The organism is Desulfurellaceae bacterium, from assembly GCA_021296095.1.
Taxonomy (GTDB): Bacteria; Desulfobacterota; Binatia; order Bin18; family Bin18; genus JAAXHF01.
In genome coordinates this window covers 1-40435 of sequence record JAGWBB010000011.1, presented here as the reverse complement: position 1 = coordinate 40435, position 40435 = coordinate 1, and the positions used below count along the sequence as shown (strand labels likewise).

The following is a 40435-nucleotide window of genomic DNA, read 5'->3' as shown; positions in this document are numbered from 1 at the left end:
GACAAACGCGCCGTCAGCTTTCGGGGAGCTATCTATCTCGCTGCCTCGGTGATCCTCCTTAACTGATGACAGGCCCTAAGATACTTGCGCTTTTCTTGACTCCGCCTGCACAATCCGTTTCAATTCATCAGAACGCAGTACCGACTGTGAGGACTTGTTTGATCCCGAAAAACGAGGAGTTCCCTGGATTGACTTTTCGGCCTTTCTTGCGTTCGATAGAAGGGTCTCTGCCCGAGAGAGGCAAACGCTTGGAAAGGAGCGGCGATGAAGGATCGTATTGTCATTGAGGCAAACGTGCACCATGGGAAGCCGGTCATCCGGGGCACGCGGGTGCCGGTCGTGCGGCTCCTGGGGGGCTTGGCGGGCGGGCTGAGCATCGACCAAGTGGCGGCCGAGTACGGGGTGACAGAAGCCGACGTGCAGGCCGCCCTGACCTATGCGAGCGAGCTGATCGAGCAAGACGAACACCATCCCTTACCGCCCTTCTAGATTCGCACCGTGCGCTTTCTCATCGACGCCGACCTGCCTCGGGCCGTGGGCGCGGCCCTGCGGCGGGCCGGCCATACCGCCTTCGATGTGCGCGATATCGGTCTGGGAGACGCGCCAGACTCGACCATTGCGGCCTATGCCCAGGCCCAGCGCCTCTGTTTGCTCACCGGCGATTTTGATTTTGCGGATATCCGCAATTATCCGCCGCCCTTGTATGCGGGCATTGTGGTCTTCACGCTCCCCCGGCATGCCACCGTGGCCTTTATTCTCCACTTGGTAGACCTCTTCCTCCAACAGCCGGTCGTGCTCGCTCGCCTGCCAGGCCGTCTGGCTATCGTCGAGCCGGGGCGGATCCGGCTGCGGCCCTCTTGAGCCCACTCCTCTTCCTCTCCTAGGGCGTTTCCCGAGAGGGACTCGTCTGCCCAATTTTTCAACGGTCCCATCAATTTCGGTGAGGACAGAGCGGGTCTAGCTCCTGTCTTGAAAAAGGAGGGTTTTGTGGGACGGCGGCCAGACGGGCCGGACAGAGGGGCTGAGCGGGGCAAATGTGTGCGATTTACCCGTCTCAGCAATCTGTGTCGGAGATATTCAATACCCCCGCCGCAAAATGGGACGCTCCGGCTGAGCACGGCCACAGTGTCAAGCTTATGGGAGGAAAGGACAGGGCCTCCTGATCGCCGTCTGACCCGCAGCCTACCTTCCGGGCCTTCCTCTGGACTAGGGTCTGAACCCTAGCCCGAGTGGACGACCACGCCCTAGGCGGCGTCCGTGTCGGGCTGGCCGGCCGGGAAGGCAATCGCCCGTAGCTCCTCGCCGGTGAGGGTTTCCTTGTCCAGCAGGGCTCGCGCCGCGTCCTTCAAGATCTGGGTCTTGGCGCACAGCAGGGCGGTTACCCGTGCGTACTGGGCGTCGATGATGCGCCGGATTTCGGTGTCAATCGCCCGCGCGGTTTCCTCGCTGTAGTCGCCCGGGCCGGGGCTCTGGCCGTTTTGCAGAAACATCGGCTGCTGGTCTTGGTCGAAGCTGATCTGGCCCAGCTGCTCGCTCATGCCGTAGGCTTTGATCATGTTCTTGGCGATGTCGGTGGCTTTGAGCAGATCGTCCCGCGCACCGGTCGAGATCTCCTGGTAGATGATCTCCTCGGCGACCCGGCCGCCCAGGTATACGGCGATTTTGTTCTCCAGCTCGGATTTGGTGATCACAAAGCGGTCTTCGGTCGGCAGCTGCAAGGTATAGCCCAGGGCGGCCACGCCGCGCGGGATGATCGAGATTTTCTGAACCTGGTCGCTGCCCGGCAGCGACAGGGAGACCAGGGCGTGGCCGATCTCGTGGTGGGCGACGCGTTCTTTTTCGGTTTGGTTGAGGACCCGGTTCTTTTTTTCCAGGCCGGCAATCACCCGCTCAACCGCCTCCTGCAGCTCGGGCAGGCCGACCGAGTCCTTGCTCATACGGACCGCCAGCAGCGCGGCTTCGTTGATGATGTTGGCCAGGTCGGCCCCGGCAAAGCCGGGGGTCATGGCTGCGACCACATCAAGGTCGGCGTCCGGGTCAAGCTGTACATTGCGGGAGTGGACCTTGAGAATCGCCAGCCGGCCGATCTTGTCCGGCCGGTCAACCACCACGTGGCGATCAAAGCGGCCGGCCCGCAACAGCGCCTGGTCCAGAATTTCCGGCCGGTTGGTGGCGGCCATCAGGATCACCCCAGTGCGCTGATCGAAGCCGTCCATTTCGACCAGCAGCTGGTTGAGGGTCTGTTCGCGCTCTTCGTGGGAGACCGGCCCCATGCCCCGCGCCTTGCCCAGGGCGTCCAGCTCGTCGACAAAAATAATACACGGCGCCTTTTCCTTGGCCTGGACAAACAGGTCGCGCACCCGGGCTGCGCCCACCCCGACGAACATCTCCACGAACTCTGAGCCGCTGATCGAAAAGAACGGCACGCTGGCCTCACCGGCCACGGCTTTTGCCAGCAGGGTCTTGCCCGTCCCCGGCGGACCGACCAGCAGGATGCCCTTGGGAATTTTGCCACCCAGCCGGGCGAATTTTTCGGGTGTCTTCAGAAAGGCAATCACCTCCTGGAGTTCGGTCTTGGCCTCGTCCACACCGGCCACGTCGTTGAAGGTGACCTTGACATCCTGTTCCATGTAGACCTTGGCCTTGCTCTTGCCGATCGACATGAAGCCGCCGCCCAAGCCTTGTTTTTGGGCAAAGCGGCGCATGAAGAACAGCCAGATGCCGACAAACAGCAGGACCGGGACAATCCACGACAGGAAATCGCGCAGAAAGGTCGTCTCAATCTCTCCGGCGAAGCGGATCCCGCTGGAGGCCAGTTTGTCGGCCAGGTCGGGTTCGACCCGAATGGTCACAAACTGCTGCGGCTGGCCTTCCAGGGGCTGCCGCAGCGTGCCCTGGATATAGTTGTTGGTGATCCGGATTTCTTCGATCAGATCCTCGTCAAGGTAAGCCTGGAACTGGCTGTAGGGAATCTGTTCGATCCGGGTAGCCTGGAGCCACAGGTTGTGCAGCAGAATCACCCCCCACAGGGCGATGAATACATACCAGATATTAAAACGGATCTTATGGTCCATTTTCTTCATGGGCTAATTCTAAGTCTCCTGAGGGGGTGCATCAAGTCTCTGTGGCAGATAGCCGGCCCGAACGGGTCGGGTCGGGGCTGCGTGCAGCTCCAAGCAGGGCATTGATGTCCAGGGCTGCGGACAGGCTGTCGGCCAGTTCGTCGAGAGCCGTCTCGACGCTGACCTCGTAGTCCAGGGCTGCGGCGGTATGGCTGCGGATACGCTCCAGCCAGGCACGACGGTAGCCGTCGTTGGCGAACAGACCGTGCAGGTAGGTGCCTTCGAGCCGCCCGTCCGGGCTGCGCGCGCCGTCGGCGCCGGTCTCAAGCTGAAACAGCGGCCGCTCCAGGGCTGAGCCCTGGGATTGGCCCATGTGAATCTCGTAGCCTGCAACCGGGGCGTCGGTCAGGACGCAGCGTCCCCGGGCGGGGCGGACGGTTTTCTCTCCGATCATCGTGGTCTCAAACTCGAACAGGCCCAGCCCGTCCACCGAACCGCCCGGGCCGTCGGCCCCAGCCGGATCGTGGACACGGCGACCCAGCATCTGGAATCCGCCGCACAGCCCCAGCACCCGGCCGCCGCTTCTGACATGGGCAATGACATCGTGGTCCCAGCCCTGGGCGCGCAAAAAGGCCAGATCGCCGATGGTCGATTTGGTGCCGAACAGGATCACGACATCCACGTCGCGCGGAATCGGTCGTCCGGGCGGCACAAAGCTGAAATCGACCTGCGGCTCCAGGCGCAGCGGGTCGGCGTCGTCAAAGTTGGCGATACGGGACAGCATCGGGGCGGCAATCCGAACCCGTCCGGGCTGCGTCGGGTAGAGCTGGGGCAGCGGCACGGCGTCTTCGGCCGGCAGACGCGAGGCTGCCGCAGCCCAGGGGATGAGGCCAAAGCACGGCCAGCCGGTACGCTGCTCAATGACCGCAATGCCGGCCTCGAACAGGCTCGGATCGCCCCGAAACTTGTTGACCGCAAAGCCGACGATCAGGGCGCTGTCCTGCGGGTCGAGCACGGCCTGGGTGCCGACCAGGGCCGCGATAACGCCTCCGCGATCAATGTCGCCGACCAGACACACCGGGGCGTTGACGCGCCGGGCGAAGCCCATGTTGGCAATATCGCCAGCCCGCAGGTTGACCTCCGCCGGGCTGCCCGCTCCCTCGACGATGACCAGCTCGTGCGCCGCCACGAGCCGGCCGAAGCTGTCCATGACGGCGCCCATCAGGCGCTGGCGGCCGGCCGGGTAGTCCGCGGCGTCCAGGGTGCCGACCGGCCGGCCGTGGACCACGATCTGTGCGCCCCGATCGGTGTGCGGTTTCAGCAGCACCGGGTTGAAATCGGTGTGCGACGCCAACCCGGCCGCCCGAGCCTGGACGGCCTGGGCCCGGCCGATCTCTCCGCCGTCGGCACACGCGGCCGCGTTATTAGACATGTTCTGGGGTTTGAAGGGCGCAACACGCACACCCCGCCGCCTGGCGATGCGACACAAACCAGCCACGATAACGGACTTGCCGACATCGGAGCCGGTGCCCTGGATCATGATGACCTGCGCACTCATACCGGCCCTGTCTATCACAGCCTCCGCGTCCCGTCCGCCCCCGCCTGGGGCGACGATCAGGTGTTGACTGTCGAGACCATCCGTGTGGTGTATGAACGTGATGTGGTCGTTCAGCGCATTCCGCCGGCAGCTGCGCTCCAGGTTGTTCTCATCCGCCGGCCGCGCCGCGGCTGAGGGCAGCTACTTGCGGATTCTGTCGCCGAAAAACCCCGTCCACGTCTGGTCCGGGCCGGACGACAGCCTGCGGCCGCTGGCCTTTCTGGTCGGCCACTTTTACGGACACGGACACTACACCGGGCGTCCGGGCGGCTTTCAAAAAGAAGTCACCGGTGGCTGGGAGGCGGGCGGCCGTTTCCTGTCCCTGCGTATGGGGGTGAATTATCCTCTGGCCGACGGCCGCAACGACTGCCACCAGGCGTTGGTGCTCATCGGCCTCGATTCCGCCACCCGGACGTTTGAGGGTCGGGCCTATACCGACGCGGGGTCCGTGGTGACATACCCCATCGAACTCGACGGCCAATCCGTCCGTTTCCCCGACCGTCCGCCCGGTCACGGCGCCGGCCGCGGACGGGCTCGCAAGGTGGTGCGGCCGACCGCCGACGGCTATGAAGAGCGGCTCGAAATCGAGCGACCGGACGGCCGGTTTGAGACCTATTCGATTCTTCAGCTACGGCGGATGACCGACGACACGCCAGGCTAGGGCAGGTGGGCGCGGACAAAGGCCTGTACGGCGGAGAAGTCGTTCTCGACCACGGCTTGGTCGGGCAGGTCCTCGATGTCGGTGCGCCGGTCGAGATAGGCGACCAGGGGCCGGCCGTAGCGCAGGGCCAGGGCGACCTCACTCGCTGTTCCGGCTCCGCCGGGCAGGGCGATCACCACGTCGGCACTCAGGATATTGATATGGTTGCGCGACAGCGGCTCGGTGCCGCGTTCGCCGCTCAGCGACAGGTGGGTATAAATCGGAATCTCAACCCAGGGGTTGGGGTAGCCCGTTTTGGGCTCGGCCAGCAGCTCATCTGTGGCGCTGGGAATGATGCCGATGACCAGCCCCCGGCGGCCGGCGGTCTCGGCAAACGTCTGGCTGACGGCGGCCATTACTCCGCGGCCGCCGCCGGTCAACAGGTGCACGCCGGCCTGGGCCAGCCACGAGCCGACCTGCCGGGCGCGCACGGCGTGTGGCTGGCTGCCGGAACCCATGACGCCGACAATCGGCAGGCGGGTGGCCACACGGCACCTAGCGGGGAGTGTGGCCGTGTTCGGCCAGCCGTTCGCGCACCCGCTCAATACGCTCCGCACCCCAGAACAGCTCGCCGTTGACCACATAGCTGGGCACGCCGAACACGCCGTCGGCCTCGGCTGCGGCCATGACCTGGTCGTGCTCGTGGCGTCCCTGGCCGTGCAGGTAGTCGAGAAATCCCGAGGCGTCGAGGCCGACCTCGGTCAACACCCGGCCGATGAGTTCCGGGTTCTCTATATCGAGTTCGCGCCGCCAGAAGCGTTCGTACACCGCGTCATGGTAGGCCCGGAAGTCGCCCCGGTGTTTGGCGTACAGCATGCCGATGTGGGCGATCGAACTATCGAAGATTTTCTGTGGGCCGCGAATCACCAAACCGCGTCGGTTGGCCTCGCGCCGGCAGTCCATATAGCTGTACTTGACCCGTCGCCACTGGTGGGCGTTGCGGTTTTCGCTCAGGACTGTCCCGCCGGCGTCGACCTCGGCCGAACCTAGAAAGCTGGGGATGTGCAGGGTCAGCGGCAGCCAGTCGATGGCCACGTCACAATCCCGGGCGAGCTGATACGTCTCCGCCTGGGCCAGGTAGGCGTAGGGGCTTTTGTAATCAAAATAGTGGGTGATCTTCTCCAGGGCCACGGGGTTTCCTCCGTCCTGCGCTTAACCGGCGAACAAGGTGTAGCTCACGCCGGTGAAATGGGTCAGCACCTGCGGTAGCAGCAGACGCCGGTCAGGGGCAAACACCCGGCGAGCGATTTCCAGGTTGATGGGCGGGATCTGGTCCAGGGCTTCGATTTCGGCGAGCGTCAGGTAGGCCGCCCGGTCGACCTCGTCGTTGTCGGGCTGCGGCTCGCCGCTGACCGGATGCAACAGCAGCACGATGTAGATGCTGTTGCCGATGTCCGGGTCGTAGCGGTTGCGCAGACCCAGCACGCCCTCGACTGCGGCCAGCACCCCGGCCTCTTCCTGAACCTCTCGAATCACCGCCTGTTCGATGGTTTCGTCAGGTTCGACAAAACCGCCGGGCACCTGCCAGTTGCCGCGTCCGCGGCGCGAGGCCCGACGGACCAGCAACAGGCGGTTGTCCCACGCCACCGCGCCGCCGACGCCGAGGTTATAGCCGGTATTATATCGCTCGGGGAGTGCCATACGCGTGAGGGGCCAGCTTGTCACTTGCGGGCCGGCTTTGCAAGCTGAGCCGCAGGCGGTCAGGATTGACACCGACGCGTGTCTCGGACCATAGTGAGCAGCGCTGAGAAACAGGAGAACAGGCATGCAGAACAATGCGGTGTATCTGGAAACCCGGGGCGAAATCGCCAGCTTGGTGCTGAACCGCCCGGACAAGCTGAACGCGCTCAACTCCGAGGTCCTGGAACGGATCAAGGCCGCCACGGCCGAGGTGGCCGACAATCCCGAGATCAAGGTCATGATTGTGCGCGGGGCCACGGCCAAGGTGTTTTCGTCCGGGGCGGATATCAGCGAGTTTCCCAAGGTCCACGCCACGCCCGAGTCGCGCGAGCGGTTCAACGACCTGTTTCGCTCGACCCTGGACGGCCTCACCGCGTTGGAGAAACCGGTCATTGCCATGATCGCCGGCTATTGTTTTGGCGGGGGCTGCGCCCTGGCCCTGGCCTGCGACGTGCGCTACGCCGACCACACCGCCCGGTTCTGCATCCCGCCGGCCAGGCTCGGCGTGGCCTACACCCTGCACGAAACAAAACGCCTGGTCGATCTGGTCGGCCCGTCAAAAGCCAAGGAAATGCTGATGGGGGCCAAGGTGTTGAACGCCGAAGAGGCCCTGACCTGGGGTCTGGCCACCCGGCTGTTTGACCCCGAGACCCTGGCCGACGAGACCTGGGCCTTTGCCCACGAGCTGTGTCGTCTGTCGCAGTTCACGATTCGGGCGGTCAAGACGACCGTCCGGGAAATCGTCGCCGGTGCTCAGGACGACACGCCGACGAGCCGCGAGCTGCGCGCCCGGACGTTTGAGAACCCGGACTATTTTGAGGGTCGAGACGCCTTTCTGCAGAAACGCAAACCCCAGTTCCGGTATCGCTAAAGCGCCATGTTTTACAGCGCCTTGACCTGGGCGTAGTCCCCGACCGGGATGCCGAACGCCTCGGCCTGGTGAATCAAGTCCAGCGCGTTGCGGACGTGGGCGTAGTCGATCATCATGCCGTCATAGGTCACGGCCGCCCGGCCGGCCTGCTCGGCCTCGGCCATGGCCTGTAAGATGCCCTTGTTCCATTCGATCTCCTCGGCCGACGGGGCAAACACCTCGTTGGCCAGCGGCACGGCCGACGGGTGGATCAGCAGGGCGCCGCGAAAACCGATCTCCCGGCCACGCCTGAGCTGAGCCTTGACCAGCTCGGTATCGCCGACCTCCAGCGAGCCGATACCAATCGGATACTCAAAGCCGGCCGCCCGACACGCCAGCAGGACATGGGAGCCCATGTACAGGCTCTCCAAGCCCTCACGGGTCCACTGGAAACCGACCGCCTTAGTGACATCGCCCGAGCGCTGGCCAACGCCGCCGATGACGGCTCCGACGCGGGGACAGGCCGAGGCCAGCTCGTAGGCGTTCATGATCCCCTTGGCCGTCTCCGGGATGGCCATGATTTCGACCGTGCCGAGGTCCAGGCCGGCCTTGCGCTCAAACAGCTCGATCCAGGCGTCGATTTTCCGAATCTCGTCCGCGTTTTCGAGCTTGGGAATGGCAATGCCGTCGAGCCCGGCGGTGACAACGGCCTCCACGTCTTCGCCGGTCAGGCCGGTATCCAGCCCGTTGACCCGGACAAAGACGCCGACCGCGTTGTCCCGCAGGCGCTCAATGCCGGCCCGCACAATCGGACGCGCCTGGGCCTTTTCGGCAATCGGCACGGCGTCTTCGAGATCAATGATCAGCGCGTCCGGCCCGTATTTGGGAGCCTTGTCAATCCAGTCCGGGCGGTTGCCGGGAACAAACAGAACCGAGCGATAGAGTTTCATGGGCGTTCTCCTCCATAGATGTAATGGCTGTCAGCATTGGCCGATTCTTCGCCCAGGTCAAGAATCCTGGCTCTCAGGCAGCGCGGTCGGGGTGCGGCTCGGCCCGAAAATAGTCCACAATCGCCTGGCTGAACGCCGCAATGGTGTACTCCTGGGGCTGGATGCTGACGCGCAGTCCATATCCGCGGGCCGTCTCGGCCGTAATCGGCCCAATGCAGCCGAGCGCCGTCGTGCCGAGCAGGGCCGGAATATCCTGATCGGCATTCCGGTCGGCAAACGCGGCCATGAAATTGCGGACCGTGCTTGAGCTGGTGAAGGTGATCAGATCGATCTGACCGGCTCGCAGCAGCTCGCGCAGTTCTGCGGTCCGGGTGGTGGGACGAACGGTCTGATACACCCCGATTTCGTCGACCTCGGCACCGGCGGCGCGCAGGGATTTGGGCAGGATGTCTCGCGCCTGGGTCGCCCGTGGCAGGAGAATCCGCTGGCCGGTGACAGCACCGAGTACGGACAGCAGGGCTTCGGCGCGGTACTCGGCCGGCACGGCCTCGACCCGCACATGGCGGGCTTCCAGGGCGCGGGCCGTCTCTGGACCGATCGCCGCCAGGCGCACCCCGGCCAGACTCCGGATGTCGAGTCGGCGCTCGGCCAGGCGCTCAAAGACGTAGCGCACGCCGTTGACGCTGGTAAAAATCGCCCAGTCGTAGCTCGGCAGCACAGCCAGGGCCGCGTCCAGCCGGTCGGAGGCGGCAACCGGCACGGTTTCAATCGTTGGAAACTGGACCACGGCCGCGCCGTGCTGTTCGAGCCGCTCGACGAAACCGCCGGCCTGAAGACGCGGCCGGGTGACCACGATGCGCCGACCGAACAGCGGCGTGGTTTCAAACCAGCGGAGCTGCTGGCGCAGCTCGACCACCTGGCCGACCACCGCCACCGCCGGCGGCTCAAAGCCCCGCTGCTCAACCAGCTCGGCAATCGTCTCGACCGTGCCGACCAACACGTCTTGATCGGGCCGTGTGCCCCACCGAATCAGGGCCACCGGGGTGTGGCCGGAAAGCCCGTGACGCATCAAACGCTGCATATTGTTGCGTAGCTGACGGGTGCCCATGAGGAAGACCAGGGTGCCGCCCACCCCGGCCAGGGTGGCCCAGTTGAGGTGCGGGGCGGTGTCCCAGACTTCTTTATGGCCGGTCACAATCGCGACCGCAGACGCGTGGTCGCGGTGGGTGAGCGGAATCCCGGCATAGGCCGGGACCGCCAGGGCTGAAGTGACGCCCGGCACAATCTCAAACGGAAGACCGGCCTCGACCAGTTCCTGGGCCTCTTCGCCGCCCCGCCCGAACAGAAACGGATCGCCGCCCTTGAGCCGGACGACGGTCTGGCCCTGGCGGGCCCGGTCCACAATCAGCCGATTGATGTCGGCCTGGCTCATGCTCGGGCTGCCGCTGCGCTTGCCGGCGTAGATCAGCTCGGCCTGGGGACGGGCGTAGGCCAGGATGCGCTGATCGACCAGATAGTCGTACACCACGACATCGGCCTGCTCGAGGCAACGCTTGGCCTTGAGGGTCAACAGCCCCGGGTCGCCGGGACCCGCGCCAACGAGATACACCGGCATACGGCTTATGCCTCTGTCGCTTCCAGGGCGGCCAGGATATCCCGGCCGCCCCGGTCCAGCAGGAGTGCGGCCGTCTCGGTCCCGATCTGTCTGGCCGTTTCGGTCGGACCGCTGATCTCGTGGCGCAGCAGGCGCTTGCCGTCCGGGCTGGCGACCAGGGCGGTCAAGCGCAGGCTGCCGTTGGCGACCGTGGCCCTGGCGGCCAGGGGCGTGCGGCAGCTGCCGCCCATGCCGCTGAGAAAGGCGCGCTCGGCCTTGATTGCCCAGGCTGTTTCGGCGTGATGCAGGGGGGCGAGCAGGGTTTCGATCGCGTCGCCGGCCCGGATTTCAATCCCCAGCGCGCCCTGGCCGATGGCCGGCAGAAATTCCTCGGCGTCAAGCGGAACGCCGTTTTTCAGCCTGAGGCTCAGCCGTTTGAGCCCGGCCGCAGCCAGAATGGTGGCGTCCACCCGGCCTTCCAGCTGGCGGCGCAGACGGGTTTCCACATTGCCCCGCAGCACTTCGATCCGCAGGTCGGGACGCAGGTGCAGGAGCAGGGCCTGGCGGCGCAGGCTGCTGGTGCCCACGCGGGTAGCCTGGGGCAGGTCGGCCAGTGACGAACCCGTGGCCGAGATGAGCACGTCGCGGGGGTCTTCCCGTTCGGGAATGGTGCTCAGGACGAGTCCGGACGGCAGCTCGGCCGGCAGGTCCTTGACCGAGTGGACGGCCAGATCGACCGTGCCGGCCAGCAGCGCCTGTTCGATTTCTTTGACAAACAAGCCCTTGCCGCCAATCCGGGCCAGTGAGACGTGCTGAATCCTGTCTCCTGAAGTCGTAATCGGCACCAGCTCAACCCGCCAATCCGGCCAGTGGGCTTCGAGTCGCTGTTTGACCCAGCCGGCCTGCCAGACGGCCAGGGTGCTGCCACGGGTGCCAATCCGAACGGTGCGTTGCATGGGGTCAGTCCTGTTGGATCAGTCCTGTTGGATCAGTCTTGGTCGTCATCCAAGCCGAACATCTGCCGCACCGCAGTCACGCTGGTCGCGCCGTCCTCGGCATTCCCGTTCCGGGTGCGGTGTTTCAGATAGCCGATTGGCGGATGCAACAGCTTGTTCATTAGTGACGCGCTCAGTCCTTCAATGGCGCGGCGCGTTTCGGGCGAGCAGTCTTTGAGCCCGGCCAGGGTTTTTTCGACCTCGCGCTGGCGCACGGCCTCGGCTTTCTGGCGCAGGGCAACAATGGTCGGGCTGATGTCTCGACTGGCGTACCACTGCCAGAAGGCCTCGACTTCCTGGCTGACAATGGCCTCGGCTTTACGCGCCTCAAGCTCGCGTTCGCCCTTGTGGTCAGCGACGATCTGTTCGAGGTCGTCAATATCGTACACGAACACATTCTCGAGGTCGTTGAGACGCGGGTCGAAATTGCGCGGCACGCCGAGGTCAATCAGGAACATGGGCCGCCGTTTGCGCTCTTGCAGGGCTTCGTGAACACGCTCCGGGGTGAGGTGATAGGCGCTGCCGCCGGCCGAGCCAATTACCACATCGGCCAAGTGCAGCTGCCTGGGGAATTGCTCGAACGGTACGACGGTCCCGGCGCAGGTGCTGGCCAGCTCGACCGCCCGCTGGAAGGTCCGGTTGGTGATGAGCAGGGTACCGATGGCCCTGGCCCGGAGCTGGCGGATGGCCTGCTGGCTCATCTCTCCCACGCCAATGACCATGGCGGTCTTGTCGGTCAGCTGGTCAAAAATCCGACACGCCAGCTCGACCGCCACCGAGCTGACCGAGACGGGTTTGGCCGCAATGGCGGTTTCACTCCGCACGCGTTTGGCGACCGAGAATGCCTTGTGGAACCAGCGGTGGAGCACCGTCCCCAGCGTGCCGAGCGAGGCCGAGGCGCTATACGCGTCTTTGATCTGTCCCAGGATCTGGGGTTCGCCCACGACCAGGGAATCGAGGCTGGAGGCGACGCGGAACACGTGTCTGACCGCCTCCCTGTCGGTATGGGTGTACAGATGGGCTTCAAACAGACGGAGCGGCAGGCCCTGCTCCTGGGCCAGAAAGGTTTTGATGTGGCGGCTGGCCTGTGGCGGATCGTGGGTCCAGGTCACGACTTCGACCCGGTTGCAGGTCGAGATGATCGCGCCTTCCTGGATGCCGGGCGCCTCGACCAGGCGGGGCAGGGCATGGTGCAGCATGCCGTCGCTGAAGGCCAGCTTCTCGCGCACCTCGACCGGCGTCGTATGGTGGTTGAGGCCAACGACCATCAGGCTGGGGTCCGGCTTAGCCAAATTCGCCCCCATGCCGACCCGGCAGGAGCTGGGCTCCCAGGAATGAGACCAGGAGTACGGCAAAACACACAATGGTCAGGGTTGCGGCGCGTCGTCCGCGCCAGCCGAAGCTGCGATAGTGGAGCAGGAAGGCGTACAAGACCCAGCTGACCAGGGACAGTATCGGCCGCGGCTCCCAAATCCAGAAATGGCCCCAAGCGTGGCGGGCCCACACCGCGCCGCTGACAATGCCCAGGGTCAGCAGCGGGAAGCCCCACGACAGGGAGCGATAGTTCAGCTTGTCGAGGGTCTCCAGGGAGGGCAGGTGGCGCAGCACCCCGCCGATTTTTTTGCCCTTGAGCCGCTTTTCCTGGAACACATAGATCAGGCTGGCAAAGAAGGCGACGCAGAACACGGCGTTGCCCAAAAAGGCGAGCGTCACGTGTACCGGCAGCCAACTGCTCTGCAGGGCCGGCGGCAGGGCTCGCGCCTGGGTATACAAGACAAACACGCCCAGAGTCAGGACAAAGCCAATCGGACTGACCACCGCCCCCAGCACGGTCAGGGACGAGCGCCACTGGACCAGCAGGAACAGGCCGCTGGTTATCCAGGTGAAGAAGGACACTGCCTCATACGGATTGGTGACCGCAATATAGCCGACCGACAGCGAACGCACCATAATCGCCCCGCCGTGGGTGGCGCAGGCGACCAGCAGCAGGCCGGGGGCGATGCGGCCAAAGAGCTGCTGGGGCGACACCAGGGCGAGCAGAAATCCCACCGTGCTCAGCAGATAGAAGACGAGGGTTGATGTCAGCAGGACAATTTCCACCGGTCATACCTGAAAGTCGAGGTGCTCCAGACTGTAGGCTTCTCCCAGGGTTACGCGCAGCAGGCCGTCGAGCTTATCAATTTTCCGGTCGCGGAGATAGTCGAGCAGGGGAGAATTGACGAGGCTGTGAAAACGGTGCTGGCGTTCCTGGCTTGACAGCCGCTCTCGGGTCACCCGCTCTCGGATTCGAGCCAGCAGTTGGAGCGCCTGGGCGTACTCGGGACCAAAGTCTGCGGACAGCTGGTGGCGGATTTTTTGGGCCAGGGCCGGGCTTGTCCCGCTGGTGGACACGGCGATTCTCAGATCGCCCTGGGAGACGACGGCCGGGACGATGAACGAACACACGGCCGGGCGATCCGCGACGTTCAGCAACACGCCCGCGGCGTCTGCCTCTGCGGCCAGGCGCTGGTGCAAATCCTGGTCTGAGGTGGCCGCAAACACCAGACGAAAGCCGCGCAGATCACCGCTCTGGTAGGTACGCCGCAGCGTCCTGATCCGCAGTTCGGCGGCCCAGGCTTCGAGCTGCCGGGTCAGTGTCGGGCTGATCACGCTGATCCGGGCTTGGGCGTCGAGCAGAGACGCCACTTTCCGCTCGGCGACGCTTCCGCCCCCAATGACAAGGCACGGCTGGCCGTTCAGATCGACAAAGATTGGATAATAGCCCATAGCGTTCGTGTCCGGCCCAAAGGGCTCGGCCAACAAGGCGGTTGATGATGACCGCTCACAGGGGAGAGAATCATCAACCGCCTTGCCGGAACGCTAGCACAGCCGAAAAAGCAGAGGAATGCCCTGCGCGTCCCAGCGTGGGACGCTGTCGGTCAATAACTCAGGGGGATGTATAAGGTCTGGCCGATCCGCAGCAGACGGGGGTTCTTCACCCCGTTGAGGCGCTTGAGCACGCCCGCGGTCGTCCCGTAGCGTTTGGCAATCGTGTCCAGGGTCTGGCCGCGCTGGACCGTATGGGTCGCGTAGCTGCCGGGCAGGCGGAGTTGCTGGCCGGGACGAATGAAGTTCACCCGCTCAATGCCGTTGAGTTTCTTGAGGGTGGCAACGGTGGTCTGATAGCGCTGGGCGATCGTGCCCAGGGTTTGACCGTGCTGGACCGTATGGGCGTAGTCTGAACGGCTGGATTCGGGTTGAGGCGTGTGGGACGGAGCTGGGGCGACGGGTGCCTGGACAACGGTAGTCGGTAGCTCGGGGGCGGCTTCAGGCGGCGTGGGTTGGGACGGAGCTGGGGCGGCGGGCGCCTGGGCCACGACAGTCGGCGCCTTGGTGTGGGGCAGCCGCAGGCGCTGGCCGACCCGGATGAAATTGACATTCGGGATATGGTTCAGCTCTTGCAGGGCCTTGACGCTGGTCCTGTAGCGCTGGGCGATGATGTCCAGGGTCTGGCCGGGCTGCACGGTATGCGAGTTGATATCCAGGGCCGCATACTGGCGGCGAAAATAGTCGGCCGTGCCATCCGGGAGACGCAGCCGGTAGCCGCTGGGGATGAAGCGCCTGCCCCGACGGATAGACCTGCCCAGGGCGGGGTTGAACTCAATCAGCCGCTCGGTCGAAATGTTGGCGCAGCGGGCCGCAACGCCCAGCGACAGATAGCCGTCCAGGGCGACCTCGTCGTAGCGAAACGGGGCGTCGCGCTTGATTTCACCAAAGTAGGCGGTCGCGTTTTTCTCGACTTCGAGGGCGGCCAGAAATTCGGGATAAAAGTTGCGCGAGGCAAAACCGAAGCGGCGGCTTTTGTAGGAACGGATAATACGGGCAATATCGGTGGTGCCGAGCTTTCTGACCGCTCTGACCATGCCGGCTTGACCGTGGTTGTAGGCGGTAATGGCCAGCGGCCAGGTGCCGAGTCTGTCGTAGTTCGCTTTGAGCAGCTTGGCCGCCGCTTGGGCGGACAGGAGCGGGTCGCGCCGCTCGTCAATCAGCCCATCGACCCGCATGAACAGCCGCCCGGTCGAGCGGATGAACTGCCACACCCCGGCCGCGCCGGCTTTTGAGTAGGCGTTGATATTGAACGTGGATTCGACCAGCGGCAGACGGGTCAACTCAACCGGCAGGCCGGCCTGGCGGAAAATCGCCTCCATCTCGTCCAGATAGCGCCCCGAAATCTGGATGCCCTGCCGAAATTTTTCGCCGATCCCGGTTTGCGACCGAACCCGGCCCTCGGCTGCGGCGCGGAGAAACTTCCTGGAGCCGGGGATGTCGCTGAACAGCCGCTTAATCCGGCGTTCTTCGGCCGTCAGCCGGGTAGTCCTGTTCGCGCGGTGCAGCTTGCGCAGGGTCGTCCGAATGTGTCTGATCTCGCGCTCGACGCGCTGTTTTCTCAGCCGGGCGAGGGTGCGCTGCCGGTCCGCATGCGCCTCATACAAGGGCTGAAAGTCCAGCTCCTTATAGACTATCATGTGAACGTTGTCGTGCAGAATGACCGTCTGTCTCGAGGTGGTGAACACCCGTTGCCAGAACTCGACCTGTGGCCTGAGGGCCGGCGGGTAGGGAAAGGGGTGAGCGACGCTCGCCGTCTGCGCGGCCCGGAGTCCACCGGGCGGCAGGACGAGCACGATTCCGAACAGGGTTCCGATTACAACCCGCAGAATGTTCACCGACTGCATGACTCCTCCTCCATGACCATCCACGTCCACCTGGCCACACAGTATGGCTGGGCTTAGCGCAAACCTAACTCCTCCAGCGGTCCCCGGTCGGAGACCGGAGCCGGGGAGACACCCGATTGCAGGGCGACCGAGCCCGGCGTGCGTTGGTATGAATCGGGCAGGTCGATTTCTTTGGCGTACTCCCGCAGCTCGGGCATGACCTCATTGGCGATCAGCCGCATGCTGGTCAGCCGATCTTCGTTGCTGACCGTGCCCTGGACATTAAAGAACACGAACACACCAGGTCGCAGAATCTGCAACAGCAGTTTCAGCTTGGGGATCACGGTCTTGGGCGAGCCGATAATCAGCTGATGGTTGTTCTGCACCTTCTGGTAGCCGGACAAGAGCTTTTTGCGGACCACGTCATAGTCGGTCTCCGGCCGCAGTTCGCCGTCTTTGGACTCACGCAGCTTGTCGGGGTTGACGCCCAGCCAGCTGCCGCCCGGATGGCGGGCCAGCATCTTGATCGCGCCCTTGGAGTTGTAGCCCGGCGGCAGGGTATGCTCGGGCCGGGAAAAGGCGTTTTGCCCCCCGCCGTACACGAAATTTCTGCCCAGCTCCTGGGCTTTTTCGTCCGTTTCGGCCACGAAGCTCGGAATCAGATAGCCGAAGTTCTCCGGACCGGCCTGGTAGCCGAGTTTGGCCGCCTCGTCGGCATACATATCCCACAGGTCGCAGGTCGGACCGAGCGCGGTGCCAAGGCCGATATAGGGGTAGCGGTGTTGGGCGCACCAGCGTACCGTCTCCGGGCTCAGGACGCCCGGAATCCACATCTGGGGGTGGGGTTTCTGGTAGGGCAGGGCCCACGGGTTGACGTGCCGGTAGTGGAAGTGCTTGCCCTCGTAGCGCCACGGACCGGGCTTGGTCCAGGCTTGGACGATGAAGTCGTGCGCCTCATTGAACATTTCGCGGTTGTAGGCCGGGTTGGCATTGTTGAAGAACTGCTCGCTGCCCGCCCCGCGTACCCAGCCCGTCACCAGCCGCCCGCGCGAGATGAGGTCGATCTCGGCCAGTTCCTCAGCCATGCGCAGCGGGTGTTTGATGACCGGCAGGGGGTTGCCGATGAGGACGATTTTGACCTTGTTGGTGATGCGGGCCAGGATGGACGCCTCGACGTTCATCACGCTGCCCATGCAGAACGGGTTGCCGTGATGTTCGTTGAGAGCTACTGCGTCAAAGCCCAGTTCCTCGGCGTAGCAGTATTCGTCCAGGAAGTAGTTATAGTCGTCGGCCGCCTTGTGATGATCGAAGTGCCGGTTCGACAGGGCAAAAAAGGCCTTGTTTTTCAGAACCTCGTCCTCGTCGATCCAGCGGTACGGCCGTTCGGTGAAATAGGCGAGTTTCATGGCTCCCTCTTGCAGGTCTACGAGGTCAGGTAGTCTCTGACGATGCGGATAAACTCGGCCGAGTTCTCGATCTCCGGTCGGTGGCCCACCCCCTGGATGGTGGCGACCTGAGCGTGGTCAATGACTTTCTTGTACGAATCAATACAGCCTTTGGGGACAATGGCGTCGGCACTACCCCGGACCAGCAGGGCCGACAAGCCTTTGGCCCCCTCCAGCAGATGGGGCAGGCTGGGGTTGTGCATGTACGGCTCCCAGCCGATCCGGGCGGCTTCCGCCCGGGCGTCCTCAAACGCCTCAAACTGGTCCGGGGTCATTTCGCCGCCGTAGATGTCCCCGAACTCGGGCGTGTTGATATCGGCAACCGTCGCCCGCATATGGGTGCGGATGGTCAGCGGGAAGATGTCGGCGATTTCGCCCTCTTCGGGCCTGATGCCCATGGGCGCGACCAGGACCAGCCGCTCGAACATGGCGGGGTCGGCCGCAGCCATCTCGGCGGCCGCATAGCCACCTGCGGAAAAGGCAATAGCATCAATCGGACCCAGGTTCATTTCCCGGATCATGCGGGCGTAGAAACCGCCCAGGTCACGGTAGGTGCGGATCCAGTCCACGCGGGGGGTCTTGCCGTAGCCCGGTTGGAGAGGAATCAAAAACTCACGCTCCTCAGCCAGGGCGTCGTTCCATGTGACCCAGCCGGGAAAGCCAAGCTCATCGTGGAGCATAAAAAGAGGTTTGCCGGAGCCACCTCTGACGAGAGCAACGTCGGTGCCGCCGACATTGACCGTTGTTTCGGTCCAGTTTGCCAATGATCTTTCCTCCTTCTCTCTCTCACTATAGCGCCTTTTTGAGTAGCAAATGGCCCTGTGTGCTGTCAACTCGCACACAGGATGGGAGTGGGTCAGTATGGAACCTCTGGGTCTCCTCTTGGAAAAGAGAGTGTCAGAACCCGAACGAGACCGAGCTCGAATAGTAACGCGGTAGAATGATGGTATCAAACACACAGGCCGCCATAGGCGGGGAGAGCCAGGGCTGCTCTGGGCGAGTCGTCTGGCTCTCGGAGTAGTCTCTTACGGCTGCGCGCAACCTGGGCTTGGAGCCGCAGCCCGTTGGCCAACTGCGCCACACACCGTTCTGCTTCTGCCAGGGCTGCTTCCTTATCCTCCGCGCGGGCGATGTATAAAGCCGATTCGGAGTAGACCCCAGACCACAGGTGTGTCAGCGCTTCAAGCGGCTGCTTTTCGATGTAGCCATGATCCATCAATATCCGTAAATTCTGTCGGATAATATTTCTCCCACCCTCAATGCCCAGAGTCTGCCAGGCGTCTTTGTTTAAGACGGCTGGGCCATCAACGTAGAGAATACGCTGAATGTCAGGCTTGGTGCAGAGTTTAAAGAAGGCGCGGGAGCCAAGCACCATACGCTGCCAGGTATCGCCCTCGGCCTCTATCACTCTCTGAACAATTGTTCGCTGCATAAGGCCTTCAACCTCGATAAAAACGGCCTGGAAGAGGTCGGCTTTGCTGCGAAAGTGATAATACATCGCGCCTCTGGTCACTCCAGTCTCCCGAACAATCTCTTCGGTGGACGTGTTGACATACCCCTGCTTGCCAAACAGCTCACGGGCGCTGGTCAGGAGAGCGGTCCGAGTCCTGTCAGATTGATCGGCTTTTGTGATCTTCTCCTTCATGTGTCCCTTCTGCGCTCCCGTGCCCATTTCTCAGGCGCATGAGCCTACCAGGGAGTTTGCGTCAGAATTAAGACAGACACCGGTCGGCGCATAGGCCGTTCCCGACACACAGAGCTATCGACATCCCTTCTCTCGCCCTCGGAAGTCGGCTATAGGAAGAGGCCATGCAGCAGCCGTTTTCCCGCTTTGCGGTCGTGCGGCCGGCCGTCCGCCGCATGCACGGCTATGTGCCCGGCGAACAGCCCCGGGAGTTGGACCGCTACATCAAGATCAATTCCAACGAGAACCCCTATCCGCCGTCGCCCCACGTCGTGCGCGCCCTGCAACGGGCGGTCGGTGACGATTCCTCCCGCCAAAGCGCGCCCGGCCACCAGCTGCGCATCTATCCGAGTCCCAGTGCCGAAGACGTGCGGCGCAAGGCGGCCGAGGTGTACGGCCTGGAGCCGGATCAGGTCCTGGTCGGCAACGGCTCGGACGACCTGCTGACCATGCTGATGCGTACCTGTATCGACCCGGGTGACCGGGTCGCCTATCCGGTCCCGACCTATAGCCTGTACGATATCCTGGTGGCCATGCAGGACGGCCGGGCTGTGCATGTACCTTGGCCCGCGGATTTTTCCCTGCCGCTCCAGGCCCTGGTCGAGAGCCGGGCCAAGCTCATCTTTGTCGCCAACCCGAATGCGCCGTTCGGCAATTTCACGCCCCTGGAGCAGCTCGAGGAGTTGGCCCGACAGACCCCGGGGCTGCTCGTGGTTGACGAGGCGTATGTGGATTTTGCCCACCACACCGCCCTGCCGCTGCTGGCCCGTTATCCCCAGGTAGTGATTCTGCGCACCCTGTCCAAGTCGTTTTCTCTGGCCGGGCTGCGGATCGGTCTGGCCTTTGGCCACCCCGAGCTGCTTGGCGAGCTGATGAAGGTCAAGGATTCGTACAACATGAACCGTCTGAGCATAGTGGCGGCGGTGGCGGCGCTCGAAGACTACGGCTGGATGCGGACCAATGTGGCCAAGATCCGGGCCACGCGCGCACGGCTAAGCGCGGCCCTCCACGACCTCGGCTATGACGTCTCCCCCTCGCAGGCGAATTTTGTGGTGGCGCGTCGGCGCGGGGTCAGCCAGCAGCCGCTGTACGAGCGGCTGAAAGCGCGGCGGATTCTGGTCCGCTATTTTTCCGAACCCGAGCTGAGCGACTGCGTGCGCATTTCGATTGGCAGTGACGAGGAGATCGATCAGCTGCTGGCCACCATGCGCCAGTTTCTAACCGAGACCGACAAAGGTGAACGTTAATGACCACTGCATCAGGAAGAGATCATCGTTTAGCACAGGCCCAGCCCAGACCCAGGGAGACAGCATGAAAATTTCACTCTTTCACCTCCCCAGCTTTTTTCCCCAGCTGCACGCCAGCGAGTACGAGTTCTACCAGAACATGCTGCTCGAAACCGATAAGGCCGAGGAGTACGGCTTTCATTCGGTGTGGTTTGCCGAGCACCATTTTTACCACTACGGCGGCCATATCCCGTCGGTGCCGGTCCTGGGCACGGCCGTGGCCCAGCGGACTACAAACATCCGTATCGGTTCCGGCATCGCCCTGCTGACGCTGCAAGACCCGATTCGGATTGCCGAGGAATTCGCCATGCTCGACTGCCTGTCGGGCGGGCGGCTGGAGTTTGGGATTGGCCGCGGCTTTCAACGGGGCGAGTTTGACGCCTTTGAGCGCGATATGGGCGATAGTCGGCGGCTGTTTGAGGAGGCCCACGACATCATCATGAAAGCCTGGACCGAGCCCCGGTTTTCCTACCAGGGAAAATTCCGTACGGTCACCGATCTGCAAGTCCTGCCCAAACCGGTCCAGAAACCGCCGCCCGTGTATGTAGCGTGCATCTTCACCCCGGAATCGTTTGAATGGACCGGCAAGCAGGGCTATCACCTCATGGTCGTGCCCTACGCCGCCGCCCAGCCCGAAGCCCTGGTCGGCCGAATCAAGCTGTTTCGTGACACGCGCACCGCCCACGGCCATACCGACGCCGCCGAAGTCCTGGGCGTGTACCATTTCTACTGCGGCGAAACGCCCGACAAGGCCAAGCACGAGCCACAGGCGGCGATGATGCGCTACCTCGAATCGGTTCAGGCGGCCAACCCCGAGTCGGCCTACTCCGATCAGTACGCGGCCTATAAAAATCTGCGCAAAGGCTTCGAGGCCATGGATTACGAGAACTATCTATATCCCCAGCGCGTGCTCTTTGGCGATCCCGAGCAGTGTATCGAGCGCATTCGGCAGATCAAAGCCTCGGGCATCACCAATGTGAGCCTGTTGGCCGACTTCGGCGGTCTGCCCCGGCAGCAGATCCTGGCCTCGCTGGATCGCTTCGGCAAACACGTCCTGCCGCACATATGAGGAGGGCAGCATGAAAATCCAACACACAAAAGGCACCGTTCCCAAACAGGCCCACGTCGCCATTCCCGAGGGGCTGTACGAAGAGGAGCACGGCCGGCAGGGCTTCTTTGGTCCGGCCAGCCAGTTCTATCACACCCATCCGCCGACCGACTGGAAGCGGATTGAGGGACCACTGCGGCCGCGGGCCTTTCACGCCTACGACCTGGTGCCGACCGACCGCGACGATCCGCGCGGCGAGCCGTGCCAGGTGTTGTACAACGACGACGTGAGTCTGTCCGTCTCGCAGCGCTCGGAGCCGATGCCGCACTGCTTTCGGAACGGCGACGGCGACGAGGTGCACTTCATCCATAAGGGCCGGGGTGTGTTGCAGAGTGATTTTGGGCCGCTGGCGTATGTCGAGGGCGACTATCTGGTAATTCCCAAAGGCACGAGCTATCGCCTCGTGCCGGACAGCCGCGACAACTTCTCGCTGATCATCGAGTCGCGCGGGCCGATCAGCTTCCCCGACCGGGCCGGTGTCGGCCATTACGCGCCGTTTGACTATGACGTGATCGAAGTGCCTGAGCCCGGACCGGTGACCGAGCAGCGCGACGAGTGGGAGCTGCGGGTTAAACGCCGTGGAGCGCACACGTCCATCTTCTACGATTTTTGTCCGCTCGACGTGGTTGGCTGGAAGGGCAGCCACTCGGTGTTCAAGCTGAACGTCAAGGACTTCCGGCCGCTGATGAGCGAGGGCGTGCATCTGCCGCCCAGCGCCCACGGGACGTTCGAAGCGGCGGGCTTTGTGATCTGTACCTTTGCCCCGCGTCCGCTTGAGGGCGACCCGCGTGCCCTGCGGGTGCCCTGGTACCACCGCAATATCGACTACGACGAGGTGTTTTTCGTCCACAGCGGCGAATTCACCCTGAGTCGCAAGAGCGGCACCACGCCCTACGGGGTGATTTCGCTGAATCCCCAGGGGCTGCACCACGGGCCGCAACCCGGGGTGTGGGAGAACAGCGTCAAGCACTGGAAGAAAGACGCCCGGCTGGAATTTGTCGCCATCAATCTGGATACCGAACAGCCGCTCCAGATGACGCCGGCAGCCTACGAGGTCGAGATCGCCGGCTATGCCGACCTGTGGGCCAAGAAGTAGCTCGTGCTGAGGGCTTTATTTCTGAGCTATGTAGCTGCTGGGTCTGAGGGGACGAGGCTGATCCGTCATGGCAACACTTGACCAGCCAGGCTTGACGAAGCGTTATGATGCCGTCACCCAAGAAAAGGCTGACGGCGTTACCTATACGCCCAAAATTCTCGCCGATTTTATTGCCCGGCAGGTTGTCCAAACCGCCGAAACACTGCCCGCTGACCGGCCCCTGCGTATCCTTGACCCCGCTGTCGGTCACGGACAGCTTCTTCTCAGTCTGCTCGAACGCTTGGCCGACCAGCCAAACCTGATGATCGAAGCCTTCGGTTTTGAGACCAACACCGAGGCGCTTGACTCCGCCAGGCGAAGCATTACGCAGCAATTCCCCAGCGTGTCACTGCATTTCGAGCCAACAAACTTTCTGGATTTTGTTCTTGAACAGTGGGGGGATGGTGAGAATGGCAACCTCTTTTGTCGCACGGTTCCAGAGGCTTACGATCTGATTATTGCCAATCCTCCCTACGTCCGTACCCAGGTTATGGGGACTACACGGGCGCGGCTCCTGTCTCGGCGGTTCGGACTATCCGGTCGCGTGGATCTCTACTACGCTTTTATCCTCGGCATATCTCAGGTGCTCGCCCCCAGAGGGCTGGCCGGGATCGTTGTTTCCAACCGTTTCATGACGACGAAGTCCGGTGCTTCTGTCCGGCGGGTTCTTCTGCAACGCTTCCATATCTCCCATATCTGGGATTTGGGAGACACGAAGCTGTTTGATGCTGCTGTCCTGCCCGCCGTTCTGGTTGCCGAAGGAACACACGGCGGCAAGGCACCCTCCCCGGAATTCACGTCGATCTACCAGACTTCTGCCCCGGCCCACGAACGGATGACCGACCCGCTGAGCGCTCTGGACAGGGAAGGCGTCATTGAACTTGCCGATGGACGACACTTTCAGGTGCAACATGGCAGGTTGGACACGAACGGTGCTGCTGACGGCGTCTGGCGTCTGACCACACAGGCCATTGACACCTGGCTGGCTACAGTCGAGGCGCGGACGTGGGGCACGTTTCGCGATATTGGAAAAATCCGGGTTGGCGTCAAGACCTGCGCCGACAAGGTGTTCATCCGCAAAGACTGGCAGGACATGTCCAAGGCAGAGCGGCCTGAGCTGCTCAAACCTCTTGCCACCCATCACCTGGCGCGTCGTTTCAAGCCCCTCATACCCGACCGGCAAAACAGCATCCTCTATCCGCATGAGGTTGTGCAGGGCCGGCGTCAGGCCGTAGTGCTGGCAAAATATCCTCGCAGCCGAGCCTACCTTGAGACTCACCGGGCCACCCTTGAAGGGCGTCAATACCTCATTGAGGCGGGACGTGAATGGTATGAAATCTGGGTCCCCCAGGATCCTGAGGCGTGGACTGATCCCAAGCTGGTGTTCCGCGATATTGCCCAAGAGCCTACATTCTGGATTGACCAGGAAGGTTCCGTGGTCAATGGTGACTGCTATTGGCTCACCTGCCAGGACTCTGTGCCCACAGACCTGCTCTGGCTGGCCGCCGCCGTCGGCAACTCCACGTTCATCGAACACTTCTACGATCATTGTTTCCACAATAAGCTGTACGCTGGTCGCCGCCGCTTCATCACCCAGTATGTTGAACGTTTTCCCCTGCCCGACCCGTATAGCGAACCCGGTCGTGCCATTGTGGCGAAAGCCAAGCACCTATACCGGTGTATTCCTTCTCCTGAAGCCCATGGCCTCCAAAAGGAGCTGGACGCCATGGTCTGGGAAGCGTTCGGTTTACGCCTTGAAAAAGTCAGTCGGTAGAGGAATCTGAAGCTTCCTGTTCAGGACCTTGCCCTGAAACTGGGGGAAGCGGGTGAAAAACCTCTCGCCAGTGGAGAGGAACAGGTGCGTCAGCGTTACGTATTTTCCGTCGCTACGCGCAGAGAGCAACGCATAGCGCACATCGCAATGGCGAATCTGCTGGCCCTCAATGTGCGGGATATCGAGAGCTTCTGTGTTATCGGGGCGCACCAATCCGAGGTCGATTGTCGGTGAGGTTTGCAGCTTCACTTCAAGAAGCTGGTGGCGCACGTCTGGAAACTGCCCGTCGTCCCGGTAGTCGGTGTAGCCGAGGCGCTGGCACACCAGCCGGTGTAAAGCCGCGCCGCGATTCCGCTCCTGGTCAGAACCAGCATCTATGAAGCCCTCTCCGACAAGATATTTCAGCCGCTCAAAAATCTCGCCAATCGGCAAGATCTGGCCTGCCTGAGGCTGGTCAGTAGGACTGGCAACGGACCCCAGATCGACGCCAGGCTGGACGATGAACTGGAGCAGCCCCGTGTCTTCGGCGGTGACGAGTTCCGCGTTTTGCGTTCCTGGGATCAGCTGCGCCTGGTACTTGTGGGTCAGCCTCCCCGTCGTGTCCAGTCGCGCCAGCGTGGTGCCGGTGACGACTTTTACTCTCGTGATGACGTCTCCCGGCCCAACTCGAACGATGACATACCGGCGTGTGGGAGCAAGCTCCTCGTTCCAGACTTGCAGATTGTTGGATTTCTGGATGTAGGTGTCAAAAAGCTGTCCTGGAAAACGCGGCCGAGTCCTTTTGAAGCGGGGTGACACCGGATAGCCGAGTGCCCGGCAGATGTATTCTTTCACCACCTTCGAGCGAGTGCGTAATGGCAGCCCATGGAGGGAAACGTCTTTCAGTGCCCGGTTGAGAATTTCTTCTAAGGTTGATGTTGGAATCCAGAGCTGCGGGTGACCAATCTCAATAGGATCGTAGATTGACAGGCCGCTTAGTTGGATTACCGCGATGTACCGCTCTAGGTCGGGATTGTTCCTTGCCATCCTTCACCGCTCCCTTGGTTAAGAGTCCAGGGACACTCACACCAAGGGCAGCGGCAAAGGTCTCTAAGGTACTGAGGGTGACATTCCGTTCGCCTCTCTCCACCGAACCCACATACGTGCGGTGTAGGTCGCACCTGTCCGCGAGCTCTTCTTGCGAGATGCACCTCGCTGTTCTGTAGGCACGGATATTATCCGCAAGTATTTGCCTTAATTCCTGACTTGGTTTTCTCAGCCGTCTACTTTCCATCTGCCCCTGGTCTCGTGCAACACTGAGAGGCTAAGCCTCTGACGATGCTGCCTATGAGTCTACAGACTACAAGTAGCAGGCTGGATACGAACAATGGAGCGTGGAGAGACAAATGTATTGGGAATCAGCCGCGTCGGACGGGTCCTTAGGTTCAGAAGGCGTAGGATGCCCGCATATAGTAGAATCCGCCGTTGTAGCCGTACGGTGAGACGACCGGGTATTTCATGCCGTGGCGGCCGGCATACTTGTTTCTGGTCGGATAGGTGTCGAGCAGGTTTTGCGCGCCAAGCGCCAGGGTCACGCCGCTGAACGCACCGCTGAAGAAGGTATGCGACGCTTCCAGGTCGAGCAGGGCGCGGGCATGGGCATGGACGGGGTTTGTGGCTCTGAAGATCGGGAAATCCTTGAAGTCGTCATGGTAGTGGAGCCGGGTGAGCAGCCGCCACGGTCCCCAGCTATGATCTGCGCTCAGCGTGAAGCGGAACTCCGGGGAGGTGTTCTCAATTTGGGCGGCCCGCAGGTCATTGGTGATTCTGGGGTTGCGCTTGTCGACCTCGGTGGTGTTCCAGTTGCCGGCAAAGGTGAACAGGGTCGAGCCGGCCCGACCGCCGAACCAGTCTAGGGGGTAGGTCGCCACGACATCCAGCCCCTGGGTCGTGGTGCTGAAGTCGTTGTTGAAGTAGCTGACCTGGCCGCCCACAATGTCGATGCCGGCGGCGGCCAGGGCGGCTCTGTCGGCCTCGGTGAGGAGGAAATTCTGGCTCAACATGATCCGACGGCGGACCTCCATATTGTAGTAGTCGGCGGTGACGGACAGGTCGCCGAGCGTGAGAATCGCGCCGAGGCTGAAGCTGGTTGAGTGTTCGGGGCCGAGCGGCTTGCCGCCCTTCTGTTGGGCAATCGGGTCGTTGCCCGACAGCACATAGGTCAGGTTCAGTTCGCCGGTCTCGGCGTTGAGGCTCGAGGTGATGTTCCGATAGTTGGCCTGCCCGACGGTTGGCGCCCGAAAGTTGGTCCCGATGGAGCCGCGCAGCGCCAACCCCCCCATGCCCCCCCTAGCAGGGGGGGGATGGGGGGAGTCCAGCGGGCGGCCAGCTTGCCATTGAGCGATTCCCCGACGCCGGCATGGTGCTCAAACCGACCCGCAGCGGTGAGCAACACATCGGCCACGACATCGGCCTCCAGGTCGAGATACGCGCCAAAACTGTCCCGGCTGGCCTCGGTCGCCTCCTCGGGCGAGGTGCCCGGGTAGCCGGAGACTGCGACCGCGAAGCCCTGTCGGGCCAGCACCTCGTCACGGAAATAGGAATTCGGTTCCCCGGTTCCGCTCTCAAAGGTTTCTTCCCGGTACTCCAGGCCGACGGCCACGTTCAGCGGAGAGGCGAACAGGCCGAGGTCGAACGGCCGGGACAGGTCGAGGTTGAAGATCTTGTCCCGCTCCTCGTACCTGCGGGTTCGGTAGCGGGTCGGAATCGCGGCCCTGAAGCGGACCAGATTCGGATTCACGCTGTTCCTGAGGTGGGTGTCCATGCTGTTCTGACCGAAGCCGGCGCTCAGGTCGTAGTGCCAGCCGTCCAGCAAAAGAGCAAACGTGTCCGCCAATATATCAAAGGTGTTGGCACGTCTACTCTTTAAGGCATAGGTGCTGCGCAGCTCCCCACGCAGGCCGAAGGCGAGACTCCAGTCGTTGACCACGCCCCGGAACCGGGGGGTGAAACCGCCCGGGAATGCCTGGGCCAGGGCGTAGCAGTCGTCCTGGCCCATTAGCGGGGCCAGCGCGGCCGGACCCTGCTCAACATAATCGCCGGCCGTGATCGTCGGGCAGTTGCCGGACATCCCGTCCGCAGACAGGTCGGCGACCAGTAGCTCGTCGCCCTGGGCGAACACGCCGGGAAAACTGGCCGGATTACGCCAGTAGAAGGTGTCTTCAATCTCGCGCTCGGCGTAGTTGCCGAAGGCGTACAGCTGGTGGTCGGTGCCGAGGTCGAGGCCGAGGTTGCCGAAGAATTTATAGTCGTAGGTCACGTCCGGTGCGCCCCAGGGCTGGGCTGCGGATCTGCGGATAAAGGCGTTGCCGTGCTCGATCATGCGCCGGGCGTCGTCGCGCTGCACGCTGCGGTTGGTCGAATCGGCGTTGGTGAACTCGAAGCTGAAGTTGGCAAAGCCGGCCTCGGTCAGCGGCAGGCCGAGGTTGCCCGCGACATTCAGCCGGTCGCCGTCGCCGTGGTAGTACTGGCCCAGGTTGGTCTCCAGGCTGCCGCCCTCGGGCGCGTCGCGCAGCACGAAATTCAGCACTCCGGCCACCGCGTCGGAGCCATACTGGGCGCCGGCGCCGTCGCGCAGGACTTCGACGCGTTTGAGGGCGATGGACGGGATGGAGGCGATATCCGTCCCATGCGAACCGCTGGCCAAACCGTAACTCCAGCGGGTAATCGCCGAGGAACGGTGGCGGCGTTTGCCGTTGACCAGCACCAGGGTCGAGTCGGGCGGCAGGCCGCGCAGCTTGGCCGGGCGGACCAGGGCGGCCTCAACACCGATGCCGTACTGAAAGACCTTGTAGGAGGGGACGGTCGCCGACAGCAGGTCGTTCATATCCGTGGTGCCGTAGTGCTTGAGGCTGTCGCCATCAATCACGTCTACCGGTACGGGCGAATCTGCGGCCGAGCGGCCCGCCGACCGGGAGCCAACTACCCGGATTTCTTCAAGGCCGACGACCCTGTCGGCCTGGGCGGCCTGCTGCGCCCCGGCCGGTGCTGAGATCAGCAAGACCAGGAGTGACACCAGGAGACCGGATTGCCCGAGTTTCCTCATGCGTTTTCCTCGCCTGTTCATCGCGCCTGGTGGGTGAGCGCCAGCAAGAGTCAATGTGTCAACAGCTGATATCTCTTGGAGGACACGTTCACTCTTTGTTTCAGAATGCGTACGACGCCCTGAAGTAGTAGAAGCCGCCGTTGTAGCCATACGGTGAGGCGACCGGATACTTCTGGCCGGCATCATATGCATCGCGATGCAGCCGTCCGACCTTGGTCGGATAGGTGTCGAGCAGATTGTCCGCACCGACCGCCACCGTCATCCCGAAGCCGAACGTGTATGACGCTTCCAGGTCGAGTAATGCCCGGGCCTTGGGGCGGAGGGGGGGGCTGATAAAATAATCCTGGTACGGCTCGGTGAATTGGTCGTAGTAGTGCAGCCGGGCGAGGAGCCGCCATGGGCCCCAGGTGTGGTCCGCCATCAGCGAGAAGCGGAATTCCGGCTCAATCTCTTCAACCTGGACTTTGCGCACCGAATCGATGACCTGCGCGTCAATCGAATCAAGATTGAGTTTGGTGTCGTTCCAGTTGCCAGCGAAGGTCAACAGAGTCGTGCCGATGTTGCCGCCGAACAGTTCCAGAGGGTAGGTTGCCACCAGATCGATGCCCTGGGTGTAGGTCTCGAACGCGTTGGCAAAGAACTTGACGGTCGTCACGCCCCGATTGTCGACGCCCCGAGCCGCCAGGGCGGTGATATCTTGAGCGGTGATGCTTTGGGGGGCGGTCAGCCCAATCCGGTTTCTGACTTCTATGTTGTAGTAGTCCAGGGTGACGGACAGCTCGCCAAGGGTCAGCACCGTGCCGATGGAAAAAGAGAAGGAGGTCTCGGGCGTGAGCGGCTTGGCCCCCTTTTGTTGCGCAATCGGGTCGCTCGCCGGCAGCGTGGGCTGCTCGGTGAGGATACCGTGTTCGTCAAGGCCGAAGGTCGTATCCCGGTAGAGGACCTGCCCCACGGTCGGGGCGCGAAAGCCGGTGCCCAGCGAGCCGCGCAGCGCCAGATAGTCCGCGATCACGTCCCAGCGGCCGGCCAGCTTGCCGTCCAAAGACTCGCCGATGCCTTCATGGTGTTCGAAGCGGCCGGCGGCGTTGAGCAGTACGCTCTCGATGACGTCGGCTTCGAGGTCGAGATAGGCACCGAAGCTGCCCCGTTCGGCCTCCACGGCATTCTCCGGGCGGATGCCGGGATAGGCTTGGCCGCCGATGTCGAACCCCTGGGCCGCGAGACCATATTCCTTCGCTTGTCCGTCGCATTCTCCCTGGTCGTCGATGCACCAGCCGTTTTTCTCGCCGGATTCGATCTCGTACTCTTCCTCGCGGTACTCCAGCCCGAAGGCCACGTTCAGCGGAGAGTAGAAGAGGTCGGTATCGAACAGCCGGGAGAGGTCGAGGTTGAAGGTCTTGTCCCGCTCCTCGTAGGCGCGTCCAAAGTATTCTGTCGGCATGTCCTCTCTGAGGCGCAGGAGTTGCGGGTTGACGGTGTTCCAGATGAAGTATGTCGTGCGGTGCTGACCGAACACGGCGCTCATGTCGTAGTTCCAGCCGTCGAGCAGCAGGGAGGCGCTCCGCAGTGTCCCGCGCAGGCCGAAGGCGATACTCCAGTCTTCCACATTGCCGCGCATCCGCGGGGTGAAGCCCCCCGACAAATTCTGGGCGAGCGCGTAGCAGTTCGGGTTGCCCTGCAGCGGGGCCAGCGCGGCCATGCCGTTTTGCGCAAACTCGCTCCGCGGGATGGTTGGACAGTTGCCGGATCGTCCGTCAGGTGACAGGTCGGCGACCAGCACGTTCCCACTATCTTCATAGACCCCGCCTATCGAGGCCGGAGACCCATACTGAGCAGTTGGGGAGCGGAAATACCACGAGTCCAGGATCTCGCGTTCGGCCCAGTTGCCGAAGGCGTAGGCGTGGTGGTGGTCGCCGAGGTCGAGGCCGAGGTTGCCGAAGAATTTGTAATCGTACGGCACGTCCGCCGCGCCCCAGACCATCGCCGGAGATTTGACGGGCAGACCCGCTCCTCTCAGCGACTTCTCCGAGTCGAGCGCATAGCTGCGGTCGGTTGAGTCAGAGTTGACGAACTCGAAGCTGAAATTGGCGAAACCGGCGTCGGTCAGCGGCAGCCCAATGTTGGCCGCCGTGCTCACCGAGTCGCCGTCGCCCTGGTAGTACTGGCCCCAGCGAGCTTCGAGCGTGCCGCCCTCGGGCGCGTCACGCAGCACGAAGTTCATGACCCCGGCTACCGCGTCGGAGCCGTACTGGGCGCCCGCCCCGTCACGCAGTACCTCGACGCGTTTGAGGGCGATGGCCGGGATCGAACGAATGTCGGCGCCGTGCGCCCCCTGGGCCTGGCCAAAGGTGAAGATGCTGATCGCCGACGAGCGGTGGCGGCGTTTGCCGTTGATCAGCACCAGGGTCGAGTCCGGCGGCAGGCCGCGCAGCTTGGCCGGGCGGACCAGCGCGTTGGCATCGCCGATGGCGTGTTGGGTGACGTTGTAGGACGGAATAGTGGCGGCCAGCAGGTTGTTGAGATCTCGCACGCCGTAGTTCTGGAAACTGTCACCGTCGATGATATCGACCGGCACAGGCGAATCTGCGGCCGAGCGACCGGGTAGCCGGGAGCCGACGACTCGCAGCTCGTCGAGGCCGACGACCTCGTCCTGCGGCTGCGCCTCCTGGGCTCCTGCCGGCGCAGAGCTTCCCACAAACAGTAGGACTCCCACCAACCCCCCTAACCATATTCCGACTCGTTTCATGCTAACTCATTGTATGTCTAGGTCGACTAACCATCTGACAACATTCCTCCGTAACTTATGCAGGTGAGCCAGAAAGAGCAAGTGGAGATGCTTGTCAAGAAGAGGCTTTCGGGCAATAGTGCCGGGCAAGACTTTTCGCGCTGCCTGTCTATGTGTGAACATAACAAGAGGTGAACAATGTCCGCCGCACCGCCTGGCCCCAGCCCGGACATCCGCTATGAACCCGACGAACGGCCGCCGCATCTGCTGTCCTTTGGCCTCGGCTTTCAGTACGCCCTGCTGGTGCTGGCCGGCATCGTGCTGACCCCGGCGATTGTGATCCGGGCGGCCAGCCAGAGCGAGGCCTACCTGTCCTGGGCGATCTTCGCGGCGCTGGTGATCTGCGGGCTGACGACCACCCTGCAGGCCGCCCGGCTGTGGCGCATCGGCTCCGGTCACGTCCTCATCATGGGCACCTCCGGCACCTTCATTGCCGTGTGCATCGCGGCCCTGGTCGAGGGTGGGCCGGGTCTGCTGGCGACCCTCATCGTTGTCTCGTCGCTGTTCCAGTTCGCGCTGTCGGCGCGGCTGGCCCTGCTGCGCCGGATCATCACGCCGGTCGTGTCGGGGACGGTGATCGCCCTGATCGCCGTCACCATCATGCCGATCATGTTCCAGCTGTTGACCGAGGTGCCCGAGGGCACGCCGTTGGCTGCGGCTCCGGTAAGCGCTGCGGTGACTCTGGTCACCAGCGTCGCCTTCGTGCTGCGCGCCTCGGGCATCTGGCGCCTGTGGGCGCCGGTCATCGGCATTGGCGTGGGCTGTGTGGCTGCCTCACTGTTCGGTCTGTATGACACTGAGCAGGTGGGTGCGGCCGCCTGGGTTGGCTTCCCGACGGGTGGCTGGGCGGGGTTTGACCTGAGCTTTGGTCCTGCCTTCTGGGCGCTCTTGCCGGCCTTTGTGTTCGTGACCTTGGTCGGGGCGATTGAGACGGTCGGCGATACGGTCGCCGTGCAGCGGGTCTCGTGGCGTACGCCGCGGGCGGTCGATTTCCGCACGGTGCAGGGCTCGCTGGCCGCCGACGGTCTGGGTAATCTGCTGTCCGGCTTTGCCGCAACCGTGCCAAATACAACCTACTCGTCGAGTGTTCCGCTGGCCGAACTGACCGGCGTGGCCGCCCGCAGCGTTGGGGTGTGCATGGGGATCATCTTTGTCGTGCTGGCCTTTTTCCCCAAAGTCACGGCGCTGCTGCTGGCCATTCCAAACCCGGTGGTCGGTGCCTATGCGATCATCCTGTTCGGGCTGCTGTTCATGCAGGGGATGAAGATCGTCGTCCAGGACGGTATTGATTACCGTAAGGCCGTGGTGGCCGGACTCTCTTTCTGGATCGGCGTGGGCTTCCAGAATGGAGTGATCTTCGCCGACTATTTCAATGAGACCTGGGGTGCCTTGCTGGGCAACGGCATGACCATGGGCGGCCTGGCCGCAGTCGTGCTGAGCTTGTTCATGGAGGTGACCGGACCGCGCCGCCGGCTTGAGATGGGCTTGAACATCGAGGCCGTGCCGAACATTGAGCGTTTTCTGCGCGGTTTTGCCTCGCGGCTGGGCTGGAATACCGAGTCAACCGAACGCCTGTGCTCGGCTGGCGAAGAGACCTTGCTGACCCTGCTGCGGCCAGAGCAGGGCGAGCAGGCGGATGAAGGACGGCGCCTGCTGGTGGTTGCGCGCAGCGACGCGAACGCCGCAGAGTTGGAGTTTGTGTCCGCGACCGGTGAGCAGAACCTTGAGGACCAGCTGGCGCTGCTTGAGGAAGGCGCGGCCGGGACGCCGGCTGAGGATGAGCTGTCGCTGCGCCTGCTGCGCCACTTCGCCTCGTCGGTGCGTCACCAGCAGTATCACGACACGGCTGTGGTGACGGTCCGGGTCGAGGCCAGCGGCGTCGGATAGAGCGTCGGGGTATTGTGAAACCTTATGTTTTTCAGACCTTTAGCATTTTATTGGGCGCTATCGGACAGCGATTTCTCCGTTTACTCAGCCGCCCCGATATGCTAAGCACGAGACCAGAATTCACCGCGCAGGAGGGCCATTCCCATGTCAGGCCACTCTAAATGGAGTACGATCAAGCACAAAAAGGCGGTCAAGGATGCCCGCCGGGGCAAACTGTTCAACAAACTGATTAAAGACCTGACTATTTCAGCCCGCACCGGCGGCAGTGATGTGTCGGCCAACCCACGTCTGCGGACGGCTCTGGCTGCGGCCAAGGCGGCCAGCATGCCGAACGACACAATTGAGCGGGCGATCAAAAAAGGCGCTGGCGAACTCGAAGGCGTCCATTATGAGGAGGTGGTGTACGAGGGCCATGGGCCGGGCGGGGTGGCGATCATGCTGCAAGTCCTGACCGATAACAAAAACCGCACGGTGGCCGAAATTCGCCATTTCCTGACCAAGCATGGCGGTAGCCTGGGCACCTCGAATTCGGTTGCCTGGATGTTTGATAAGAAGGGCATTATTTCGGTTGAAGCCGAGCAGGTTGACGAAGACCAACTGATGGAGATCGTCCTCGAAGCCGGGGCGGAAGACGTGAGTGGCGGCGAGGGCGCGTTCGAGGTGGTGACCAGCCCGGAGGATTTTGACGCGGTGCACACCGCGCTTGAGCAGGCCGATCTGGCCATGCGGTCGGCTGAGGTGACGCTCATCCCCCAAAACACGGTCAGCCTGTCCGGGAAAGAGGCCGAGCAGGCGTATAAACTGCTTGATGTGTTACAGGAACACGACGATATCCAGAGTGTGGCCGCTAACTGTGAGTTCTCTGAAGACGACTTCGAGCGCTTGAGCGCGGCCTGATCACGAAAAGAGGCGGGGACAACACTCGTCGGCGTCACCGCATCGGCATGCTGACGGGTTCGATGAGGAGGAGACAGGTGGGACGCACGGAAACAGCACAACGGGTGCTCGGGGTTGACCCCGGGACGCGGCAGACGGGCTGGGGCATTGTTGACCGCCGAGGCCGGAACCTCGCTTTTTGTGCCGGTGGCGTAATCTCGACCGCCGGCTTCTCCTCCCTGCCGGAACGGCTGCGGGTGGTGCACGCCGGCATCGCCGAGGTGATCGAGCAATGGACGCCTCATACCCTGAGTCTGGAAAAAGCGTTTGTGGCCTACAATGTCCAGAGCGCGTTTCGGCTCGGCGAAGCGCGGGGCGTGATCCTGCTGGCCGCCGCGCAGGCCGGGCTGCACATTGCCGAGTACAATCCGACCGAGATCAAGGCTGCGGTGGTCGGTTATGGCCGGGCGGATAAGACCCAGGTGCAGAAAGCGGTGTTTGCTCTGTTGGGCAATACACAGGCTTTGCCGACCAGCCCGGACGCCACGGACGCCTTGGCCGCAGCGGTGTGCCACTGTCATACCTCACCGCTGGCGACCCAAATGCAGGCCCAGCTGGCCGCGATTACCTCTGGTCAGCGCAAAAGCGGTCCGCGCTCATGGCGCCAGGTGTCTGTCGACAGTTTGGCTCCCGAGCGCGTGGTCGGGGGGGCGACACGAGGCCGGGGCTGACGATGATTGCGCGTCTGAGCGGAAGAGTCGAAGACAAAGCGCCGGATCACCTGATCGTCGATGTCGGGGGGGTGGGCTATCAGGTGTTTGTCTCGCTCCAGACGTTCTATCGCCTGCCCGAGCGAGGCCAGCCGGTCAGCCTGCATATCCATACCCATGTACGTGAAGATGTCTTGCAGCTGTTCGGCTTTCTCGATGAGCAGGAAAAGGCCGGTTTCGTGCTGCTCAAGGGGGTGAGCGGGATCGGCCCCCGACTGGCCGTCAGCATTTTATCCGGCATTCCGGTTGAGGATCTTGAGGACGCCCTGCGCGCCGGGGATGTGACCCGGCTGCTGGCGGTTCCGGGGGTCGGGCGAAGAACGGCCGAGCGTTTGGTCGTCGAGCTGCGGGAAAAGGTCGGGACGCTTCCCGGCAGTGACGGCGCGGCCGTTCCCGGTGCCCAGATTCCGGTTTCCACGGATGCGGTGTCGGCCCTGGTCAACCTGGGCTATCGTCAGTCCCAAGCCGAAAAAGCGGTCCAGCGCGCCCTGCGGGATGGCCGCTCGACGCTGACCGATATTATCCAGGAGTCACTACGGAGTCTGAGCGCGTGAGCGAGCCAAAAGCATCATCCAGAGACCCCGTGCTCGATCTGAGCCCGTCGCCGGAAGACGGCGGCGAGGCGGTCGAGAGCGGCGGCGAAGCGCGGCTTGAGGGCTCGCTGCGTCCCCGTAGCCTGGACGACTACATCGGCCAGGAGAGCACCAAACAGAACCTGCGCATCGCCATTCAGGCGGCCAAACAACGTGGTGACGTGCTCGATCACCTGCTGTTTTACGGTCCTCCAGGGCTGGGCAAGACCTCAATGGCCCATATCATTGCCCGAGAAATGGGGGTGGATATTCGGGCCACGACCGGGCCGGTGATTGAACGGCCGGGCGATCTGGCGGCCATCCTGACCAATCTCGAAGACGGGGACGTGCTGTTCATCGACGAAATTCACCGCCTGAACCGGGTGATCGAAGAATTTCTGTATCCGGCCATGGAGGATTTTCAGCTCGACCTGGTGGTCGGCCAAGGGCCCTCGGCCCGCACCGTCAAGCTGTCGCTTAAGCACTTTACCCTGGTCGGCGCGACGACCCGCTCGGGCCTGCTGACCTCGCCCCTGCGCGACCGTTTTGGCTCGACCTTTCGCCTCGACTTTTACCGGGCGTCCGAGTTGGACCAGATTATTCGTCGTTCGGCCGCTATCCTGCATATGACGATTGACCCCGACGGGGTAGCCGAAATTGCGCGCCGGTCGCGCGGCACGCCGCGGATTGCCAATCGTCTGCTGCGGCGGGTCCGCGACTTCGCCCAGGTCAAGGCCGACTCAGTGGTCAGCCTGGAGGTGGCCCAGGCCGCGCTGCAGCTGCTGGAGGTTGACGAGGTCGGTTTTGACAAAATGGACCGGACTGTCCTGCTGACGATTATCGACAAGTTTCAGGGTGGCCCGGTCGGGATCGAAACGATCGCGGCGGCTATCGGCGAAGAGAAGAATACGATTGAAGACGTGTACGAGCCGTATCTGCTCCAGGAGGGCTATCTGCAGCGCACCCCCCGTGGGCGGCTGGCGACCCTGAAAGCCTATACCCATTTTGATAGAGCCCCCGGCGGCGGGACAGACGGCTCGGGTCAGGACCGGCTGTTCTGAACCCCGCGACCGTCGAGCAGGTGAGACCTATGGACACGCGACCGTCGTCCGCTTCCCCGCCCCCAGAGTCCGAGCAGGCCAAACGCCGGCGGCGCTGGGAAGGTGTGCTGATTCTGATCGCCGCTCTTGGCGTCGGGCTGTTTGCCGTCTTTCAGAGCCCACTGCCGCAGCTCAGCAATACCCACAGCCTGAGCAGCAACATTGTCTTTGTGCTGCTGATCAACCTCAATATCATCCTGCTCGTCCTGCTCGTCTTTCTGGTCGGTCGCAATCTGGTCAAACTCTTTTACGAGCGACGGCAGAAGCTGCCGGGCGCGTATTTACGCTTTCAGCTGGTCCTGGCCTTTGTGGCGATTTCCCTGCTGCCGGCCATTCTGCTGTTGTTAATCGGCATCGGTTTTGTCAACCGGTCCATCGACAACTGGTTTTCCAGCGAGATCGAAAACTCGCTGGGCGGAGCGCTCAGCGTTGTCGATGCCTTCTACGACCATTTGGCCGACGAGGCCCTGTTCCACGCCCGCGGCTTGGCCACCGAGGTGGCGGCTCAGGAGGTGACCGCCGGGCACGGTCAGGCGCTGGTGGCGCTGCTCGAGCAGACCCGTCAGCGCTTTGAGCTGGGCCGGATTCTGGTCTTCGATCCCCAGCGGCAGCTGGTGGCCAGCGCCTCGGGATCGGACCGCGCGCTGAGTGGGGACGGCGGCATGGACGCCGAACTGCTTGAGCGGGTATTCCGCAGTACCGCCGTCCGCCAGACCTATTTCCTGGGCCAGACCGAGGTCGTGCGTGGCGGTGTGCCCATCCTGGACCGCGGGCAGGTGGCCGGAGCGGTCGTCGTCGAATACGCGGTGCCGCCCCATGTGGCCCGCCAGGGAAGCCAGGTGGCGGACGCCTTCCGCGAGTATCGGCAGCTGCGGATTCTCAAGCAGCCGATGAAGAATAACTATTTGATCACCATGTTCCTGGTCACCCTGGTCGCGGTCTTTGCTGCGGTGTGGCTGGGTTTCTTTTTGTCGAAGAAGATCGCTGTTCCCCTTCAACAGCTGGCTGCGGCAACTCGTGAGGTGGCCCAAGGCCACTGGACCCATCGCCTTGAGGGCGAGGGCGAGGACGAGGTCGGGACCCTGGTGGCCGCCTTCAACCGGATGACGACCGACCTGCAGCAGAGCCACCACGAGTTGGAAGCCCGCCGGCGCTACATGGAAATCCTGTTGGCCAATATGAACACCGGGGTCGTCTCCCTGGACCGGACCGGCCTGGTTTCGACGGTCAATCGGGCTGCCGAACAGCTGCTCGGGGTAGCGGCCGAGCGGGCCGTTGAGCGAGACTACCATGAGGTGTTCGGGGCGGACGAGTTCGCCGAACTGCGACGGATGGTCAGCGCCCTGCTGAGCGAATCGCTCGACAGCCCGAACGTCGGGGATGAGAGCGGTCCCAAAAACCAGGCCCAGCTGCGCCTGCTGCGCGATGACCACGCCCTGACCCTGCTGGTGACGGCCGCGCCGCTGACCGATGAGCGTGGGGATGTGTTGGGCGGAGTGTGCTTTTTTGAGGATGTGACGCAGATCATCCGGGTTGAACGCATGGAAGCCTGGCGCGAGGTCGCCTACCGGATTGCCCACGAAATCAAAAATCCGCTGACTCCGATTCAGCTCGCCGCTCAGCGCCTGCACCGCCGCTTTGCGCCGCAGCTGTCCGATTCCCAGGGCGTTTTTGACGAGTGTGTCCAGAGCATTGCCCATGAGGTCGATACGATTAAACGGCTGGTCAACGAGTTTTCGACCTTTGCCCGCCTGCCGACCGCCGAGTACCGGCCGGAGAACCTGAACGCCCTGATCCAGGAGGTGATTGTCATCTTTTCCGAGGCGCACCGGGACCTGGAGTTCAGCCTGGCCCACGACCCTGAGCTGCCGCTGTTGGACCTCGACCGCGAGGGTATCAAACGGATGATTCGCAACCTGCTGGACAACGCCGTGGCCGCCTGTCGGACACCCCTTGACGGCGGCGCCAATGGTGCCCCGGGGCGCATTGAGGTGGTGACCCGCTTTTTCCGCTCGGGCGGCATCGTCCGACTTGAGGTGACTGACACCGGCTGCGGTATTCCGGCCGAGATCAAGGACCGTTTGTTCGAGCCCTATTTTTCGACCAAAAAAGACGGCACGGGTCTGGGCTTGGCGATAGCGGCCACGGTGGTGGCCGACCATCAGGCGTTCTTGCGCGTGCGGGACAACCTCCCCCACGGCAGTCGCTTTATCATTGAGCTGCCGGTTCGCCGGCGGGAGCAGCTGAGCCCGGACCGGGCCGCGTCGCCACAGCCGAGTGCAAACGGCCAGTACAGCTAGGAGGACGGTATGCAGGAGACCATTCTGGTGGTGGATGATGAGGAACAGATTCGAACCACCCTGCGCGGCATTCTGGGCGATGAGGGATTTCAGGTCTTGGACACTGGTGACGGGACCCAGATCCTCGACCTCGTGCGTACCCGTCAGCCCCGGCTGGTCATTCTCGATATCTGGATGCCACAGCTCGACGGGATCAGTCTGCTCGAACAGCTGAAAACCCAGCGACCGGAGTTGCCGGTCATCGTCATTTCCGGCCACGGGACGATTGAGACGGCCGTCCGGGCAACCAAGCTGGGGGCGACCGATTTTATTGAAAAACCGTTCTCGCTCGAAGCCCTGCTGCGCTCGGTGTATCGGGCGATCGGGCGTGAGGCGGCTGGTTCTGCGGCCCGGGGAGAATCCCGCGACCTGCCACCCAGCCGTCAGGCTGCCGTGCGGCCGCGCGAGTGTGTTCAGGCCCGGACCATTGGGCACAGTGTCGTGCTGCGCGGTCAGGGCTTGCACTCCGGAGTGCGCACCGGGGTGATCCTGCAGCCGCTGCCGCCCGGTAGCGGGATTGTGTTCGGCTCTTTATCGACCGACGTGGTGATTCCGGCCTCGGTCGAGTATGTCGGCTCGACCGGCTATGCGACGAGTCTGTACCGAGACGGTGCTGTGGCGCGGACGATTGAGCATCTGATGGCGGCCCTGCACGGCTATGGCATCAGCAATCTGATGGTCAAGATGCAGGATGAGATTCCGATTCTGGACGGCTCGGCGCGTGAGTTCTGTCAGCTGCTCGACGAAGCCGGCGTCGTCGAGCAGGACGAGACGGTTGAGGTCATTGCGGTTGACCGGCCGTATCAGGTCGGCGACGAGGGGGGCGGTAAGAGGCTGCGCATTGAGCCGGCCGACCATTTCTCGGTCCGTTATATTCTCGAGTATCCCCCGCCGGTTGGCCGTCAGGAACACGACTATATCCACCACGGGACCGAGAGCTTTCGTGCCGAAATTGCCCCGGCCCGCACCTTCGGATTTTTGAAAGAAGTCCAGGCCCTGGAACAGATGGGCCTGGCCAACGGTGGACGGCTGGACAACTGTATTTTGATCGGCGACCAGGGCGTGATTAACCCCCCGCTGCGTTTTGACGACGAACTCGCCCGTCACAAAGTCCTGGACCTGATTGGCGACCTCTACCTGTTGGGCCGGCCGCTGCGGGCCAGGGTGACGGCCGACCGGACCGGCCACAGCGATAATATCGCCCTGGTTCGAGTCCTGCGCGAGGAGTTGGGATTACTCCCGACGCTGCACTGAAGAGCCGCTGAATGGCGGCCAGCACGCACCTGTGTGGAAAACCGGCTCTGACCGGCTATGATGGAGGCATGATCAAACGCTGGCTATACCTCAGCCTCGCTGGCTGCCTCCTTTTTGCGCTCCCTGTCGGATTGGTGGCCGACGGCTTTGGCCAGAGCCGTCCGTCCTTCAGCCAGATTGTCCGCTACGTCCAACTCGCCCAGCTCGAACGGGTGAC

35 protein-coding genes are annotated in these 40435 nt (G+C 63.0%); 15 read left to right on the top strand and 20 right to left on the bottom strand.

All coding sequences use genetic code 11. The features are described 5' to 3' along the window. Window positions 1–264 precede the first annotated feature (264 nt). Window positions 265–489, top strand: coding sequence for a DUF433 domain-containing protein (locus J4F42_04290; protein ID MCE2484706.1), 225 nt, complete (start codon window positions 265–267; stop codon window positions 487–489). Window positions 490–498: 9 nt separating this feature from the next. Further along, on the top strand, window positions 499–861 hold the full coding sequence (locus tag J4F42_04285; GenBank protein ID MCE2484705.1) for a DUF5615 family PIN-like protein: 363 nt from the start codon (window positions 499–501) through the stop codon (window positions 859–861). A 383-nt stretch (window positions 862–1244) separates the two neighbouring features. Here J4F42_04285 and ftsH read toward each other — a convergent pair whose 3' ends face one another. Both ftsH and J4F42_04275 read right to left on the bottom strand, forming a co-directional pair. Further along, window positions 1245–3074 (bottom strand): ATP-dependent zinc metalloprotease FtsH, encoded by a 1830-nt coding sequence (ftsH, locus tag J4F42_04280; protein ID MCE2484704.1) that lies wholly within the window; start codon window positions 3072–3074, stop codon window positions 1245–1247. Window positions 3075–3114: 40 nt separating this feature from the next. Further along, complete coding sequence (locus J4F42_04275) at window positions 3115–4620, bottom strand: cobyric acid synthase (GenBank protein ID MCE2484703.1); 1506 nt, start codon at window positions 4618–4620, stop codon at window positions 3115–3117. A gap of 184 nt (window positions 4621–4804) precedes the next feature. Here J4F42_04275 and J4F42_04270 point away from each other — a divergent pair, with 184 nt between their 5' ends. After that, window positions 4805–5320 (top strand): hypothetical protein, encoded by a 516-nt coding sequence (locus J4F42_04270; GenBank protein ID MCE2484702.1) that lies wholly within the window; start codon window positions 4805–4807, stop codon window positions 5318–5320. On the opposite strand, the gene J4F42_04265 is transcribed toward J4F42_04270, so the two are convergent. Genes J4F42_04265 through J4F42_04255 form a run of 3 tightly spaced genes read right to left on the bottom strand, consistent with a single transcriptional unit; the run spans window position 5317 to window position 7000 of the window. Continuing rightward, window positions 5317–5847 carry a hypothetical protein gene (locus tag J4F42_04265; protein MCE2484701.1) on the bottom strand — a complete coding sequence of 177 codons (531 nt, stop codon included), beginning with the start codon at window positions 5845–5847 and terminating at the stop codon, window positions 5317–5319. The two genes, J4F42_04270 and J4F42_04265, sit on opposite strands and share 4 nt — an antisense overlap. Window positions 5848–5854: 7 nt before the next feature. Further along, complete coding sequence (locus J4F42_04260) at window positions 5855–6490, bottom strand: DsbA family protein (GenBank protein ID MCE2484700.1); 636 nt, start codon at window positions 6488–6490, stop codon at window positions 5855–5857. A 21-nt stretch (window positions 6491–6511) separates the two neighbouring features. After that, the gene (locus tag J4F42_04255; GenBank protein ID MCE2484699.1) at window positions 6512–7000 is read right to left on the bottom strand and encodes an NUDIX domain-containing protein; all 489 of its coding nucleotides are present in this window, start codon (window positions 6998–7000) and stop codon (window positions 6512–6514) included. Window positions 7001–7124: 124 nt separating this feature from the next. Between J4F42_04255 and J4F42_04250 the strand changes: the two genes are divergently transcribed. Then, a complete protein-coding gene (locus J4F42_04250) occupies window positions 7125–7910 on the top strand; it encodes an enoyl-CoA hydratase/isomerase family protein (GenBank protein MCE2484698.1) in 786 nt (261 codons plus the stop codon). An 11-nt stretch (window positions 7911–7921) separates the two neighbouring features. On the opposite strand, the gene J4F42_04245 is transcribed toward J4F42_04250, so the two are convergent. The 10 genes from J4F42_04245 to J4F42_04200 all read right to left on the bottom strand — a co-directional run bounded on the left by J4F42_04245 (window position 7922) and on the right by J4F42_04200 (window position 19209). Further along, window positions 7922–8839 (bottom strand): CoA ester lyase, encoded by a 918-nt coding sequence (locus tag J4F42_04245; GenBank protein MCE2484697.1) that lies wholly within the window; start codon window positions 8837–8839, stop codon window positions 7922–7924. Between the two features lie 73 nt (window positions 8840–8912). Further along, window positions 8913–10454: a uroporphyrinogen-III C-methyltransferase gene (gene cobA / locus J4F42_04240; GenBank protein ID MCE2484696.1), complete on the bottom strand. Its 1542-nt coding sequence runs from the start codon at window positions 10452–10454 to the stop codon at window positions 8913–8915. A gap of 5 nt (window positions 10455–10459) precedes the next feature. After that, on the bottom strand, window positions 10460–11389 hold the full coding sequence (gene hemC / locus J4F42_04235; protein MCE2484695.1) for a hydroxymethylbilane synthase: 930 nt from the start codon (window positions 11387–11389) through the stop codon (window positions 10460–10462). 32 nt (window positions 11390–11421) lie between these two features. After that, the gene (locus tag J4F42_04230) at window positions 11422–12720 is read right to left on the bottom strand and encodes a glutamyl-tRNA reductase (GenBank protein MCE2484694.1); all 1299 of its coding nucleotides are present in this window, start codon (window positions 12718–12720) and stop codon (window positions 11422–11424) included. Continuing rightward, window positions 12713–13528: a c-type cytochrome biogenesis protein CcsB gene (gene ccsB, locus J4F42_04225; GenBank protein ID MCE2484693.1), complete on the bottom strand. Its 816-nt coding sequence runs from the start codon at window positions 13526–13528 to the stop codon at window positions 12713–12715. Before ccsB ends, J4F42_04230 begins: the two co-directional genes overlap by 8 nt. A gap of 3 nt (window positions 13529–13531) precedes the next feature. Then, on the bottom strand, window positions 13532–14194 hold the full coding sequence (locus J4F42_04220; protein ID MCE2484692.1) for a bifunctional precorrin-2 dehydrogenase/sirohydrochlorin ferrochelatase: 663 nt from the start codon (window positions 14192–14194) through the stop codon (window positions 13532–13534). Between the two features lie 152 nt (window positions 14195–14346). Continuing rightward, window positions 14347–16140 (bottom strand): LysM peptidoglycan-binding domain-containing protein, encoded by a 1794-nt coding sequence (locus J4F42_04215; GenBank protein MCE2484691.1) that lies wholly within the window; start codon window positions 16138–16140, stop codon window positions 14347–14349. Between the two features lie 53 nt (window positions 16141–16193). After that, a complete protein-coding gene (locus J4F42_04210) occupies window positions 16194–17525 on the bottom strand; it encodes an LLM class flavin-dependent oxidoreductase (GenBank protein ID MCE2484690.1) in 1332 nt (443 codons plus the stop codon). Between the two features lie 17 nt (window positions 17526–17542). Continuing rightward, window positions 17543–18328 (bottom strand): alpha/beta hydrolase, encoded by a 786-nt coding sequence (locus tag J4F42_04205; GenBank protein ID MCE2484689.1) that lies wholly within the window; start codon window positions 18326–18328, stop codon window positions 17543–17545. Window positions 18329–18513: 185 nt separating this feature from the next. Then, window positions 18514–19209, bottom strand: coding sequence for a TetR/AcrR family transcriptional regulator (locus J4F42_04200; protein ID MCE2484688.1), 696 nt, complete (start codon window positions 19207–19209; stop codon window positions 18514–18516). Window positions 19210–19373: 164 nt separating this feature from the next. Between J4F42_04200 and hisC the strand changes: the two genes are divergently transcribed. From hisC to J4F42_04180, 4 genes are all read left to right on the top strand, one after another. After that, window positions 19374–20495 carry a histidinol-phosphate transaminase gene (gene hisC, locus J4F42_04195; protein ID MCE2484687.1) on the top strand — a complete coding sequence of 374 codons (1122 nt, stop codon included), beginning with the start codon at window positions 19374–19376 and terminating at the stop codon, window positions 20493–20495. A 64-nt stretch (window positions 20496–20559) separates the two neighbouring features. Beyond that, window positions 20560–21603: an LLM class flavin-dependent oxidoreductase gene (locus tag J4F42_04190; GenBank protein ID MCE2484686.1), complete on the top strand. Its 1044-nt coding sequence runs from the start codon at window positions 20560–20562 to the stop codon at window positions 21601–21603. A gap of 10 nt (window positions 21604–21613) precedes the next feature. Continuing rightward, entirely contained in the window at window positions 21614–22738 is a 1125-nt protein-coding gene (locus tag J4F42_04185) for a homogentisate 1,2-dioxygenase (protein MCE2484685.1), read from the top strand. 67 nt (window positions 22739–22805) lie between these two features. Beyond that, on the top strand, window positions 22806–24551 hold the full coding sequence (locus J4F42_04180) for an N-6 DNA methylase (protein MCE2484684.1): 1746 nt from the start codon (window positions 22806–22808) through the stop codon (window positions 24549–24551). Here J4F42_04180 and J4F42_04175 read toward each other — a convergent pair. The 5 genes from J4F42_04175 to J4F42_04155 all read right to left on the bottom strand — a co-directional run bounded on the left by J4F42_04175 (window position 24525) and on the right by J4F42_04155 (window position 31348). Next, window positions 24525–25577 (bottom strand): restriction endonuclease, encoded by a 1053-nt coding sequence (locus J4F42_04175; GenBank protein ID MCE2484683.1) that lies wholly within the window; start codon window positions 25575–25577, stop codon window positions 24525–24527. The two genes, J4F42_04180 and J4F42_04175, sit on opposite strands and share 27 nt — an antisense overlap. Next, entirely contained in the window at window positions 25498–25824 is a 327-nt protein-coding gene (locus J4F42_04170; protein MCE2484682.1) for a helix-turn-helix transcriptional regulator, read from the bottom strand. The genes J4F42_04175 and J4F42_04170 overlap by 80 nt, the downstream gene beginning before the upstream one ends. A gap of 151 nt (window positions 25825–25975) precedes the next feature. After that, window positions 25976–26872 (bottom strand): TonB-dependent receptor, encoded by an 897-nt coding sequence (locus J4F42_04165; GenBank protein MCE2484681.1) that lies wholly within the window; start codon window positions 26870–26872, stop codon window positions 25976–25978. Next, a complete protein-coding gene (locus tag J4F42_04160; GenBank protein ID MCE2484680.1) occupies window positions 26758–28635 on the bottom strand; it encodes a TonB-dependent receptor plug domain-containing protein in 1878 nt (625 codons plus the stop codon). Before J4F42_04160 ends, J4F42_04165 begins: the two co-directional genes overlap by 115 nt. 100 nt (window positions 28636–28735) lie before the next feature. Next, window positions 28736–31348, bottom strand: coding sequence for a TonB-dependent receptor (locus J4F42_04155; GenBank protein ID MCE2484679.1), 2613 nt, complete (start codon window positions 31346–31348; stop codon window positions 28736–28738). A gap of 210 nt (window positions 31349–31558) precedes the next feature. On the opposite strand from J4F42_04155, the gene J4F42_04150 reads away from it, so the two are divergent. The 7 genes from J4F42_04150 (at window position 31559) to lpxC (ending at window position 40218) form a co-directional block, all read left to right on the top strand. Next, window positions 31559–33307, top strand: coding sequence for a hypothetical protein (locus J4F42_04150; GenBank protein MCE2484678.1), 1749 nt, complete (start codon window positions 31559–31561; stop codon window positions 33305–33307). Between the two features lie 144 nt (window positions 33308–33451). Continuing rightward, the gene (locus tag J4F42_04145) at window positions 33452–34204 is read left to right on the top strand and encodes a YebC/PmpR family DNA-binding transcriptional regulator (protein MCE2484677.1); all 753 of its coding nucleotides are present in this window, start codon (window positions 33452–33454) and stop codon (window positions 34202–34204) included. 77 nt (window positions 34205–34281) lie between these two features. Next, window positions 34282–34914 carry a crossover junction endodeoxyribonuclease RuvC gene (ruvC, locus tag J4F42_04140; GenBank protein ID MCE2484676.1) on the top strand — a complete coding sequence of 211 codons (633 nt, stop codon included), beginning with the start codon at window positions 34282–34284 and terminating at the stop codon, window positions 34912–34914. A gap of 2 nt (window positions 34915–34916) precedes the next feature. Further along, window positions 34917–35507 carry a Holliday junction branch migration protein RuvA gene (gene ruvA, locus J4F42_04135; protein ID MCE2484675.1) on the top strand — a complete coding sequence of 197 codons (591 nt, stop codon included), beginning with the start codon at window positions 34917–34919 and terminating at the stop codon, window positions 35505–35507. 38 nt (window positions 35508–35545) lie between these two features. Beyond that, a complete protein-coding gene (ruvB, locus tag J4F42_04130; GenBank protein MCE2484674.1) occupies window positions 35546–36586 on the top strand; it encodes a Holliday junction branch migration DNA helicase RuvB in 1041 nt (346 codons plus the stop codon). A gap of 29 nt (window positions 36587–36615) precedes the next feature. Next, a complete protein-coding gene (locus J4F42_04125; protein ID MCE2484673.1) occupies window positions 36616–38925 on the top strand; it encodes a HAMP domain-containing protein in 2310 nt (769 codons plus the stop codon). Between the two features lie 9 nt (window positions 38926–38934). Further along, entirely contained in the window at window positions 38935–40218 is a 1284-nt protein-coding gene (gene lpxC / locus J4F42_04120) for a UDP-3-O-[3-hydroxymyristoyl] N-acetylglucosamine deacetylase (GenBank protein MCE2484672.1), read from the top strand. Window positions 40219–40435 lie beyond the last annotated feature (217 nt).

Excerpts from the sequence above, each read along its gene's own strand:
- J4F42_04175 (MCE2484683.1), bottom strand. The coding sequence starts at position 25,577 with ATGGCAAGGAACAATCCCGACCTAGAGCGGTACATCGCGGTAATCCAA.
- J4F42_04290 (MCE2484706.1), top strand. The coding sequence starts at position 265 with ATGAAGGATCGTATTGTCATTGAGGCAAACGTGCACCATGGGAAGCCG.
- hisC (MCE2484687.1), top strand. The coding sequence starts at position 19,374 with ATGCAGCAGCCGTTTTCCCGCTTTGCGGTCGTGCGGCCGGCCGTCCGC.
- J4F42_04275 (MCE2484703.1), bottom strand. The coding sequence starts at position 4,620 with ATGAGTGCGCAGGTCATCATGATCCAGGGCACCGGCTCCGATGTCGGC.
- J4F42_04165 (MCE2484681.1), bottom strand. The coding sequence starts at position 26,872 with ATGGGGGGGTTGGCGCTGCGCGGCTCCATCGGGACCAACTTTCGGGCG.
- ruvA (MCE2484675.1), top strand. The coding sequence starts at position 34,917 with ATGATTGCGCGTCTGAGCGGAAGAGTCGAAGACAAAGCGCCGGATCAC.
- J4F42_04190 (MCE2484686.1), top strand. The coding sequence starts at position 20,560 with ATGAAAATTTCACTCTTTCACCTCCCCAGCTTTTTTCCCCAGCTGCAC.
- J4F42_04160 (MCE2484680.1), bottom strand. The coding sequence starts at position 28,635 with ATGAGGAAACTCGGGCAATCCGGTCTCCTGGTGTCACTCCTGGTCTTG.
- J4F42_04145 (MCE2484677.1), top strand. The coding sequence starts at position 33,452 with ATGTCAGGCCACTCTAAATGGAGTACGATCAAGCACAAAAAGGCGGTC.
- J4F42_04200 (MCE2484688.1), bottom strand. The coding sequence starts at position 19,209 with ATGAAGGAGAAGATCACAAAAGCCGATCAATCTGACAGGACTCGGACC.
- J4F42_04245 (MCE2484697.1), bottom strand. The coding sequence starts at position 8,839 with ATGAAACTCTATCGCTCGGTTCTGTTTGTTCCCGGCAACCGCCCGGAC.
- ftsH (MCE2484704.1), bottom strand. The coding sequence starts at position 3,074 with ATGGACCATAAGATCCGTTTTAATATCTGGTATGTATTCATCGCCCTG.
- J4F42_04185 (MCE2484685.1), top strand. The coding sequence starts at position 21,614 with ATGAAAATCCAACACACAAAAGGCACCGTTCCCAAACAGGCCCACGTC.
- J4F42_04250 (MCE2484698.1), top strand. The coding sequence starts at position 7,125 with ATGCAGAACAATGCGGTGTATCTGGAAACCCGGGGCGAAATCGCCAGC.
- J4F42_04180 (MCE2484684.1), top strand. The coding sequence starts at position 22,806 with ATGGCAACACTTGACCAGCCAGGCTTGACGAAGCGTTATGATGCCGTC.
- J4F42_04170 (MCE2484682.1), bottom strand. The coding sequence starts at position 25,824 with ATGGAAAGTAGACGGCTGAGAAAACCAAGTCAGGAATTAAGGCAAATA.
- J4F42_04220 (MCE2484692.1), bottom strand. The coding sequence starts at position 14,194 with ATGGGCTATTATCCAATCTTTGTCGATCTGAACGGCCAGCCGTGCCTT.
- hemC (MCE2484695.1), bottom strand. The coding sequence starts at position 11,389 with ATGCAACGCACCGTTCGGATTGGCACCCGTGGCAGCACCCTGGCCGTC.
- J4F42_04215 (MCE2484691.1), bottom strand. The coding sequence starts at position 16,140 with ATGCAGTCGGTGAACATTCTGCGGGTTGTAATCGGAACCCTGTTCGGA.
- lpxC (MCE2484672.1), top strand. The coding sequence starts at position 38,935 with ATGCAGGAGACCATTCTGGTGGTGGATGATGAGGAACAGATTCGAACC.
- J4F42_04210 (MCE2484690.1), bottom strand. The coding sequence starts at position 17,525 with ATGAAACTCGCCTATTTCACCGAACGGCCGTACCGCTGGATCGACGAG.
- J4F42_04125 (MCE2484673.1), top strand. The coding sequence starts at position 36,616 with ATGGACACGCGACCGTCGTCCGCTTCCCCGCCCCCAGAGTCCGAGCAG.
- J4F42_04255 (MCE2484699.1), bottom strand. The coding sequence starts at position 7,000 with ATGGCACTCCCCGAGCGATATAATACCGGCTATAACCTCGGCGTCGGC.
- J4F42_04150 (MCE2484678.1), top strand. The coding sequence starts at position 31,559 with ATGTCCGCCGCACCGCCTGGCCCCAGCCCGGACATCCGCTATGAACCC.
- cobA (MCE2484696.1), bottom strand. The coding sequence starts at position 10,454 with ATGCCGGTGTATCTCGTTGGCGCGGGTCCCGGCGACCCGGGGCTGTTG.